Here is a 57,319-nt window from a genome sequence, read left to right as displayed (position 1 = left end):
CCACGGCCGGCGGGTGTAGGCGCTGGAGGTATACAGGCCGAGGAAGCGCTCCTCGCGCACCGGCTTGCCGTCCTTGTCGAAGGTCAGCACGCCGATGTAGTCCATGTAGCCCGGGCGATGCACGGTGGAGCGTGCGTTGGTCTTGGTCAGGATCAGCGCATCAACCGAACCGGACTGCGGCATGTAGTGCGCTGCCAGCGACGTCAGCAGGCGCGGCTTGCCCACTTCCTTGCCCCGCAGCAGGCCCAGGCCGGTGTCCTTCACCGCACGCAGCACTTCCTTGCCGCCTTCCTTCGCCACTTCGTATTCACGGTAGCCGAGGAAAGTGAAGTGATTGTCCGACGCCCAACGCAGGAACTCCTGAGCTTCCACGCGGCCCGCTTCGTCGACCGGCATCGTGCGGTTGACCAGGTCGTTGGCGACACCAGTCATCTTGTCGCGCATCTTCGACCAATCCGCGACGATGGCGCGGACGTCTTCCAGCACCTCATCGACCAGCGTCTTGATTGCTGCCATCGACTCCGGCGCCTGGCGATCGATCTCCAGGCACATCATCGACTCGGGTACGCCCTCACCCACCGTGGAGACCTTGCCGGCCTTGTCGCGGGTCAGCTTGACCACCGGATGGCCCAGCACATGCACGCCAATGCCGTGCTCGGCCAGCGCCATCGTCACCGAATCCACCAGGAACGGCATGTCGTCGTTGGAAATCTGCAGCGCGGTGTGCGGCGACTCCCAGCCCTGCTCCTTGCAGGTGGGGTTGAACAGGCGCACCAGCGCGGTGCCCGGCTTGCGCGTGCGCGCGAAGTCCAGGAAATCCATGGCCAGCGCGGCCCAGCCGTCGGCATCGTGCTGCGGCAGTTCATCCGCGCTCATGCGACGGTAGAAGGCATTCACGAAGGCCTCGGCTTCCGCATGGCGTGCCTTGGGCACGCGCTTGCGGACCGCAGCCAGGATCGGTTCAAGGGAGACGGCGTCGGTTTCGGCCACAGCAGCGCGGGCTTTACCGCGGGGTTTGGCTGGAGCTTTGGCGGCAGTACTCATGGGTACGGTAGTTCCAATGCAGTGAGGCCCACGCTTTCGCGCAGGCCAGTCGGGGAAAGTCAGCGGGGAACAACACCGTGGCACGCCTCGTCCGACCCTTTGGAGAGGTCGACAGAGACGCCGCGACGGGCGATCGGTTTATCGCGGCGATCGCCACCGCGATGCACATGGCAGGCGGTGGCGGGCGCGGCTTTGCCTTGCAGGCGTTTCATGGGAGATCAGCGCAGGCCGGTCTCGTTGCGGGCGATGACCAGGCGCTGGATCTCGCTGGTACCCTCATAGATCTCGGTGATCTTGGCGTCGCGGAAGTAACGCTCCAACGGCATTTCCTTCGAGTAGCCCATGCCGCCGTGGATCTGCACGGCCTGGTGGGCGATCCACATCGCCGCCTCGGACGCGGTCAGCTTGGCGATCGCCGCCTCGTTGCTGAAGCGGGCGCCGCCCTTCTCGAACTCGCCCTTCTGCCACGCCGCGCGCAGCGTCAGCAACGTGGCGGCATCGAGCTTGCACTTCATGTCGGCGATCTTGGCCTGGGTCATCTGGAAAGTGCCGATCGGCGCACCGAAGGCCTTGCGCTCCTTCACGTAGGCGAGGGTCGCCTCGTACGCGGCGCGTGCGATGCCCAACGCCTGCGAAGCAATGCCAATGCGGCCGGCATCCAGCACGCTCATCGCGATCCTGAAGCCCTCGCCCTCGGCACCCAGCACTTCGTGCGGCTGCACCACGTAGTCGGTGAACTCGATCTCGCAGGTGGCCGAAGCGCGGATGCCCAGCTTGGGCTCGGTCTTGCCGCGGTGGAAGCCTTCGCGATCGGTGTCGATCATGAATGCGGTGATGCCGCGCGCGCCCTTGTCCGGGTCGGTCATCGCGAACAGCACGATGTACTTGGCCACCGGGCCGGAAGTGATCCAGCTCTTCTTGCCGTTGACGACGTAGGTGCCATCAGCCTGCTTGGTGGCCTTGCAGCGCATGGCGGTGGCGTCGGAACCCGACTGCGGCTCGGTCAGCGCGAAGGCGCCGATTTCACGGCCTTCGGCGATCGCACGCACGTAGAGCTGCTTCTGCTCCTCGGTGCCGAACTTGAGGATGCCGTTGCAGAACAGTGAATTGTTGACCGAGACGATGGTCGAGTGCGCCGCGTCGGCGTGCGCGATTTCGATCATGGCCAGGACGTAGCTGATCGGGTCCATGCCGGCGCCGCCATACTCGGCCGGCACTTCGATGCCCATCAGGCCGTTTTCGCCCAGGGTGCGGATGTTGTCCAGCGGGAACTCGCCGGTCTTGTCGTGGTGCTCGGCACTCGGAGCAATTTTTTCCTGGGCGATACGGCGCGCCACGTCCTGGATCATCAACTGCTCTTCGGTAAAGCGGAAATCCACGAAAGCACCTCGACTGGCTGTTGGGCGGCGTGCGCCCGCGATTGGTTACGTTTGCAATTGTAGCCGTCCCTGTTGCCGAACCCCAATGATCAAGGTCACGCGGCTTGACCCTCGCCACCGCACCGGCCACAATTATCGCTATATCGCGATAGATTGATTAAAGGTGCTCAATGGATCTGGAAGGCTGGTCGTCCCGACTCAAGGTATTCGCCGACGCCACCCGCGTGCGACTGCTGGCCCTGCTGGAACGCGAGGAACTGACCGTGGCGGAGCTTTCCGCCATCACCCGCCTGGCCCAGCCGCGGGTGTCCACCCACCTGGCCAAGCTGAAGGAAGCCGGGCTGGTGCGCGATCGCCGCGCGGGCGTATCGGCCTACTACCGGTTCGACGACACCGCCCTGGACACGGCGCAGCGCGCATTGTGGCAAACCCTGCGCGAGGGTAGCGACGATCCGCTGCTGCGCCAGGACGCCGACCGCGTCACCGAGGTGCTGGCCAGTCGCGCCGCCGACCAGAACTGGGCCGACTCGGTGGCCGGCGACATGGAGCGCCATTACTCGCCCGGGCGTACGTGGGAAGCCATGGCGCGCTCGGCGCTGCCGCTGCTGGAGCCCGGGGACGTGCTGGACATTGCTTCCGGCGATGGCGTGCTGGCCGAACTGCTGGCCCCGCATTCGCGCCGTTACGTGTGCCTGGATTCCAGCACGAAGGTAGTGCTGGCCGCCTCCGAGCGCCTGCGCAAGCTGAAGAACGTGGAGGTCCGCGAGGGCGATATGCACGCCCTGCCCTTCGCTGACGAACAGTTCGACCTCGTCGTGCTGATGCACGCGTTGACCTACGCCGAGCACCCGGCACAAGCAGTGCTGGAAGCCTCGCGCGTGCTGCGTCCCGGCGGCCGATTGCTGCTGACCAGCCTGGCCAAACATGAGCATCGCACCGCGGTCGAAGGCTTTGGCCACGTCAACCTGGGCTTCAGCGAGAAGGAGCTGAGCCGTTTTGCAAGCCGCGCCGGTTTCGACATCGTCTCCTGCGAGACCGTCACCCGCGAGCGCCGTCCGCCCCATTTCGAAGTCATCGCGCTCATTGCGCGCAAGCCGCTGGTTGCAAGGTAGGCAGTCCCGCATGAACACCCTCCCCTGGCTCAACCCCGCCCGTGCCGAAGCCCTGCAGCAGCAGTTGCGCGAACGCATCCTGATCATCGACGGGGCGATGGGCACCATGATCCAGCGGCACCAGCTGGAGGAAGGCGACTATCGCGGCGAACGCTTCGCCGAGGGCTATGACCGCCTGTGGTCGCCAACGAGCGGCCACGCCCACGGCGAAGGTTGCGGCTGCGGCCACGACCAGCGCGGCAACAACGACCTGCTCAGCCTGACCCGTCCGGACATCATCACCGGCATCCACCGCCAGTATCTCGATGCGGGCGCGGACCTGATCGAAACCAACACGTTCAATTCGACCACCATTTCGCTGGCGGACTACGGCCTGCAGCACCTGGCGCGCGAGTTGAACGTCGAAGGCGCGCGCCTCGCCCGCGCGGCCTGTGACGAAGCTGAAATCCACGACCCATCCCATCCGCGCTTCGTGATCGGCGTGCTGGGGCCGACCAGCCGCACCGCCTCTCTCAGCCCGGACGTCAATCGCCCGGGTTTCCGCGCCATCAGCTTCGACGAGCTGCGCGTGGCCTACCGTGAGGCCGCCGACGGGCTGATCGACGGTGGTGCCGACATCCTGATGGTGGAGACCGTGTTCGACACGCTCAACGCCAAGGCCGCGCTGTTCGCCATCGAGGAGGCTTTCGAGGCCCGTGACGCCCGCCTGCCAGTGATGATCTCCGGCACCATCACCGATGCCTCCGGCCGCACCCTATCGGGGCAGACGGCCGAGGCATTCTGGTACTCGCTGCGCCATGCGCAACCCTTGGCCATTGGCCTGAACTGCGCGCTGGGCGCCAAGGACCTGCGCGTGCATGTCGACGTGCTGGCCCAGGTGGCCGATGCCTACGTCAGTTGCCATCCCAACGCAGGCCTGCCCAATGCGTTTGGCGGCTACGACGAGACGCCGGAAGACATGGCGGCCGTGCTTCGCAGCTTTGCCGAGGCGGGCCTGCTGAACCTGGTGGGCGGCTGTTGCGGCACCACGCCAGAGCACATTGCCGCCATCGCCGAGGCGGTGGCCAACGCGCCTCCGCGTGTGCGCCCTGACCTGGAGAACGCCGCGTGACTGGCTGCAATCGTACGTTGTCCGTGAACCGCTCCAGCTGGGCCGTACCGGCCAACCGCACGTCCCCCTCTGTTCGTGATCTCCGGCCGTCCACGGCCGCAGGCAACTGAATCCCATGCAATCCCTCCCCCGCCAAACCCGCCTCAGCGGCCTCGAGCCGCTGCAGATCACCCCTCAGAGCAACTTCGTCAACGTTGGCGAGCGCACCAACGTCACCGGCTCGGCGCAGTTCAAGAAGCTGATCCTCGAAGGTCGCTTTGACGAGGCCGTGGTCGTTGCCCGCCAGCAGGTGGAGAACGGCGCGCAGGTCATCGACGTCAACATGGACGAGGGCCTGCTCGATTCCGAACAGGCAATGGTCACCTACCTCAACCTGATCGCCGCCGAGCCCGACATTGCGCGGGTGCCGGTCATGGTCGACAGCTCCAAGTGGAGCGTGATCGAGGCCGGGCTGAAGTGCCTGCAGGGCAAGGGCATCGTCAACTCCATCTCGATGAAGGAGGGCGAAACCGAATTCCTGCGCCAGGCACGGCTGGTGCGCCGTTATGGCGCGGCGGTGGTGGTCATGGCCTTCGACGAGACCGGCCAGGCCGACACCGTCGAACGCAAGGTCGAGATCTGCTCGCGCGCCTACAAACTGCTGACCGAGGAGATCGGCTTCCCGCCGGAAGACATCATCTTCGACCCCAACGTGTTCGCGGTCGCCACCGGCATCGAGGAGCACAACGACTATGCGGTGGCCTTCATCGAGGCCTGCCGCGAGCTGAAGCGGCGACATCCCTTCAGCCACATCTCCGGTGGCGTCTCCAACGTCTCATTCTCGTTCCGCGGCAACGAGCCGGTGCGCCAAGCCATCCATGTCGTGTTCCTGTACCACGCCATCAAGGCGGGCATGGACATGGGCATCGTCAACGCCGGCGCGCTGCCGCTGTATGACGACCTCGATCCGCTGCTACGCGAGCGCGTCGAAGACGTGGTGTTCAACCGCCGAGCCGATGCCACCGAGCGGCTGCTCGAGATCGCCGACCGCTACAAGGGCAAGAAGGGCGAGAAGAAGGTCGAGGACCTGGCCTGGCGCGACAAGCCGGTACGCGAGCGCCTGAGCCATGCGCTGGTACACGGCATCGACCAGTACATCGAGGGCGACACCGAGGAGGCACGAGCGCTTTCGACCCGTCCGCTCGACGTGATCGAAGGCCCGTTGATGGACGGCATGAACGTGGTCGGCGACCTGTTTGGCGCCGGCAAGATGTTCCTGCCGCAGGTGGTGAAGTCCGCGCGCGTGATGAAAAAGGCGGTGGCCTACCTGCTGCCTTACATCGAGGCCGAGAAGCTGCGTACCGGCGACGCTGGCAAGTCCAACGGCAAGATCGTGATGGCCACGGTCAAGGGCGACGTGCACGACATCGGCAAGAACATCGTCGGCGTGGTGCTGGCCTGCAACAACTTCGAGGTCATCGACCTGGGGGTGATGGTGCCGGCGCAGACCATCCTGGATGCCGCCGTGCGCGAGAACGCCGACCTGGTCGGCCTGTCCGGGCTGATCACGCCCTCGCTGGAGGAGATGAGTCACGTTGCGCGCGAGATGCAGCGCCAAGGGCTGAGCATGCCGCTGATGATCGGCGGCGCCACCACGTCGCGCGCGCACACCGCACTCAAGATCGATCCGCATTACCAGGCGCCCACGGTGTGGGTGAAGGACGCCTCGCGTGCGGTGGGCGTGGCGCAGTCGCTGATCAGCGTGGACCTGCGCGATGCGTTCGTCGCCGCCAATGCCTCCGATTACGCGGAGATCCGTGAGCGTCACCGCAACCGCGGCGACGGCAAGCGGCTGGTATCGCTGGAGAAGGCGCGCGCACAGCGCTTCGACGGCGATTGGGCTGACTACGCCCCGCCCGCGCCCAACCAGCCCGGCCTGCATGTGTTCGACGACTGGCCGCTGGACGACCTGGTCGAGCTGATCGACTGGACTCCTTTCTTCCAGGCATGGGAGCTGGCCGGCCGTTTTCCGGCCATCCTTGATGACGAGATCGTGGGCACGCAGGCACGCGAGTTGTACCGCGACGCCCGTACCATGCTCGACCGCATCGTCAAGGAGAAGTGGCTGACCGCCAAGGCGGTATTTGCGTTGTGGCCCGCGCACGCGGTGGGCGACGACGTAGTGCTTGATGTGGAAGGCCACGCGGAGGCCCTGCACTTCCTGCGCCAACAGGCCGACAAGCCAGTCGAGCGTCCCGACTTCTGTCTCGCCGACTTCGTCGCGCCGCTCGACAGCGGACGCCAGGACTGGATCGGCGGTTTCGCGGTGACCGCCGGCATCGGTATCGAGGAACATGTCGCCCGCTTCGAAGCCGACCACGACGACTACAACGCCATCCTGCTCAAGGCCTTGGCCGACCGCCTCGCCGAAACGCTGGCCGAACGCCTGCATCAACGCGTGCGCACCGAATTCTGGGGCTACGCGCCCGACGAGTCGCTCGACAGCGAGGCGTTGATCGACGAGCAGTACCGTGGCATCCGCCCCGCCCCCGGCTACCCGGCCTGCCCCGAGCACAGCGAGAAGGCCACGCTGTTCCGCCTGCTCGATGCCGAGCAGCGCATCGGCTTGCGCCTGACCGAAAGTTTCGCGATGTATCCGGCAGCGGCGGTATCCGGCTACTACTTCAGCCACCCCGGCAGCCAGTACTTCGTGGTTGGCCGCGTGTCGAAAGAGCAGGCGGAGGACTACGCGCGGCGCAAGGGCGTCACCCTCGCACAGGCAGAGCGTTGGCTGGCGTCCAACCTGGATTACGACCCGGAGTAAACGTTGCCTAGTCCGCCGCGGCCGCGGCCTCGCGGCCCTGCTGGCGGATCAGCGCTTCCTCGCGGGCGTCGTTGATCGCGTGCCGCACGCTGTCGACGTCGGCCACCGTGGTGTCGTGCTCGAACTCGCCGGTGAGCTCGCTATTCGGATGCAGCTCGCCAGCCTCGAACAACGCCCACATCTCTTCCGCGTACCAGGTGTCCAACAGATCGGGCGCCCAACGGCCCAGACTGGCGGTGATGTTGTTGACGTCGCGCAACAGCATCGTGCGCGCGGCATTGTTGCCCGCGGCGCTCACCACCTGCGGGAAGTCGATGATGACCGGGCCATCAGGTGCGACCAACACGTTGTACTCCGACAGGTCGCCGTGGATCAGCCCGACGCACAGCATCTTCACGATGTGGCGGACCAGGAACCGGTGGAAGCCGCGCGCCTGGTCCGGCGCAAGCTCCACCTCGCCCAGCCGGGGCGCGGAATGGCCGTCGGCGTCGGTCACTAGTTCCATCACAAGCACGCCGTGGTAGTAGCCAAAGGGCTCGGGAACGCGTACGCCCGCATCGCGCAACTGGTACAGCGCGTCTACCTCGGTATTCTTCCAGGCGGTCTCCTGCTGCTTGCGCCCATACTTGCTGGCCTTGCCGATGGCACGGGCCTCGCGGCTGCCGCGCACCTTGCGGCCCTCCTGGTACTGGACCCGCTGCTGGAAGCTGCGCTGGGCCATGTCCTTGTAGACCTTGGCGCAACGGACGTCATCGCCTGAGCGCACCACGTACACCGCCGCCTCCTTGCCGCTCTTGAGGGGACGCATCACTTCGTCGATCACGCCGTCGTCGATCAATGGCTGCAAGCCGGGGGGAGTCTTCATGGGTTCCTGAACATGGAGCGGCGGCGACAACCCATTTCCAGATCATCGGGCCGCATATCATTACACTTGCAGCCCGTCGCCACGAATCCGGTCATGTCCGAACCTACCCGCCTCGACAAACGCATCGCCGAGTTGCTTGGTTGTTCCCGTGCGGACGCCCAGCAGTACATCGAAGGCGGCTGGGTGCTGGTCGATGGCCAGGTCGTGGAGGAACCGCAGGCCATGGTGGCTGCGCAGAAGTTGGAGCTCGCACCCGGTGCCCGCCTGGAGCCCATCGAGCCGGCCACGATGCTGCTGCACAAGCCCGCTGGCGTGGATATCCAGGACGCGGCGGCCTTGGTGACGCCCGCGACACGCGCCGAGGGCGATATGTCGGAAGTGCGCATGCTCAAGCGCCATTTCCACCGGCTGGCGCCACTGATGCCGCTGGACGCTGAAGCCAGTGGCCTGCTGGTGCTCACCCAGGACGGCCGGGTCCGCCGCCGGTTGACCGAAGAATACGCGCTCATCGAGCAGGAGTTCGTGGTCGAGGTGGCTGGCAGCATCGCGCCCTACGGCATGAGCAGGCTCGCCAATGGCCTTCACTACCGTGGCAGCGCACTGCCACCGTGCAAGGTCAGCTGGCAGAACGAGACCCGGCTGCGTTTTGCCATCAAGGCCGTGCAGCCCGGGCAGTTGCGCCACATGTGCCGCGAGGTCGGGCTCGATGTGGTCTCCATCCGGCGTTTGCGCATCGGCCGGATCTCGCTGAACAAGATGCCGGTGGGAGAATGGCGTTATCTGCCGGTCGGCGAAAAGTTCTGACTGTGCGATGTCTGCCGGTGGCGATCGCCACCCGACTGACCTGCATGGGGCGCGCATCACCGCGCCCCATGCCCCTCACCAGACCAGGTCGTCCGGCACCTGGAACGCCGGGTCGCTGTACGGGTCTTCTTCGGCGGGCGCATTCGGATCCACCTTGAGCGCCACTGCCTGCGCGAAAATCGCCTCGGCCTGCGCAAGCACCTCGGCGGTCACCAGCAGGTAGCGCCCCTCCAGTTGCACCACGCCCAACTCGCCGGCGTTGAGCGCCTTCAGCTGTTCGGCGGTCACGTAGATGCGCTTGATCTTGCCGCCGTAGGGAAAATGGCGTGCGATCTCGGCATCGGCCACGTTCAGGCCCTTGTCCTTGATGAACTCGGCCAGCTTGGCGCGGGCCTCGCGCTTGATCCGCGCTTCTTCCTGCTTCGCCTTTTCCGCGGCGATGCGTTCGTCCTTCTCGCGTTGGGCGCGGATGGCGTAAGCCTTGGCAAGGTCAATGTCTTCGCGGCTCGCGGGTTTGCCGGACTTCTGCCCCTGGGGTCGCCCACCGCCGGGGTGGCCGGGTCGCCCCTGTTCCCCCTTTCCACCACCACCGCGCGGGTGCGGGTGACCACCCGGACGCCCCTTTCCGCTGTCGCGGGCCGGACCCGACTTGCCCGTGCCAGGCCTGCCCGCACCGGGCTTGCCAGCACTGGGCTTGTCGGAACGCTCGGGTTTGGCCGGTGCGGTGAATCCGAGGCCGAGCAGCTGGTCGCGAAGGCTGTTGCTCATGGTGTCTCTCTTGCGTGATGCATCCGCGCCGCACGTAAGCACCGCAGCGGCCAACGGACAGGTATCAATAGTGCGGCGGAGGCGGTTCGCTGGCGGGATCGCCGGTCAGCGGCGCATTCGACATCGCCAGGCGAAGCTGCTTCAGCTCTTCCAGCACGCGGTGCAGCAACAGCGCGTTGCGCGTCTCGTCATTGCGAGCCGCGGCCAGGGCGTCACTCAGTTCAGTCAATGAGTGCTCCTGGAACGCGAGCCGTGTTTCCAGGTCCACCAGCCGCTGTTCAAGCTCGCCGCTCATGCGCTCGCCTGGATCGATCGGCCACGACCGATGCCGTAATACGCCAGACCCAGCGCTTCCAGCTCGTCCGGGTGGTACAGGTTGCGACCATCGAACACCACCTTGTCGCGCAGCGCATCGCGCACGCGGGCGAAGTCCGGACTGCGGAATTGCTTCCATTCGGTCACCACCACCAGCGCGTCCACGTCCACCAGCGCCTGGTAGGCCGAATCGCACAGCAGCAGGTCATCACGCTCGCCGAAGATACGCTGCGCCTCGTGGTGCGCCTCCGGGTCGTACGCGCGCACCTTGGCGCCCGCCCCCCACAACTTCGCCAGCAGCGTGCGGCTGGACGCTTCGCGCATGTCGTCGGTGTTGGGCTTGAACGCCAGGCCCCACACGGCCACGGTCTTGCCACGCAGCGCCTCGACGCCGCCGTAATGGCGCGCCATCAACTCGAACAGGTGGCCCTTCTGCCGGTCGTTGACCGACTCCACCGAATTCAGCAACTCGGCGTTGTAACCGTACTGCTGCGCCGTCTTGGCCAGCGCCTGCACGTCCTTGGGGAAGCAGGAACCGCCATAGCCGGCGCCGGGATAGATGAAGTGCCAGCCAATGCGCGGGTCCGAGCCAATACCCTGCCGCACCATCTCGATGTCCGCGCCGACGCGCTCGGCGATGTTGGCGATCTCGTTCATGAAGCTGATCTTGGTCGCCAGCATCGCGTTGGCGGCGTACTTGGTCAGCTCGGCCGAGCGCACGTCCATCACCACGATGCGCTCGTGGTTGCGGTTGAACGGCGCGTACAGGCGCTTGAGCTTCTCCACCGCGCCGGCATCGTCGGCACCGATCACGATGCGATCCGGGCGCATGCAGTCGTTGACCGCATCGCCCTCCTTCAGGAATTCGGGGTTGGACACCACGTGGAATGCGATGTCCTGGCCACGCGTGGCCAACTCGGCGGCAATCGCCGCGCGCACCTTGTCCGCGGTGCCCACCGGCACGGTGGACTTGTCCACCACCACCGCGGGTTTGCCCAGGTGCTGGCCAATGGTGCGGGCCACGGCCAGCACGTACTTCAGGTCCGCGCTGCCGTCCTCGTCCGGCGGAGTGCCCACCGCGATGAACACCACGTCGCCATGGGTGATGGCCGCTGCAGCATCGGTGGTGAAACGCAGGCGCCCCGCGGCATGGTTGGCCTTCACCATCGGCTCCAGCCCCGGCTCGAAGATCGGGATGATGCCGTTGTTCAGGCCCTCGACCTTGGCCGCGTCGATGTCGACGCAGACCACGTCGTGGCCGACATCGGCCAGACAGGTACCGGTGACCAGGCCCACATAGCCGGTGCCGAAAATGGTGACGCGCATTCCTTGGAATCCTTCAGTGCGATGACGCAACAAACTGCCCGACGCAGGGCGACCGCTGCATCACAGCGATCGCCCGCGCGGCTTACTTCTTGCTCGGCTGCACCACGTCCTGCAGCTCGACCTCGAACACCAGCGTCTCGTTCGGACCGATCGGGCCGCCCGGGGTGCCGGCTTCGCCATAGCCCAGCTTGGCCGGGATCCAGAACTTGTACTTGCTGCCCACGGTCATCAGTTGCAGGCCTTCCTGCCAGCCCGGGACCACACCCTGCAACGGGAACACCACCGGCTCGCCCCGATCGTAGGAGCTGTCGAAGGTCTTGCCGTCCAGCAGGGTGCCCTTGTAATGCACCTTCACCACGTCGGTCGCCTTCGGCTTGGCGCCGGTGCCCTCGGTGATGACCTGGTACTGCAAGCCGGAGGCCGTGGTCTTCACGCCTTCCTTCTTGCCGTTCTCGGCCAGGAACTTGGTGCCGTCCTCGGCGTTCTTCTTGGCCTTGGCCATCATCTCGGCGATGCGCTTGGCCTGGATCTTCTGGCCGAAGGCCTCGCGGATGGCCTGCGCCTGCTTGTCGTCGACCAGCGCCTTTTCACCGGCCACGCCGGCCTTCAGGCCCTTGATCATGGCGTCGAGGTCGTACTCGCCCTTGGCGGGCTCCAGCGACTTGGCAATGTCCAGGCCGATCACGTAGCCGGACTGAGCCTTCTCACCCTCCAGGCCCGGAATCTTGGTCGCCGTGGAGGCTGAGGTCTCGGCGTCAGCGGCGGTGGTGCCCTCGGCCTTCTCGGCGGGCTTGTTGCAGGCGGCCAACGCCAGGGTGGCGGCGGCCAGTACGGCGATATGACGCACGGATTGCTTCATGGAACAGGACTCCATCGTGATGCGACGACCGCCGCGCCGACGGGGGCCGGTGCGGCGGAGGGGGCACGGAAACGTGCCGTCGGAATGTGTCGGGAGTGGACTGAACGTACCGTTACGGCACGATCGCCATCAGCTCAACGTCGAACTGCAGCGTGGCGTTCGGACCGATCGGGCCGCCCGGGGTTCCGCGCGCGCCGTAGGCCAGCTCACCCGGGATCCAGAAGCGGAACTTGCTGCCCACCGGCATCATCGCCACGCCTTCGGTCCAGCCGGCGATGACCTGGTTCAGCGGGAACTCCGCCTCCTGGCCGCGATCGTACGAGCTGTCGAACACGGTGCCGTCCAGCAGGGTGCCGTGGTAGTTCACACGCACCTTGTCGGTGGCCTGCGGGCGCGGACCCGAACCCTGGCGCAGCACCATGTACTGCAGGCCCGACGGCGTGGTGAACACGCCCTTGACCGACTTGTTCTTGGCCAGGAAGGCGTCACCCTCGGCCTTGTTCTTCTGCGCCTGCTCGCCAGCACGCGCCTGCGCCTTGGCCTGCATGCGCTGGGAGAAGGCCTCGCGGATGGCATTGGCCTCGGCTTCCGGCAGCAGCGACGGCTGCTTGGCCAGCGCGGTGCGCACCGACTGCATCAGCACCGGCAACTCGATTTCTTCCTTGATGCCGGCCAGCGAACGGCCAACGTCGGCGCCCACGAGATAGCCGACCTTGTCCTTGGCAACCTCGGGGGCCTGGGTGCCCGGAGGCGCCTTGCCCATGCGCACGCCAATGCGTTGCATCAGCGCGCTGCCCACGGCCTGCGCATCCTTGTCCTCCAGCAGCGGCTTGCCACCGTCAAAGGCGTTCTTGACCGCACGCTCGAAGGCAGCGACGTCGAGGTCCGGGCCCACCGGCGCGATCGAGGTCGCGACGTCCTGGCCGATCATGTAGCTGACCTTTTCGCGGTCGTTGGTAAGCACGGTCTTTCCCTGGGCAATGGCAGCGGCGCCGGTCAGCGTTGCTGCGGTGGTGATCAACACGGCCAGGCCGCGCGCGAAAGCATTCATTCCGAGACTGCTCCTGTCGGATACGCCGCTGGCGCGGCGCGAAGTTCCCATTGTCGCGACCTGCGACCCGTACGGCAATCGGCCTCAGCGCTGGGCGGGCCGGGGCGCCTTCAGTGCCTGCTCGATGGCGGCCACGATGACTTTGTCATCCGGCTTGGTGCGGCTGCCCCAACTGGCGACCAGGCGCCCGTCGCGGTCGATGAGGTACTTGTGGAAGTTCCACTTCGGCACTTCGCCCGAGGCCTGCGCCAGCGCCTTGTAGAACGGAGTGGCCTGCTCGCCCACGACGTGCACCTTCTCGAACATGGGGAACTTCACCCCATAGGTGAGCGTGCAGAACTCCTGGATCTGCTTCTCGTCGGTGAATTCCTGTTCGCGGAAATCGCCCGAGGGGAAGCCGAGCACGGCAAAGCCCTTGCTCTTGTACTTGGCGTGAAGCGCTTCCAGTGCTTCGAATTGCGGTGTGAAGCCGCACTTGCTGGCGGTATTGACCACAAGCAGCACCTGTCCGCCGTAAGTCTTTTCCAGATTGACCGGGGTTTTGCCCGCAAGGGGGCGGTAGCTGTGGGCCAGCAGGCCGGAGGCGGCAAGCGCCGCGCCCGCGACTACCAGGGAGACAGCTGCCACGGCTGCCAGAACGGTATTTCGGGTCATGTGAAGGACCTGGACCGGGGTTGGGCCCCAAGTATGACTTCAGTTGGGTTGGCGGTGCTTGACGGGGCGTGTTTTGGTGTTATAGTTGCATACAACACCGGTTTACTAACGAGCAGGACGTTCACATGAACAACGCGCTCCGCCACACCGCCCTGACCCTCGCCGCCGCCAGCGCCCTGCTGGTGCTGGTCGCCCTGCCTTCGGACCCCAGCCCGGCCCAGCCCGCCTCCGGCCTGCCGAATCCGCTCGCGACCGTCCCCGGCGCCATCCCCTCCACGGCCGCCCTCGGCCTGTCCAGCACGGACGGCGTCGCGGAGGCCCCCAAACGCGTGATCAGGAAGAGTGCGCGCCACCGCCGGCAGACGTTGGTCATGCCCTTTTTCTCATTCGCACAGCGGGGTTGACCATGACCGCAATTCAATGGAGCGATGGCGCTCCCATCTATCGCCAGCTGAAGGAACGCGTCATCGCCATGATGCTCGATGGCGTCCTCAAGCCCGGCGACGCCCTGCCCTCCGTCCGGCAGGTCGCCGCCGAGTACCAGCTGAATCCAATCACCGTCTCGCGCGCCTATCAGGAACTGGCGGACGAGGCTCTCGTAGAAAAGCGCAGGGGACTGGGCATGTACGTTACAGAAGAGGCTGCAAGGAAGTTGCTCGTCAATGAACGTGAACGCTTCCTTCGCGAGGAATGGCCGCTGGTGCTGGAGCGTATCCAGCGCCTGGGGCTGTCCATGGAAGAGCTGATGGGGCCGAAGGCCATCGGAGGCACGGCATGAACACCATGGCCAATGTCGCCACCGGCTCGGTGGTCACCGCCCGCAACCTGCGCAAGGCCTACAAGAACAAGGTGGCGCTGGACAACACCTCGTTCTCCATCCCCACCGGGCGCATCATCGGGCTGATCGGGCCCAACGGCGCGGGCAAGACCACCGCGCTGAAGGCCGTGCTCGGGCTGATCCCGTTCGAAGGCGAGCTGAGCGTGCTGGGCCGTGACCCGCGCACCCAGCGCGACGACCTGATGCGTGACGTGTGCTTCATCGCCGACGTGGCGGTGCTGCCGCGCTGGATCCGGGTCAAGGAAGCCATCGAGTTCGTGGCCGGCGTGCACCCACGCTTCGACCGGGCCAAGTGCGAGCGTTTCCTCGAGCACACCCAGCTCAAGCCCAACCTGCGCGTTCGCGAGATGTCCAAGGGCATGATCGTGCAGCTGCACCTGGCGCTGGTGATGGCCATCGACGCCAAGCTGCTGGTGCTGGACGAGCCGACGCTGGGCCTGGACATCCTCTACCGCAAGCAGTTCTACCAGCGCCTGCTGGAGGACTACTTCGACGAGGAAAAGACCATCATCGTCACCACCCACCAGGTCGAGGAGATCGAGCACATCCTCACCGACGTGATGTTCATCCGCGACGGCAAGGTGGTGCTGGACAACGACATGGAGTCGTTGGGCGACCGCTTCATCGAGGTGCTGGTGGATACCGCGCACCTGGAGTCCGCCCGCGCCCTCAAGCCGATCGACGAGCGCTCGCTGCCGTTCGGCAAGACCGTGATGCTGTTCGACGGCGTGCCCGTTGCCCAGCTGGAACCGCTCGGTGAAACCCGCACGCCGGGCCTGGCCGACCTGTTCGTCGCCACCATGAAGGGGACCTACGCATGAATGCCGTCGTCGAAACCCATGTGCGTGCCCCCGTGGCCGCACCGCATCCCACCCACAAGCTGAAACTGCTGCTCAAGCGCGAGTTCTGGGAGCACAAGGGTGGTTTCCTCTGGGCCCCTCTTGTGGCCGGCGGCATCTTCCTGCTGCTGAGCATGATGGGCGCCGGTGTCGGCGAAGCCTTCCTGCGCAAGGCACCCGACCACGCCACCGTCAACGTCGAAGGCAGTAGCTTCCGCATCAACGGACTCGACCTGTCGCAGCTGACCGAAAAGCTGGGGCCGGAGGAACTGCGCGAGTTCGGCGGCGTGATCGACGCCAGCCTGTACATGGCAGCCAGCTGGCCGCTGATCGTGCTGACCTTCGTCGTGTTCTTCTACTGCCTGAGCTGCCTCTACGACGACCGCAAGGACCGCAGCGTGCTGTTCTGGAAATCCCTGCCGGTCTCCGATCGCGACACCGTGCTGTCCAAAGTGGCCAGCGCCGTGGTGGTGGCACCAGCCCTCGCGATAGCGGCAGGCATCGCGACCATGTTCGGTTCGCTGGTGCTGTACAGCGGCCTGGTGCTGCTGCACGGGGGCAACCCGCTGACGCTGCTGTGGGGCCCAGCCAGCCCGCTGACCGTGGCCGGCAACATGATCGCCTCGTTGCCGGTGTACGCCCTGTGGGCCATGCCGACCGTGGGCTGGCTGATGCTCTGCTCGGCCTGGGCGCGCAGCAAGGCGTTCCTGTGGGCGGTGATGATCCCGGTGTTCGCGGGCATCTTCGTCACCTGGTTCGACATGATGCAGCTGTTCAACCTCGAGGCGACCTGGTTCTGGAAGAACGTCGTGGCCCGTGTGTTGTTCAGCGTCGCGCCGGGCACCTGGTTCGATGCGGCGCGCATTGGCCACGTGGACGCCGAGGGCCCGCAGGCGGTGCATGCACTGGTCAACCTGCAGACCACCTACTCCACCCTGGCCTCGCCCTCGCTGTGGATTGGCGTGGTGGCCGGTGCGGCAATGATCCTGGGCGCGATCCGCCTGCGCCGGTGGCGTGACGAGGGCTGATGCCCTCGTCGCTCCCCCACTCCTTCACTCAAGGCCCCACGTCATGAAGCACGTACGCATCGCGACCCTCACCCTGCTGGCCTGCGTTCCCCTGCTGGGCGCATGCCGCCAGCAGTCCGCTCCGGCACCGGCAGAACCCGCCGACGCCCCTGCCACTGCGCTGGGCAAGGTGGTGGATGAAGCCACCCAGAAGGCCCGCGCCAAGCTCGCCAACGAGCCCATCACGCTGTCGAGCGACAACGGCAACCTGCCCAAGGCGGAGATCTCCCCGAAGGGCGACCTGCTGATCGATGGCAAGGCGGTCACGGTCGACGACCAGCAACGCGCCCTGCTGCTGGAGCACCGCGCCAACATCGTGGCCATCGCCGAAGCTGGCATGGTGATTGGCGTACGCGGGGCGGAACTGGGCATGAAGGCGGCAGGTGAAGCGCTCAAGGGCGTCTTCAGCGGCAACACCGACGAAATCGAGAAGCGCATCGAAGCCGAAGCGGAGAAGATCAAGGCCGACGCGGAGGTGCTCTGCAACCGGTTGCCCGCCGTGCTGGACTCACAGGAGAAGCTGGCCGCCGCACTTCCCGAGTTCAAGCCGTATGCCACGATGACCACGAAGGACATCGACGACTGCCACGACGAAACCGCCGCCAAGTCGGACGCGCCGCCTGCGCCACCCGCCCCCCCGGAGCCACCAGCCCCACCCGAGGGCTGAGCAAACCGGCAGCCCCACCGGGCTCCGGAACGGCCGAACGGCGTCGTCAGCACAGACGACGCCGTTTTCGTTCAACCGCCCGAAACTCCTTCGCGGATTCCGCCCTTGGTCAACGCCACCGGATCCAGCAGGCCTCGCAATTCCGCTTCCGACAGGCCCGACATTTCGACCGCGACGGCCAGCACCGGCCGCCCCTCCTTGTAGGCCTGTTTGGCGATGGCCGCGGCCTTCTCATAACCGATGATCGGGTTGAGCGCGGTGACCAGGATCGGATTGCGGTCCAATGCCTCACGCACGCGGTCCTCGCGCACGCGCAGGCCTGCAATGCTGCGATCGGCCAGCAGCCGCATCCCGTTGGCCAACAGGTGTATGCCATCAAGCAGGTCGGCGCCGATCAGCGGCAGCATCACGTTCAACTGGAAGTTGCCGCTCTGGCCCGCCACGGTGATCGCCGTGTGATAGCCCATCACCTGGGCGCACACCATCGCCAGCGCCTCGGGCACCACCGGGTTGACCTTGCCGGGCATGATCGAACTGCCCGGTTGCAGTGCGGGCAGTTCGAGCTCACCCAGCCCGGCCAGCGGCCCGGAATTCATCCAGCGCAGGTCGTTGGCGATCTTCATCAAGGCCACGGCCAATGCATTGAGCTGGCCGGACAGCTCCACCAGGTCGTCCTGGGCGGCAATGCCCTCGAAGCGGTTGGCAGGGGACTCGAAGCGGGTGTCGGTAAGTGCACTCAGCGCCTTCGCCATGGCGTTGCCGAACCGCGGATCGGCATTGATGCCCGTGCCAATGGCGGTGCCGCCAATGGGCAGGCGCCGCACCCGCTTGAGTGTGTCCTCCAACCTGGCCTGCGCGGACTCCAGTTGCGCCGCCCATGTGCCGAACTCCTGGCCGAAAGTCAGCGGCATGGCATCCATGAGGTGCGTGCGCCCGGTCTTGGTGACCCTGCCCAGCGTCCTGGCACGCGTGGCAATCGTCCGCCGCAGGTGCTTGAGTGCTGGCAACAACGCCTCCGCCGCCGCCAGCCGCGCGGACACGCGAATCGCCGTCGGTACCACGTCGTTGGAGCTCTGTCCCAGGTTCACGTGGTCGTTGGGGTGCACGGCCCCCTTGCCCATGCGCGAGGCCAGCGTGGCGATGACCTCGTTGGCGTTCATGTTGCTGGACGTGCCCGAGCCGGTCTGGAACACGTCCACCGGGAACTGCGCGTCATGCTCACCGGCAGCGACTTCCAGCGCGGCCTTGCGGATGGCCGTCGCCATGCCCTTGCGCAACAGTCCGAGCCCGCCGTTCACGTCGGCCGCAGCCGCCTTGACCAGCCCCAGCGCCCGAATGAAGTCGCGCGGCATCGGCCGGCCCGAGATGGGGAAGTTGTCCACCGCGCGCTGGGTCTGCGCGCCCCACAGTGCCTCTTCGGGGACCCGCAACTGCCCCATGCTGTCGTGCTCGATGCGGAATTTCGCCTGCTTGGCCATGGCCGCGCTCCCGGTCCACGTTCGGATGGACCGAGCATAACGCCGCGCCGGCAGGGGATCGTTGCACGCCCGAAACGTCCCCCGCCCCGGCACCCCGGCCCCTGCGCTCCAGCGCTCCCGGAAACGCCCTACCGCCGGGACCTGTAGAATTACGGCCCCGCTTCGCCAACCCCGCGCCCATGACCGCCGCCAACGTCGTCGAAACCCAGTTGCTCGCCCTGTCCCCGCTCGATGGCCGTTACGCCGGCAAGGTCGACGCACTGCGCCCCATCTTCTCCGAATACGGCCTGATCCAGGCCCGCGTGAAGGTTGAGGTGGAGTGGCTGCTGGCGCTGGCCAACGAGCCGGGCATCGTCGAGCTCACTCCGTTCTCACCGGCCGCCGTGGCGCGCCTGCGCGCATTGGCCGACGAGCTCTCCGTGCGCGACGCCGCCCGCGTCAAGGAGATCGAGCGCACCACCAACCACGACGTCAAGGCCGTGGAATACCTGATCAAGGAAAAGCTCAAGGACGACGCCGAGCTGGCCCCGGCGCTGGAGTTCGTGCACTTCGCCTGCACCTCCGAGGACATCAACAACCTCAGCTATTCGCTGATGCTCAACACCGCGCGCGAGCAGGTGATGCTGCCGGCGCTGGACGGCGTGATCGCCAAGCTGCGCACCATGGCACATGAGTACGCGGGGCTGCCGATGCTGTCGCGCACCCACGGCCAGACCGCCTCGCCGACCACCGTCGGCAAGGAGCTCGCCAATGTCGTCGCCCGCCTGCAGCGCCAGCGCGACGTGCTGGCCGCCCTGCCGATGCCCGGCAAGATCAACGGCGCGGTGGGCAACTACAACGCGCACTCGGTCTCGTACCCGGAAGTGGACTGGGCGAAGTTCTCCCAGGCCTTCGTCACCTCGCTGGGCCTGACCTGGCAGCCGTACACCACCCAGATCGAGCCGCATGACGGCATCGCCGAACTGTGCGACGCGCAGAAGCGCATCGACACCATCCTGCTCGACCTGTGCCGCGACATGTGGGGCTACATCTCGCTGGGCTACTTCAAGCAGGCCGTGAAGGCCGGCGAAGTGGGCAGCTCAGCCATGCCGCACAAGGTCAACCCGATCGACTTCGAGAACGCGGAAGGCAACTTCGGCATCGCCAACGCGCTGCTGGAGCATTTCGCCGCCAAGCTGCCGATCAGCCGCTGGCAGCGTGACCTGACCGACTCCACCGTGTTGCGCGCGCTGGGCACCGCGTTCGGCCATGCCGTGATCGGCTTTGAAGCGCTGGGTCGTGGCTTGGGCAAGGTGTCGGCCAACCCGGAGCGCCTGGCCGCCGATCTCGATGCGTCGTGGGAAGTGCTGGCCGAGGCCGTGCAGACCGTGATGCGCCGCCATGGCTTGCCGCAGCCCTACGAGCAACTGAAGGCGCTCACCCGCGGCCACGGCATCGACAAGCAGTCCATGCGCGAGTTCATCGCTGGCCTGGACCTGCCGGCGGAGGCCAAGCAGCGCCTGCTCGACATGACGCCCGGCAGCTACATCGGCATCGCCCAGCGGTTGGCCAAGGACATCTGACGCAGGACACCGGCGCAACCGGATCGCGGCGGATCACCCCGATGGGGTGCCGCCGCATTGGGTATCACCAGCGATCTGGGCTGGCATGGCCCCGGACCGGTACAACATCTCCCGGCCAGACGCCGGGACCCGCCTCCAAACGTGTCAGGCCGCCTTGGCCGGCACCAGCCCTTCCGCCTGCAGCGCCGCCTGCACCGCAGGCCGCGACCGGACCCGCGCCTGGAACGCATCCAGCGCCTGGAAATCGGAAAGGTCCAGGCTGACGTAGCCGGCCCATTGGGTGACGGTGAACAGGTAGGCGTCGGCGACGCTGAAGTCTTCGCCAAGCAGGAAGGGCTGATCAGCGAGAACCTGATCCAGCAGCGAGTACCGCTTGACCAGGTACGCCTTGCGCTCCTCGCGGACCTCCTCCGACGTGGCCGGATTGAACAGCGGCGTATAAGACTTGTGCAGCTCGCTGCTGACGTAGCTCAGCGCTTCATGCAACCGCGAGCGCGCCAGGGTGCCGTGGGCGGGAGCCAGACCGGCATCGGGCTTGCTGTCTGCCAGGTATTGCAGGATCGCAGCGCCTTCGGTCAGCACTTCCCCGTCGACCAACTCCAGCGCAGGCACGTAGCCCTTGGGATTGATCGCCAGGAAGTCACGGTCTGCCTCCGTGCGCTTGGTGCGGGTGTCGACCTTTTCCAGCGCGATCTCGATGCCGGCTTCGCGGGCGACGATGTGCGATGCCAGCGAGCAGGCACCGGGGGCGTAGTAGAGCTTCATGCGTTCACTTCCTCGGGTTGTGGGTGGGGGTGCAGCTCTGCGAGCAGCGACCGCATCAGTTCGGTCGCGGTGCGATGGCGAAGGTCGGGCGCGATCTGGCCGCTCCACAGCGACACCAGATCGGTACGACCGGCCGCGATGGCGGCCGGACGCAACTTCGAAACAAACCAGCTGGTGATGGGAAACGGGGGCAACTCCGTGCTGCGCGTGGCCAATTCGTCCGTCCAGCGGTTGCGAAGGCCTCGGGCGAGACGGCCGGTGAATGCACGGGTCAAAGTGGTGTGTTCGGACCGTTCACTAAACAGCAACTGCCGATGCGCGTCCGTTGTGCCGGACTCTTCGCAGGCCAGGAATGCCGTACCGACCTGCACCGCCTGGGCACCCAGGGCGAACGCTGCGCGAACACCGCGGGCATCGGCAATACCGCCTGCCGCGACTACCGGCACGCCCACCCGGCGGCTGACCAGTTGAACCAGCGGGAGCGTGCCCATCAGCGAGGCTTCCGCGCTCGCCAGGAATGAGGGCCGATGCCCGCCGGCTTCGGCACCAGTGGCCACCATCAGGTCGACGCCTGCGGCCTCCAGCGCCTGTGCCTCGGCAATCGATGTCGCCGCGCCCAGGGTCACGATGCCCAGCCGTCGGCACTCGGCCAGTACGGCCGCAGACGGGATGCCGAACACGAAGCTGAAAACCGGCGGCCGGGCCTCCAGCAAGGCCTCAACCTGTTCGTCAAAATCCGGGTGGCCGCGCGTCATCCGCTCGGGCCGAGGCACCCCCAATTCGCGGAAGTAGGGCTCGAAGAGGCGCCACCCACGGTCGAATGACACCTCGTCGAGGTCCAGACCACCCTGATCGTGGTCCGACACCCACAGGTTCACCGCGAAAGGGGCCGCCGTCAGCCCGCGCAACTCGTCCACCAAACCACCAATGTCGCTGGCGGGCAGCATGTGGGCGCCAAACGATCCCAGGCCTCCCAGGTTGGACACGGTGGATGCCAGTCGCGTGGTGGAGAGGCCGCCACCGAAGGGCCCCTGGATGATCGGGTACCGGATGCCAAGGCGGCGCACCGCCTCGGTCCTGCTGCCTTGCTCCATGCCGCAGTCCTCATGTCGGGAGGCGGTATCGTATACACACTTGGTATCTATTGGATACCTGATAACTGGTGATAACCATGCGATTGTGGTTACCATTCCGTAACCCGTTTTCAGTCGCCGCCCATGGGCCTGCCGCTCCGTAAGAACAAGGTGGAAACGCCACCTCCCACCTGCCCGCTCACCGAGTGCATGGCCATGCTGCGCGGTGCGTGGGCGCCCAACGTGCTGTGGTACCTCAGCGCGGGTTCGCGGCGGTTCGGCGAGCTACGCCACGACATCCCACGCATCTCGGCGCGCGTGCTGACAGCACGGTTGCGCGAGCTGGAAGCCAAGGGCCTGGTGACCCGCAACGTGGTGGCCAGCTCGCCACCTTCCGTCGAATATGCGTTGACCGACCTCGGCCACGAGTTGATCCCCGCGATCAAGGCCATCGTCCACGTGGGCATGCGGCTCAAGAGCCAAGGCACGAGCAAACGGAAGGCCGCCACCCCGTAGAATGGCGTGCTCCACGATCAAGGCATGCCCCCATGAAGCGTCCCCGGAAGTCGTCCGCGCAGCCCGCGACACAGGTCCTGCCTTTCGAGATCGATGCGGGTGGCAATGGCCCGCTGGGCATGACGCCTGAAGTGTTCCTGCGGGACTACTGGCAGAAGCATCCCCTGCTGGTCCGCAACGCCTTCCCGGACTTCGTTTCCCCCATCCAGCCCGAAGACCTCGCGGGCGTGGCCTGCGAGGAAATGGCCCTCTCGCGCATCGTCATGCACGATCGCGCGCATGACCGCTGGAGCGTCCGCACCGGACCGTTCGACGAGGCGATGTTCCCCGACATGCCGCACCAGGACTGGACCCTGCTGGTGCAGGACATGGACAAGTGGGACGTCGACATCCGCGAACTGCTGGAAGACTTCCGCTTCCTGCCGCGCTGGCGCATCGACGACATCATGGTGTCGTTCGCCGCGCCAGGGGGCTCGGTGGGCGCACACGTCGACCAGTACGACGTGTTCCTGCTGCAGGCGCATGGCCACCGCCGCTGGCAGATCGACGCCTCGGTGGCGATGGGCCGCCCGGCGCCTTCGCTGGCCTTCCGCCCGGACGTGGAGCTGAAGCTGCTGCAGTCCTTCCACGCCACCCACGACTGGGTGCTGGGTCCCGGCGACATGCTGTACCTGCCGCCCAACGTGCCCCACAACGGCGTGGCCGAGGACGCCTGCCTGACGTTCTCGGTGGGCATGCGCGCGCCCGCAGCCGCCGAGTTGCTCGGCGACTTCGTCGACACCCTCGCCGCCGAGGCGGACGAATCGCTGCGCTACCACGACCCCGACCTGAAACCGGCCAAGGATCCGTATGAGATCGATACGGACGCGATGTCGCGTGCAGTCGAGGCCCTCAACATGCTGCGCATGAACGACCCGGAGCGGCTGGGCGACTGGTTCGGCCGCTTCATGACCATCTACCGCGCCGCGGGCGAAGTCATGTCGAATGGCGAGGATCGCTCGCGCATCGAGATCGAGTGGGACCTGCAGCAGGGCGCGTCGCTCGTGCGCCACCCGTGGACACGAGTCGCCTGGCGCAAGGCCGCGCGCGGCGCCACGCTCTTCGTCAGCGGCCAGGACCACGCCCTGCCGCTTGCCGACGCCCGGCTGCTGGCCAACAACGCCACCGTCGACGGGCATGATTACGAGGCACTGTCCGAAACCGGCCGCGAATTGCTGATTTCGCTGCTGGCGGCGGGCCACTACCAGCTGTACCTCGCCGAAGATGAGGACTGACATGCCCCCCGCCCAATTCCACGTCGAGCCCATCCCCTATGACACCGGACTGGCCGAACTGCGCGCGGTGCGCGAGCCGGTCTTCGTCGCGGAACAAGGCGTGCCGCTGGAGCTCGAATGGGACGAGTTGGATCCGGACTGCCATCACGTCATCGCCCGCGACGCCGACGGCCACCCCGTCGGCACTGGCCGATTGACACCCGAGCATCGCATCGGCCGCATGGCGGTCCTGCCCGACTGGCGCGGCAAGGGGGTCGGCGACGCCCTGCTGCGCGCGCTGCTCGACGAAGCCCGCAAGCTCGGCTGGCGCGAAGTGACCCTGCATGCGCAGGTCACCGCGATCAACTTCTATGCGCGCCACGGCTTCCTGCCCTACGGCGCGCGCTATGACGAAGCCGGCATCGAACACCAGTCCATGCGCCTGCTGCTGGACCACGCCAATGCCGTGGAGACCCGCGACCAGGCGCTGGCTGCCTTGATCGGCGTGGTTACGGGCACCCGCCGGCAACTGGACATCTACAGCCGCGACCTGGACCCCGGCCTGCTCGATCACCCGGACCTGATCACGGCGCTCAGGCAACTGGCCACCCGCCGTGGCGAAATCCGCATCCTGGTGCAGGACCCGACGACGCCCCAGCGCGCGCACTCGGCCCTGCTGTCCCTGGCCCAGCGCCTGCCCAGCGCCTTCCAGTTCCGCGCGGTGGAGGAGCCGGGCGACCAGGCCTACGCCCCCGCCTACGCCGCCAGTGACGCCGGCGGCTGGTACTTCCGCACCCTGGGTCACCGGTTCGACGGCGAAACCCGACTCGACGACCGAGCCCGCGCCCGCCAGTTGCAGGCCACCTTCGACCCCGTATGGGAGCGTGCACGGCCGTGCAGCGAGTTCCGGGCGCTAGGCATTTGAATGGTTTGACTTAAGTGTTAACCGCGTAGCCCGTTCCAGTGGCTATAATTCCGGGTCTTGATTACCTGAATAGCGCCCGCGCCCGCGCTGGCCTCCCCGCCTCCCCCTGAAGAGATTCGCGATCACCATCGTGGACAGCCTCCTGAAGCAGTTCTCCCAGTCGTCCCAGCTCGGCGCGAACGCCGCCTTCATTGAAGACCTGTACGAGCAGTACCTGGTCGACCCCGACAGCGTCGGGGCCAAGTGGAAAACCTATTTCGACGGTTTCAAGGGCCGTGAGGCGGGCGACGTGCCCCACTCGGCCGCGATCGAAAGCATCGTGGACGCGGGCAAGCGCGCCGCCAAGGGCCAGGTCACGGTCGCCGCTGGCGCCGGTGACGAGCGCGAACGCCAGGTCGGCCGCCTGATCACCGCCTATCGCTCGCGCGGCCACCTGGGTGCCAACATCGACCCGCTGGGCCTGATGCAGAAGCCGGAAGCGCCGGACCTGGGACTGGCCTTCCACCGCCTGTCCGAGAGCGACCTCAAGGCCGAATTCAGCACCGGCGGTGTGGGCGGCAACGACCGCATGAAGCTGGGCGACCTGCTCGCCCTGCTCAAGGCCACGTACACCGGCCCGATCGGCGCCGAGTTCATGCACATCACCGACGCCGAACAGCGTCGCTGGATCTACGAGCGCCTGGAGAAGGCCGGCGGCAAGTACGGCCGCACCGCCGACGACAAGAAGCGCATCCTCGAGCGCCTCACCGCTGCCGATGGCCTGGAGCGTTACCTCGGCACCAAGTACGTCGGCCAGAAGCGCTTCTCGCTGGAAGGCGGCGACGCACTCGTGCCGCTGATGGACACCACCATCCGCCGCGCCGGCCAGAACGGCGCCAAGGACGTGGTCATCGGCATGGCCCACCGCGGTCGCCTCAACCTGCTGGTCAACACGCTCGGCAAGCCGCCGCGCCACCTGTTCGACGAGTTCGAAGGCAAGTTCGAGCACGTGCACAGCGACCTCGCCCACCAGGGCGACGTGAAGTACCACATGGGCTTCAGCGCCGACGTTGCCACCCCGGGTGGCCCGGTGCATCTGGCGCTGGCGTTCAACCCGTCGCACCTGGAGATCGTCGACCCGGTGGTCGTCGGTTCGGTGCGCTCGCGCCAGACCCGCCGCGGCGACAAGGGCCGCGAGCAGGTGATCCCCGTGCTGATCCACGGTGACGCCGCGTTCGCCGGCCAAGGCGTGGTGATGGAGCTGTTCCAGATGTCGCAGGCCCGCGGCTTCGCGGTCGGCGGCACGCTGCACATCGTCATCAACAACCAGGTCGGCTTCACCACCAGCGCCGTGCAGGACGCCCGCTCCACGCTGTACTGCACCGACGTGGCCAAGATGGTCGGCGCCCCGGTGCTGCACGTGAACGGCGACGATCCGGAAGCCGTGGTGTTCTGCGCCGAGATGGCGCTGGACTTCCGCAACCGTTTCGGAAAGGACGTGGTCATCGACCTGGTGTGCTACCGCCGCCACGGCCACAACGAGGCCGACGAGCCGGCAGCCACCCAGCCGGTGATGTACCAGGTCATCCGCAAGCACAAGACCCCGCGCGAACTGTACGCCGCCAGGCTGGTCGAGGAAGGCACGCTGACCGCCGACGCCGCGCAGGCGCTGGTCGACGGCTACCGCCAGAAGCTGGACGATGGCGTGGTCACCACCGAGGTGGTGGAAGTCACCCCGGACGAGTTCACCATCGACTGGTCGAAGTACCTGACCGGCAAGCTGTCCGATCCGGTGGACACCACCTTCGACAGCAAGAAGCTGGTTGCGCTGGCCAACGAGATCAACGCCGTCCCGGACAGCGTCAAGCTGCACCCGCGCGTGGCCAAGATCTACGAGGACCGCCGCAAGATGACGGCCGGCGAGCTGCCGGGCGACTGGGGCTTCGCCGAGAACCTGGCCTACGCCACCCTGCTGGACGAAGGCTACAAGCTGCGACTGGTCGGCCAGGACTGCGGCCGTGGCACGTTCTTCCATCGCCACGCCATCCAGCACGAGCAGACCAGCGATGAGTACATCCTGCCGCTGCGCCGCCTGGTCAAGAACCCGGTGGACGTCACCATCATCGACTCGCTGCTGAGCGAGGAAGCGGTGATGGCGTTCGAGTACGGCTACTCCACCGCCGATCCGATGACCCTGGACATCTGGGAAGCGCAGTTCGGCGACTTCGCCAACGGCGCGCAGGTGGTCGTCGACCAGTTCCTGTCGTCGGGCGAGGCCAAGTGGGGTCGCCTGAGCGGCCTGGCGCTGTTCCTGCCGCACGGCTATGAAGGCCAGGGCCCGGAGCACAGCTCCGCACGCTTGGAGCGCTACCTGCAGTTGTGCGCGCTCAACAACATGATCGTGTGCACGCCGACCACCCCGGCGCAGGCGTACCACATGATCCGCCGCCAGATGCGCATGACCACCCGCAAGCCGCTGGTGGTGATGACGCCGAAGTCGCTGCTGCGCCACAAGCTGGCCGTGTCCTCGCTGGACGATCTGGCCAAGGGCGAGTTCCAGCACCTGATCCCCGACGCCAACGCCAACCCGAAGAAGGTGAAGCGCGTGGTGGTCTGCGGTGGCAAGGTCTACTACGACCTGCTGGAAGAGCAGCAGAAGCAGGGCCTGGACAACGTGGCACTGCTCCGCGTGGAGCAACTGTACCCATTCCCGCGCAAGCAGCTGGCTGCCGAGCTCAAGCGCTTCTCCGCCGCCACCGACGTGGTCTGGTGCCAGGAAGAGCCGCAGAACCAGGGCGCGTGGTACCAGATCCGCCACCACCTCAACGCCTGCCTGGCGCCGAAGCAGTCGCTGCACTACGCCGGCCGTGCCCGTTCGCCGTCGCCGGCGGCCGGTCACTTCGCGGACCACGTGCGCGAGCAGACCCAGCTGATCAACGACGCGCTGGTCAACTCGCTGCACGGCGAAGCCGGCGACGAATAATCGTCTACGAATCCACCCTTTTCACTTTTTAGCAAGCCAGGATGCCCGCCCCATGAGCACCGAGATCAAAGTTCCGGTCCTGCCCGAGTCCGTCTCCGACGCCACCATCGCCACGTGGCACAAGAAGGTGGGCGATGCCGTCAAGCGTGACGAGAACATCGTCGACCTCGAGACCGACAAGGTCGTGCTGGAAGTGCCGTCACCGGTCGACGGCGTGATCAAGGAGATCAAGTTCGAAGAAGGCGCCACCGTGCTCAGCCAGCAGCTGATCGCGATCGTCGAGGAAGGCGCCGCTGCCGCCGCCGCTCCGGCTGCCCAGCCGGCCGCCGGCGCGCAGGAAGTGCAGCCCAAGGCCGAAGCCGCCAAGGCCGCCGCCGCGGCGCCGGCATCCACCACCCCGGCACCGGTCGCCTCCGGCGCCACCCTGCCCCCGGGCGCCCGTTTCGAAGCCATCACCAGCGGCGTCGATGCCTCGCAGGTGCCGGGCACCGGCCGTCGCGGCATGGTCACCAAGGAAGACATCGTCAACTACGCCAAGTCCGGCGGCGTCGGCTCGGCCGGCGGTGCGCGTCCGGAAGAGCGCGTGCCGATGACCCGCATGCGCGCCCGCATCGCCGAGCGCCTGATGCAGTCCAAGGAATCCATCGCCATGCTGACCTCGTTCAACGAGGTCAACCTGGGCAAGGTCATGGCCATGCGCAAGGAGCTGGGCGAAGCGTTCGAGAAGGCCAACGGCGTCAAGCTGGGCTTCATGAGCTTCTTCGCCAAGGCCGCCGCCAACGCGCTGCAGAAGTACCCGGTCATCAACGCCTCGGTCGACGGCAACGACATCGTGTACCACGGCTACGCCGACATCTCGATCGCCGTGTCCACCGACAAGGGCCTGGTCACCCCGGTGCTGCGCAACGTCGAGCGCATGGGCTTCGCCGACGTCGAGAAGCAGATCGGCGAGTACGCCAAGAAGGCGCGTGACGGCAAGATCGGCCTGGAAGACCTCCAGGGCGGTACCTTCACCATCACCAACGGTGGCACCTTCGGGTCGCTGATGTCGACGCCGATCGTCAACCCGCCGCAGTCGGCCATCCTGGGCATGCACGCCATCAAGGAACGCGCCATCGTCGAGAATGGCCAGGTCATCGCCGCGCCGATGATGTATATCGCGTTGTCCTACGACCACCGCATCATCGACGGCAAGGACGCGGTCCTCTTCCTGGTCGACATCAAGAACCAGCTCGAGAACCCGCATCGCATGCTGCTGGGCATGTAATCGCACTGGGACGGGAACCGGCGACGGTTCCCGTCCGCGTTACCGGACACAGGGCCCCGCCCTGCCCCGCCAACAGCTTCAAGGACGCGCCACGGCGCGCACGGCTGAACACCAGAGATCCCCATGAGCGAACAACAGAACTTCGACGTCGTCGTCATCGGCGGCGGTCCCGCCGGTTACCACGCTGCCATCCGCGCCGCCCAGCTGGGCCTGAAAACCGCGTGCATCGACGCCGCGCTCGGCAAGGACGGCAAGCCCGCCCTTGGCGGCACCTGCCTGCGCGTGGGCTGCATCCCGTCGAAGGCTCTGCTCGACAGCTCGCGCCAGTTCTGGAACATGGGCCATATCTTCGACCAGCACGGCATCAGCTTCGAGAAGCCCGCGATCGACGTGAAGAAGATGGTCGCCCGCAAGGACGGCATCGTGAAGCAGTTCACCGGCGGCATCGCGTCGCTGTTCAAGGCCAACAAGGTCGCCGCCTTCTACGGCTTCGGCCAGCTGCAGCCGGGCAACGTGGTCAAGGTCACCCAGCATGACGGCAGCGTCGTCGAGCTCAAGGGCACCAACGTCATCATCGCCGCGGGTTCGGACTCCATCGAGCTGCCGTTCGCCAAGTTCGACGGCGAGTGCATCGTCGACAACGTGGGCGGTCTGGACTTCGAAGCCGTGCCGGAGCGCCTGGGCGTGATCGGCGCCGGCGTGATCGGCCTGGAGCTGGGCAGCGTGTGGAACCGCCTGGGCGCCAAGGTCACCATCCTGGAGGCGCTGCCGGGCTTCCTGTCCGCCGCGGACGCCGAGGTTGGCAAGGTGTCGGCCCGCGAGTTCAAGAAGCAGGGCCTCGACATCAAGCTCGGCGCCAAGGTTTCCAAGGCCGAAGTGAAGGGCAAGGGCAAGAAGAAGGAAGTCGAGCTGACCTACACCGATGCGGCGGGCGAGCAGACCCTTGTGGTCGACAAGCTGCTGGTCGCCGTCGGCCGCCGCGCTGCAACCAAGGGCCTGCTGGCCGAAGGCACCGGCGTGCGCGTGAACGAGCGCGGCCAGATCGAAGTGGATGAGCACTGCCACACCGGCGTCGATGGCGTCTGGGCGGTGGGCGACTGCGTGCGCGGTCCGATGCTGGCGCACAAGGGCTTCGAAGAAGGCATTGCCGTGGCCGAGTTGATCGCCGGCCTGCCGGGCCACGTCAACTTCGACACCATCCCGTGGGTCATCTACACCGAGCCGGAAATCGCCTGGGTGGGCAAGACCGAAGAGCAGCTCAAGGCCGAAGGCGTGCCGTACAAGGCCGGCAGCTTCCCGTTCGCCGCCGTGGGTCGCGCCGTGGCGATGGCCGAGCCGGCCGGCTTCGTGAAGGTCATCGCGCACGCCGAGACCGACCGCGTACTGGGCATGCACCTGGTGGGCGCCAATGTCTCCGAACTGGTGCACGAAGGTGTGCTGACCATGGAGTTCAGCGGTTCGGCCGACGACCTGGCCCGCATCTGCCACGCGCACCCGTCGCTGTCGGAAGCCGTGCATGACGCGGCGATGGCCGTGCACAAGCGCGCCATCCACAAGGCGAACTGAGGCTTGGCTTGAGCCAGTCAGGCTGGAGCTGAATGCCGTGTCACGGACGGCGCACCCAACGGTGCGCCGTTCTGCGTTGGAGAGGAGGTAACACACAATGAAGTCCATTGCGGTGTATTGCGGTTCCAATGCTGGCGCCCGACCGATCTACACCGAGCGTGCGATCGCGCTGGGCCAGCAGTTGGCCCGCGATGGACTGACGCTGGTCTATGGCGGCGGCAACGTGGGATTGATGGGTATCGTCGCCGATGCCGCACTCGAGGCCGGGGGCGAAGTCATCGGCGTCATCCCCGAGCAGCTGATGGGCTGGGAAGTCGCGCACAAGGGCCTGACCCGCCTTGAGGTCGTGGCCAACATGCACGAACGCAAGATGCGCATGTTCGACCTGTCCGACGGCTTCATTGCCCTGCCCGGTGGCTTCGGCACCCTGGACGAGATGTTCGAGATGCTGACCTGGCGCCAACTGGGCATCGGCGACAAGCCTTGCGCCTTCCTCGACGTGGATGGGTTCTACACGTCGATCATCGCGATGATGGACCGCATGGTCGAGGAGCGATTCCTGCATCCCGACCAGCGCCGCGACCTGTGGCACGGCGATGGGATCAGCGCGATGCTGGATTGGATGCGCGGCTACCAGCCTGCGCAGGCCAGCAAGTGGATGGACGAGAAGCGTCGCAAGGCCCTGCGCTGACCCCACTGGCGACCACGGTCGCCGCCTTCCAGTCTTCACCTTGCTCGCCACACGGCGCCCGCCCCGCCCTCGCCGATGAAGCCCACACCTTCGTCGGATGCGGGACTTGGCCTGCGCGGTCACAATACGGATCCGCCCCGCACCACTCACGGACGCACGCATGACCATCCCCCACGCCTTCGACGCCTTCCGCATCCACAATGACGACGCCGGCTATCGCAGCGGCATCGAACGGATCGCGCTCGATGACCTGGCGCCGGGCGAAGTGGTCATCAAGACGGCGCATTCGTCCATCAACTTCAAGGATGCACTGGCAGGCACGGGCCAGGGCAAGATCCTGCGCCGGTTCCCGCTGGTGGGCGGCATCGACGTGGCAGGCCACGTGGTGGCGTCCACCGACCCCGCATTCAAGGAAGGCGATGCGGTGCTCACCACCGGCTGCGGCCTCAGCGAAACGCGCGACGGTGGCTACAGCGAATACGCCCGCCTGGAGTCGCGCTGGGTCATCCGCCTGCCGCAGGGCTTGAGCCTGCGCGAGAGCATGATCCTTGGCACTGCGGGCTTCACCGCCGCGCTGGCCCTGCTGCGCATGGTGGAGAACCGCCAGACGCCGGATCTCGGCCCGCTGGCTGTCACCGGCGCCACTGGCGGCGTCGGGTCGCTGGCCGTGGACATCTTCAGCCAGGCCGGCTTCGAGGTCCATGCCATCAGTGGCAAACCCGAGCATGCCGACTATCTCAAGGCCATCGGGGCCAGCGAGGTGTTGGGGCGCGACGCCCTGGCCACCACCCGCCCGCTGGAGTCGGCGCGTTTTGGCGGCGGCCTCGACAACGTCGGCGGCACGATGCTCGCCAGCCTGCTGGCCCAGACCACGCCCTATGGCAACGTCGCCAGCGCCGGTTTGGCCGCCACCGCCGACCTGCCCACCACGGTGATGCCCTTCATCATCCGCGGCGTGTCATTGCTGGGCGTGGCGTCCGCAGGGACCGCCCGCGACATCCGCGACGCGGTCTGGCAGCATCTGGCATCGGACTGGAAGCCGCGCCATCTGGAGCGCATCTGCACGCGTGAGGTCGCGTTGGCCGACCTGCCGGGGGTCTTCCCGACGATGCTGGCCGGTGGTTCCTTCGGCCGTACGTTGGTCACGTTCTGAGTGGTGCCCGTTCAGCAACGCTTGCGGTGTCTTCGCGCACCGCTACAATCGGCGGTAACAAGGGGGAGTTGATGGCGCGTATCCTGGTCGTGGACGATTCACCGGTGCAGCTGATGGGAATCCGTCGCATCGTGGAAAAACTGGGGCATGAGGCGCTCACGGCCGAAGACGGCGCGGCGGGCGTGGAGGCCGCCAAGCGCGAGCTGCCCGATCTCATCCTGATGGACGTCGTGATGCCGAACCTCAACGGGTTCCAGGCCACCCGCTCGATCTGCCGCGACGAGACCACCAAGCACATCCCGGTCGTCCTAGTGACCACCAAGGACCAGGACACCGACCGCGTGTGGGGCATGCGTCAAGGCGCGAAGGCGTACATCACCAAGCCCTTCAGCGAGGACGATCTGTCTTCGGTCATCGCCGAGCTGCTGCCGCGATAAGCCGGCGGGGGCATTACCCCCCTGCCACCATGCGTGGCCTCAGGCCCGCCGCCAGTCATCCCCGAACGCGTCGCGCAGGTTGGCGTAGGCCGCCTGCTGCGCATCCGTGTGCGCCTTCGGTGCCAGCACTTCCAATTCCACGATCTGGTCGCCGGTCGGATGCCGACCGCTCGCATCACCTGGCAAGCCGCGGCCGCGCAGGCGCAACTTGCGCCCCGCCTCGGACCCGACGGGAATCTTCAATTCCACGCGGCCACCCAACGTCGGAACGCTCAACGTGGCGCCCAGCGCGGCCTCCCATGGCGCGATCGGCAGGATGTAGATGACGTTGCGGCCGTCCACCTCGAACTGGGGGTGGGCGGCATACTCGATCTCCAGCAGCAGGTCGCCGTGCGCGCCCTGTCCACCCAGCCGGATCACCTGACCCGGCCGAACGCCCTTTGGCACGCGCACGTCCAGGGTCTTGCCGTTTACCGAAATGCGGACGCTGCTGCCTTCGTGAACGGCCTCCAGCGACACGGCCAGCTTGGCCCGGGTATCTCCGCGGGGCGCCGGACCACGGCCCGCCCCCGGACCTTGGCTGAAGCCCCCCCCACGTCCACGCCCGAACAGGCTCTCGAAGAAGTCGCTGAAGCCTCCTCCTGCACCGCCTCCGGCGAAGATTTCCTCGAAGTCGACGCCGCCAGGGGCGCCACCAAAGCCGCCCGGGGGGGGCTGGATGTCGTCGCCGGGGCGGTAGCCGCGCGCGCGCAGCTGGTCATAGGCCTGCCGCTTCTGCGGGTCGCGTAGCGCCTCGTAGGCTTCGTTGACGGCCTTGAACTTCTCCTCGGCGTCGGGCTCCTTGCTCACGTCAGGGTGGTACTTCCGCGCCAACCGACGATAAGCAGTCTTGATCTCGCCTTCGCCGGCCGAGGGTTCCACGCCCAACGTCTGGTAGTAGTCCTTGAACTGCATTCAGCGCTCCCACTTGTCCGCCGCCAGCTGCCCGCCGAGTGCGTCAATCTTAAGTGATCGACCTCATGCCGTGGGCAGAGGATACTGTGCAGATCGAAGCCCTCACCCACAGGAGCACCCCATGACCATCCAGGTCGGCGACCATTTGCCCGAGATCCCGCTGCAGCGCATCCGCGAGGGCGTCGAGATCGTCGATACCGCTTCGCTTTTCAATGGCCGTCGGGCGGTGTTGTTCGCGGTACCGGGCGCATTCACGCCCACCTGCTCGGAACGCCACCTGCCGGGCTTCGTCGAGAATTTCGAAGCGTTCCGCAGTCGTGGCATCGACGTCTACTGCATGGCGGTCAACGACGCCTTCGTGATGCAGGCGTGGGGCAATAGCCAGAACGTACCCGAAGGCCTGACCCTGCTGGCGGACGGCAACGGCGAGTTCACCCGCGCACTCGGCCTGGAGCTGGATGCCACCGGCTACGGCATGGGCATCCGCTCCAAGCGTTTCGCCCTGTACGCCGACCATGGCGTCGTGCGCCAGTTGCACGTCGAAGCCCCGGGCGAGTTCCGCGTTTCGTCCGCCGAGTACGTACTGGAACACCTGCCGGCCTGACTGCACGCACTGCTGCACAACCAGACGCAGACCGCATGAAAAAAAGCCCCGGCATTGGCCGGGGCTTTTTCATTTCAGACAGGACGGCCGGGGACGTCAAGCTTCCACGGTGCCCTCGCCGCCCACAGCGGCATCGCCACTGCTGATGGCACCGTTCTCACCCTCAACGCCCTCGTCGTCATCCAGCGAAGCATCCAGGCGCTCGATGGCCTGCAGCGTCTCGCCAGCGGCCAGGCGCATCAGGGTCACGCCCTGCGTGTTGCGGCCCACCTGCGAGATCTCGGCCGCACGGGTGCGCACCAGGGTGCCGCCGTCGGAGATCAGCAGCACGTCGTGGTGGTCGCTCAACTGGATGGCGCCCACTAGCGCGCCGTTGCGCTCGGTGGTCTTGAGCGCAATCACGCCCTGGATGCCACGGCCCTTGCGCGGGTACTCGTCCAGCGACGTGCGCTTGCCGTAACCGTGCTCGGAGGCGGTGAGGATGTCGCCCTCGCCATCGACCACGATCAGGCTGACGACACGGGCGCCGGCGGTGGCGTCGTCGCCCTCGCCTTCGCCCTCGGCCAAGCGCATGCCGCGCACGCCGGTGGCGGTACGGCCCATGGCACGCACCTCGTCCTCGTTGAAGCGCACGGCCTTGCCGTTGCTGGCGAACAGCATGACGTCGCGGTTGCCGTCGGTCAGCTCGGCATTGACCAGCGCATCGCCCTCGTCGAGGTTGATGGCGATCTTGCCTCGGGCCAGCTTGAACGCGAACTCGGTCAGCGGGGTCTTCTTGACCGTGCCATTGCGGGTAGCGAAGAAGACGTACTTGCCTTCCTCATACTCGCGCACCGGTACCACGGCCTGCACCTTCTCGCCGGCTTCCAGCGCGATCCAGTTGATGATCGGGCGGCCACGGGCGTTCGGCCCCGCGTCCGGCAACTGGTGCACCGGCAGCCAGAACACGCGCCCGGCGCTGGTGAAGGTCAGCAACGTGTCGTGCGTGTTCACCAGCCACAGCTGGTCGATGAAGTCCTCGTCCTTGGTCGACGCCGCGTTGCGCCCCTTGCCGCCGCGCTTCTGCGCACGGTAGGTGGTGACCGGCTGACGCTTTGCGTAACCGGCGTGCGATAGGGTCACGACCACGTCTTCCGGCGCGATCAGGTCCAGGATGTCGAGGTCTTCCTCGCTCTGGCGGATCTCGCTGCGGCGCGCATCGCCAAACTCTTCCTTGACGTTGCGCAGCTCCGTGCGGATCACCTCCAGCAGCACGTTCGGATCCTCGAGGATCTCGATCAGGCCGCGGATGGTTTCCAGCAACTGCTTGTATTCCTCGGTGAGCTTGTCCTGCTCCAGGCCGGTCAGGCGGTGCAGGCGCATTTCCAGGATCTGCTGCGCCTGGGTTTCGGTGAGCTGGTAACGACCATCGATCAGGCCAACGCCCTGCGGCAGGTCCTCCGGGCGCGAGGCGTCGGCACCGGTGGCCGCCAACAGCGCGCCGACCAGTCCCGGCTCCCAGGTACGCGCCAACATGCGCTCGCGCGCCTCATTGGGGTTGGCCGAGGTCTTGATCAGCTCGATCATCTCGTCGATGTTGGCGAGCGCGACGGTCAGGCCTTCCAAGATGTGCGCGCGCTGGCGTGCCTTGCGCAGCTCGAAGATGGTGCGGCGGGTTACCACCTCGCGGCGGTGGCGCACGAAGATCTCCAGCAGCTCCTTCAGGTTCAGCAGCTTCGGGCGGCCGTCAACAATGGCGACCATGTTGATGCCGAACACCGACTCCATCTGCGTCTGCTGGTAGAGGTTGTTGAGCACAACCTCGGCCGACTCGCCGCGCTTGATCTCGATGTAGATGCGCATGCCGTCCTTGTCGGACTCATCGCGCAGCTCGCTGATGCCTTCGAGCTTCTTTTCCTTGACCAGCTCGGCGATCTTCTCGATCAGGCGCGCCTTGTTGACCTGGTACGGGATCTCGGTGACGGCAATGGCCTCGCGGCCGTTGTCATTGACCTCGATCTCGGCACGGGCGCGCATGCGCACGCGGCCACGGCCGGTGCGGTAGCCGGCGATGATGCCGGCGGTACCGTTGATGATGCCCGCGGTCGGGAAATCGGGGCCCGGGATGTATTCCATCAGCCCGTCGACGTCGATCAGCGGGTTGTCGATCAGCGCGATCGTCGCGTCGATCACTTCCGAGAGGTTGTGCGGCGGAATGTTGGTCGCCATGCCCACCGCGATGCCGGCCGAACCGTTGACCAGCAGGTTCGGGATCCGGGTCGGCATGACCGTCGGCTCCAGTTCCTTCTCGTCGTAGTTGGGCTGGAAGTCGACGGTTTCCTTGTCGATGTCGGCCATCAGCTCGTGGCTGAGGCGCGACATGCGCGCTTCGGTGTAACGCATGGCCGCGGCGGAGTCGCCGTCGATGGAGCCGAAGTTACCCTGGCCGTCCACCAGCATGTAGCGCAGCGAGAACGGCTGCGCCATGCGCACCAGCGTGTCGTAGACCGCGGTGTCGCCGTGTGGGTGGTACTTACCGATGACGTCACCGACGATACGCGCCGACTTGTAGTACGGCTTGTTGCTGTGCGCGCCGAGTTCGTTCATCGCGTACAGGACGCGGCGGTGCACTGGCTTGAGACCGTCCCGGGCATCGGGGAGTGCGCGGCCCACGATCACGCTCATGGCGTAATCGAGGTAGCTCCTGCGCATCTCGTCTTCGAGGTTGACCGGGATGATTTCCTTGGCGAGTTCGGCCATCAGGTTTCCGTGTTCTGCGGTGATCGGCGCCATTGGCGACGTCGGCATGCGCGCGCACCCGGCGGGCCGGGACACGTCGCTTCGACGGCCGCTTCAGGGCGTGCGAAAAGGACATTCAATCCTATCACATCCCACGCCCTGTTTGACGCCGGTTTCCACGCAGAAACAGGCACTTACGCGGCATTCGGCGGGAATTTTCCGCGCCTGCCGGCCTGAGTGTCGACGGGGCTCAACCGGCTGCGACGCTCGCGCCAACGCGGGGGCACGGCGGCGCGCACCCACATTGCAGGGTCAGGCCATTTTCACCCGCCCGAAACTGAACCCTCAGGCGCTGAACGCGGCCTGCATCTTCGCCTGGTCGGGCCGCTCGATCACGCCCTTCTCGGTCACGATCGCATCGATCAGCTCGGCAGGCGTGACATCGAACACCGGGTTCCACGCCGCTATATCCGGCGCCGCGGTACGCACGCCGCCAATGGCGAACATCTCGCCCGGATCGCGCTCCTCGATGTGGATCGCATCGCCCGACGGCGTGGCCATGTCGACGGTGGACGAGGGGGCCACCACCATGAACTTCACCCCATGGTGCCGGGCCGCGATGGCCAGCGAGTAGGTGCCGATCTTGTTGGCGGTGTCGCCGTTCGCGCAGATGCGGTCGGCACCGACGATGACCCAATCCACCGCGCCGGTCTTCATCAGGTGCGCGGCGGCGGCATCCGCGACCAGGGTCGGGGCGATGCCATCCTGTTGCAGTTCCCACGCGGTCAGGCGCGCGCCCTGCAACCACGGGCGGGTCTCGCCGGCATATACCTTGGCGATGCGGCCCTGGGCCACGCCCGCGCGGATGACGCCCAAGGCCGTGCCGAACCCCGCGGTGGCGAGGGAGCCGGTGTTGCAGTGGGTCATGACGTCGCTGCCCGGGGCGATCAGCGCCGCGCCGAGCTCACCCATGCGACGGTTTGCGGCGAGGTCCTCGTCGGCAATGGACTGCGCTTCGCGCGTCAGCACGTCGCGCCAATCCGGTCCGGCGCCGCCCAGCACATTGCGCATGCGCGCCAGCGCCCAGGCCAGATTGACGGCGGTGGGCCGCGCGGCGTTGAGCTGCTGCATTGCGGGCTCGAGCTTGAGCGCCGCCTCGGCGCCGCTGTCGGCCTGGACATCGCGGGCTGCCAGCACCACGCCCCACGCGGCGGCGATGCCGATCGCAGGCGCACCGCGCACGGTCAGCGCGTGGATGGCCTCGGCGACGGCGGCACTGCCGGTGCATGCCACGTACTCGACCACGAACGGCAACTTGCGCTGGTCCAGCAGCTCTAGGCTGTCACCGGTCCAGCGGATGGGGCGGATGCGGTCGTAACGGTCGAAATCGAGGCGGGCGTCATTCATCCGCCAATTCTAGCGCGGCGCCCGTTGCGCAGCGCCGTTTGCGTCACTCGTTTCGGCCCAGGCCCCAACCCGGGTCGTGACGGTAACCCACTTCAAAATCGGCCCGGCAGCCTTCCTTCACCCAGATGCCGTTGCGATCGAATCGCCAGTTGTGGCCTTCGATGCAGGTCGTGCGCGAGATCTGCCGTGCCACGCGAACGCCGCCGCGGGTATTGACGGGACAGTGCTCCTGCCGGCCATCGTTGGATTCGCAGCGCACGACCTGGGCGGAACCGTGTTCATTACGCCCTTCGAAAGTCGTGATGCGGAATTCGGCACGGCATCCACCGCTTACCCAGACGCCGCGCGGATCAACGCCCCAGGTCTGGTTGCGCAAGCAGTTGCTGCGCGAGAGCTGGCGTACGAACTCGACGCGGCCTTCGGCGTCGGTTGCGCAGTGTTTCCAGCGGCCATCGTTGGACTCGCAACGCAAGGTGCGGTCAAGACTGCCCACGGGCCGGTCGTCGCCATCATCCGCACCATAACCGTAGGCGAAATCCGCGCGGCAACCATCGGAGACCCACACGCCATCGCGGCTCACCCCCCAGGTGCGGCCTCGCACGCATTCAGTCCGCGACAGTTGCTTTGCCACGCGAACGCCGCCGCGATGGCTGATGGGGCATTCGCGCAGCCGGCCATCACGCGATTCGCAGCGGACGGTGCCAGCACCCGGGGCATTGCCGTACTGGGCCAACGCCGTGGGCGCCGCGGCGATTGCGACGAGCCCGAACAGAACACCGGTCAGGTTGCTGCAGTGCATCAGCCAATCCCCTGTGATCGCCGTCATTACAGGTCAACTCTACCGCGACTGCGTGAACGCAAGCATGCGACTTCTTCTTTTCGGGACGGCCATCAGCCCTCGTTCACATAGCTGGCTGCATTCAGGCGCGAAAGAAGTCGAAAGCAAGCACGTCGGCTATGCGTGGGGTCCGCAGCAGCGACATCATCAGCCGGTCCACGCCCAGCGCGACACCCGCGCAATCCGGGAGTGCCTGGAGTGAGTCCAGCAGGCGTTCATCGCGCGGAGGCACGGCATCGCCCCGCGAATGTCGCACTGCAGCATCACGCTCGAAACGTGCACCCTGCTCCGCCGGGTCCGCCAGTTCGTGATAGCCATTGGCAAGCTCCAACGACCCGAGGTACAGCTCGAAGCGTTCGGCCACCGGATAGGTGTCGGTGGCGGCGTCGCCCGGCCGTATGCGGGCCAGAGCGCATTGCGTGGCGGGATAATCCACCACCGCCAGCATCGTGTCCGGGGCGAAGTCCGGCTGCAGCCGGTGGGTCATGAGCAGGTCGAGCCAGTCGTCGCGGGTCAAGCCCGCCGGATCGATGGCCACGGCGCCCATGGCCGCCTGCAACTCCTCCGTCGTCGCGGTCATCGGGTCCACACCCAGCCGCTCGCGGTAGAGGTCGCGGTAGGTCGTGCGCACCAGTCCAGCGCGGCGCCCGACCAGCGCCAACGCGGCATTGACCAGATCGGCCACCTCATCGACCAACCGATGGTGGTCCCATCCCACGCGGTACCACTCCAGCATGGTGAACTCGGGGTTGTGGCGGCCGCCCGCTTCGCCGTCGCGGAAGACGCGGCCGAGTTCGTAACAGTCACCAAAGCCGGCCGCGAGCAGGCGCTTGAGCGGATATTCCGGAGACGTGCGCAGCCAACGCGTGCGTGGACCGCCGTCGGTGCGGCCGGTGAACGCCAGCGAGAAGGAAGCGATATTGGGCTCGGTATTGCCGGCGACCGACATCACCGGCGTTTCCACTTCCACCACGCCACGCTGGTCAAGGTAGGCGCGCAAGGTCGCGTTGACCGCCGCGCGAAGCCGCAGGGCCTCGAAACTGGCGGACGGTCGCCAGTCGCTCATGGGGCCACGCCGTGCTCGGCGAGGAATTGCAGCAGGCGCGCTTCGTCCCAGATCTCCACGCCGAGCTCCTGCGCCTTGTCCAGTTTGGAACCGGCCGCTTCGCCAGCCACTACGAACGAGGTCTTCTTCGACACACTGCCCGCGACCTTCGCACCCAGCGTCTCCAGCCGCGCCTTGGCCTCGTCGCGCGTGAGCGCCGTGAGGGTTCCGGTCAGTACCGCGGTCTGTCCATCCAGAACCCCCGCCCCGCCGGTAACGGCAGCCGGGGTGATGGCGCTCAGCGCCTGCCGCGCGGCATCGGCCGTCGACAGCAATTGCGCATGTCGATCGTCGGCCAGCCAATCGGCCAGGGCCTTGGCAGTTTCGGCTGGAAGTCCCGCGCTCACGAAGTGGTGCTGTGGCGCGTCAAGCAGCGCGGTGGCGGTGCTGAAGGCAGCCGCCAACTGTTCGGCACGAACCTTTGTGATCTTCGGGATCTCCAGGTCGACCAGCAGCGTGGCAAATCCGAGCGCGCCATGCAGTTTGGGCGACGGTGCATGCTGGTCGCGCAGCACTACCCCACCCGCAAGCAATTCGTCGATGACGCGCTGGTTGCCGGGCTGGTCGAGGAAATGGCCGATGGCGCGCGCCACTTCGCCGCCGACGTCGGGCACGCGCTTGAACAGCGGCCACGGCAGGCGACGGATCAGCGACAGGTCGCCGAACCAGTGTGCCAGCGCCTTCGCGGTGCTCTCGCCAACGTGTTCGATGCCCAAGGCAAAAAGGAATCGCTCCAGCGTGGTGTCGCGGCTGCGGTCGATGGCGGCGATGAGGTTCTCGGCCCACTTGCTGGCCACTTTCCCCGCCTTGGCGGTCTCGGGCGTGGTGCCATCACGCTCGTCTGCGCGGCGCTTCATCTCCAGCAGGTCATCGAGCGTCAGCCGGTAGAGGTCGGCCACCGACGTGACGTAACCCAGAGCGCCGAGGTCCTCGATGAAGCGCTCGCCGAGGCCCTCGATGTCCATTGCGCGGCGGGAGGCGAAGTGGCGGATGGCTTCGTTTCGCTGCGCCGCGCACGACAGTTCGCCGGAGCAGCGCCAAACCGCCTCGCCTTCCTCGCGCACGATCTCCGAGCCGCACACGGGACACTGCGTGGGCATCTGCCAGACGGCTGCATCGGCGGCACGACCTTCGGGCACGACGCGCACGATTTCAGGAATCACATCGCCGGCGCGTCGCACGATCACGGTGTCGCCCAGGCGCACGTCCAGGCGCGCGATCTGGTCGGCGTTGTGCAGCGTCGCGTTGGTTACCACCACGCCCGCAACCTGCACGGGCTCCAGCCGCGCCACGGGCGTCGCCGCACCGGTGCGACCGATCTGGATGTCGATACCCACCAGCCTGGTCTGTTGTTCCTGGGCCGGGAACTTGTGCGCGATGGCCCAGCGGGGTGCACGCGACACGAAGCCCATCTCGCGCTGGCCCTCGTAGTCGTCCAGCTTGTAGACCACGCCGTCGATGTCGAATGGCAGGCGGTCACGCTTGTCGCCCATGGCGCGGTAGTAGCCCAACAGGCCTTCGGCACCGGCCACGACGTTGCTTTCGGCGCTGACCGGGAACCCCCACTGTTTCAGCAAGGCCAAGGTCTGCGAATGCGTGGATGGCAGCTCGATGCCCTCCACCACGCCGACGCCGTAGGCATAGAACGCCAAGGGCCGCTGCGCGGTGATGCGTGGGTCCAGTTGGCGCAGCGAACCTGCGGCACCGTTGCGCGGGTTGGCCAGCACCTTGCCACCGTCCTTGAGCGCGCGCTCGTTGTAGCCGCGGAAGGCCTCGAGCGGCATGTACACTTCGCCGCGCACTTCCAGCTCGTCGGGCCAGTCCCCGCCGCGCAGATGCAAGGGAATCGCCTTTACCGTGCGCAGGTTTGCCGTGACGTCCTCGCCGGTAGCACCGTCGCCACGCGTGGCGCCTTGCACGAAACGACCCTGTTCGTAGCGCAGGCTGATCGCCAGTCCATCCAGTTTGGGCTCCACGGAGAACCGTGGTTCGCGGCGATCCAGGCGTTCCTCGATGCGACCGACGAAGTCCCGCACTTCCTGGTCGCTGAACGCGTTGCCCAATGACAGCATCGGGATGGCGTGGCGGACCTCGGCGAACGTGCCCGAGGGCGCGGTGCCCACGCGCTGCGTTGGCGAGTCCGGCGACCGCAGGTCTGGATGCGCCGCTTCAAGCGACTCCAGCTCGCGCAGCAGGCGGTCGTACTCGGCGTCCGCAATGGACGGATCGTCGAGCACGTAGTAGCGGTAATTGGCATCCTCGAGCCGCTTGCGAAGCTCGGCAATGCGGGCGGCGTTGTCACTCATCGGCGTGGGGCCGTCGGTTTACCAGCGACCGGGCTTGGTCAACGGCGGAGCTTCGCGCTGCCGGTCATAGGCGCGCAGTTCGTCGCGGATGTGCGCGATCCGCTGGCGCCCCAGGGCGTTGCGCTGGTCGTCCAGCACTACGCCGTCGAGCAGTTCGGCCATCCGCTGCACGGTCGGCAGCATGGTGTCCCAGGCCTCCAGCGCTGGCACGGGCGCCGGCAGCGTCAGGAAAAAGGCCACCGCCGGCGTCTCCAGCGACTGGATCGCGCTCATGTCAAAGCTGCCGGGCGTCTTGATGTTGGCCATGCTGAAAACGGGCCCCTGCTCCGGGCGGCGCTCCACCAACCGGTGGAATACGCCCAGGTAGCCGTACACCAGCCCGGCCTTCTCGGCGGCGACCACGATGTCGGAACCGTTGAGGACATTCCCGGCGCGTGCCGCGAGGTAGACGGTCACGATCTTGTCGAAATCCTCGCTGGATCGCTTGCCCAACTCGGTAGTCGGCACGCCTGTGCTGCCTTCCAGCGTGCGCTCGAACAGATCGAGCTCCGCCTGCGTGGTGGCCTCGCCACCGCGGGTCCCGCCATCGGCCAGGGCTGCCTCAATCTGCTCGCCGAGCGTCGGCTCCAGCCGTCCACTGTCCGCGTCCTTCGGCGCGGCGTTGCGGGGAAGGCGCTTGCCCTGCCCCGGCTTCCGCGGCCGACCGAACCAGAAGATGGCGGCGATCAGGATCAGTCCCGCGACCAGGATGCCTACCCGCAGCAGGGTCATGTCCGACATCAGCAACTCCGTTTTCCGTCAGGCAGGAATCTTACGGCAATGGCGGGAAATCAGGCCACGCCGGCCAGTCGCGTGGCTTCGGCCAGGTCGACCGATACCAGGCGGCTCACGCCAGGTTCGCGCATGGTCACGCCGGAGAGCTGGTGTGCGGCCTCCATCGTCGCCTTGTTGTGGGTGACGAAGAGGAACTGCACCTGCTCGCTCATTTCGCTGACCATCTGCGCGAGGCGGCCGACGTTGGCCTCGTCCAGAGGTGCGTCCACCTCGTCCAGCAGGCAGAACGGCGCCGGGTTGAGCCGGAAGATGGCGAACACCAGTGCCACCGCGGTCATGGCCTTCTCGCCACCCGAGAGCAGCGAGATGTTGGACACGCGCTTGCCGGGCGGTCGCGCCATGATCGCCACGCCGGTGTCGAGCAGGTCCTCGCCGGTGAGTTCCAGGTAGGCATGGCCGCCGCCGAACAGGCGCGGGTACAGTTCCTGCACGCCGCTGTTGACGCGGTCGAAGGTGTCCTTGAAACGGCCACGGGTCTCGCGGTCGATCTTGCGGATCGCCTCTTCCAGGGTCTCCAGCGCCGTGGTCAGGTCGGTGTGCTGCGAATCAAGGTATTCCTTGCGCTGCGCGGCTTCGGCGTGCTCCTGGATGGCGGCCAGGTTGACCGGCTCCAGGCGCCGCAGTTTGGCGTCCAGCTCGCTGACGGTCCGGCCCCAGGTCTCGGCGTCCATGTCGTCGGTCAAGGTGTTGACCAGGTCGTCGAGCACGAAGCCGGCTTCGGTGATGGCGGCGACCAGGGTCTCCGCCTTCAGGATCAATGCCTGCTGGTCGAGGCGGCGCTGGCCGATGGCCTCGCGCTGCTGCAGGGCCTGCTCATCGCGCTGCTGGCGGGTCTGCTCGAAGCGGCGCAGGTCGTGGTCAATGCCATCAAGGGTGGTGCGGGCCTGCGTCAGCTCCTGCTCGGCGGAGACGCGGCGTTCCAATGCGACCTGGCGTTGCTCTTCCAGCTCCAGCACCGGCGAGTCACCGTCGGACAGTTGGGTCACCAGCTCCTCAAGTCGGCTGTCAAGCTGGCCTCGCTGGCCGCCCATGCGGTCCAGCGCCTGGGCAAGCCCCACGATCTGGGCGCGCTGGGATTCCAGCGTCAGCGCCAGTGCGTGGGCAGTGTCGCGGGATTCACGGGCCATCGCACGGGCTTGGTCGCGGGCTTCGCTGAGGTTGCGGCGTTCGGCCTCCAGCGTCTGGCGGGCATCTTCCAGCTCGCCCATGCGCATGACCGCCTCTTCCTGGCGGGTGCGGGCCTCGCGGGCCTGCTCCCGCGCCGTCTCGAGCGTTTCGGCCAGCTGAGCCAGCTCCGCCTCGATCTTCTCGATGCGGTTGCGCGCGGTGTCGAGGCGGCCCTGCTGGCTCTGCAACTGGCCGGCCAGCTCGGACACGCTGCGGTGCGCCATGTACAACGTCCGCTGCGCGTCCTCGCGCTGCTGCTCACTGGCCAGCAGGCGGTCGCGCAACTGGGTCAGGGTGGCTTCCAGCGTGCGCTCGCGCTCCTGCAGGGTATCGATCTCGGCGCGCAAAGACTGGATCTCGCGCTCGCGAAGCAGGGCGCCCTGCTTGGCCGCACCAGAACGCAGCACGCGGACCCAGCCGGCACCGAGGCGCTCGCCGTTGCGGGTGATGACCGACTCGCCGTCGCCCAAGCCCGGCAGCAGCGCGCGTGCCGACTGCAGGTCTTCCGCGGCATGCAGCTTGGAAAGGATGCGGCGGATGGCGATCGGCCCCTGCACCTTCGACGCCAGCGAAGTCGGGGCGAATGCCACGGCGTCGTTGTGCGGGTCGACCAGCGCGAGGCGGCCATCGCCCAACTCGCCGATGGCGTCGACCAGCGTCTCAGGCGACTCCACCAGCACGCCTTCGATCAACTGGCCGAGGGCGCTTTCGACGGCGTTTTCCCAACCCGGCTCGACTACCAGCTTCTCGCCGACGCGCGAAGCGGAATCAAGTCCGCGCGCCTTCAACCACGCCAGCGCCGCGCCCTGTTCCTGGCCCAGCGCGGCGTGCTGCAGCGTTTCCAGCGATGACAGGCGGCCACGTGCGGCCTGCGCGCTCTTGCGCACCTCGGCCAGCTCGGATTGCGTGCCGCGTTGCTGCTCCTGCATCTCGGAGACGGTGCGCTTGCGCGTTTCCAGCTCGTCGGTGAGGTTGTCCAACGAGGCTTTCTTGAGCTCATGCTCCTCGCTCAACGCCTCGAAGGCTTCCGTCAGCGCCGTGACGTCCAGGCCCACCCGTTCGCTGCCCAGCGACTCACGACGGCGGTCGGCGTCCAGCACCTGGCGGTCCAGATGCTCGATGCGCGTGCGCTCCACGTCCGCGGCGCGTGCGGCCTCGGACTGGAAGCGGGTGTGCTCATCCCAGCGCTGTTGCCAATCGTGCAAGCGGGTCTCGGCCTCGCGCAGTGCATCCTGGCGGGCTTCATCTTCAGCCTGTAGTTGCTCGAGTCGAGGTTCGTCCTGCTCGATGGCCGCCCGCAACACGTCCAGCCGCGACTGGTCGCTGCCCATGTGCGCAGCGATCTCGGCCAATTGGCTCTGCGCTTCGTCGCGAGCGCGCAGCAGGCGCTGCGACAGCTCGCGCTGATGCTGGATCTGCTGCTCGATACGCGCCAGCGCACCGCTGACTTCATAGCTGCCGGCCTGCGCCCTGTTGAGCTGCTCCGCGGCCTCCTCGCGCTTGACCCGACCCTGCTCGATCTCGCGCTCGGCCTCGCGCTGCTCGGCGATCAGCTGCTGCAGGCGCGTTTCCTGCTGGCTGAGCTTCTCGCGGGCGGTCTGCAACTTCTGGTCCAGACCGCGGTGTTCCAGCGCCTTCCACTCCGCATCCTTGACCTTGCGCTCGGCCTGGATCGCCTGGTACTGCTCGGCCTGCCGCGCCTGGCGCTTGAGGTGCTCCAGTTGCTTGCCGACCTCTTCGCGCAGGTCGTTGAGGCGATCGAGGTTCTCGCGCGTATGGCGGATGCGGGTCTCGGTCTCCTTGCGCCGCTCCTTGTACTTGGAGATGCCGGCGGCCTCTTCGAGGTACACACGCAGGTCTTCCGGCCGCGCCTCGATGATCTGGCTGATCATGCCCTGCTCGATGATCGAGTAACTGCGCGGGCCCAGGCCGGTGCCGAGGAACAGGTCGGTGATGTCGCGGCGCCGGCACTTGGCGCCGTTGAGGTAATAGCTGCTCTGGCCGTCGCGGCTGACCATGCGCTTGACCGAGATCTCGTTGTAGGCCGCGTATTCGCCGGTGATGGTGTGGTCGGTGTTGTCGAAGATCAGCTCGACCATGGCCTGCGACACCGGTTTGCGCGCCGAGGAGCCCGCAAAGATCACGTCGGTCAACGAGTCGCCGCGCAGGCGGCTGGCCGAGCTTTCGCCCATCACCCAGCGCACGGCGTCGATGATGTTGGACTTGCCGCAGCCGTTGGGGCCGACCACGCCGGTCATGTTGGTGGGCAGGTGCAGCGTCGTGGGATCGACGAAGGACTTGAAACCGGAGAGCTTGATGGTGGACAGACGCATGCGTCGAGGAGGCCCCTGGCGCAGCGCAGGGGCGCTGCCATTGATGTCAAAACGAGATGAGGTTCGCGCCACAAGCCATTGATTTGCCTGAATCCGCCTGAGCGGACCGCGCTTGACCACAGGTGAGTATAGCCGTCGCGTACCGACCTGCACCAAGCACGCTGGATGTTCCACGGCCCCTGTCAGCCAATGCTATGCTCCCGCCCGTACTGCGGCGGACTGGTCCGCGGTCATGCACCACCAAACGGACTTGGGTTGACATCGCCATGGATTGGATCGACGCGGCGCAGGACGCTGCTGCCATTGCCTTGGGCAAACTGCTTTCGCAGGACGCCCGCCTCATCGAACTTGACTGCGCCTTGCCCGACGTCTTCGTGCCAGAGCGGTTCGAAGGCCGCGAAGCCGTATGCGAGGGGTTCCGTTTCGAGATCGACTGCCTGTCGCCTACCGCTTTTGCCCCGCTCGCCGGGGTGTTGGGGCAACCGGCCACGCTGCGCCTGCGCCGGGCCGATGGATCCCTGCGGGCATGGAACGGACTCATCACGCACACCTCGGCCCTGGGCAGCGACGGAGGGCTCGCGCGCTACCGGCTGACGCTGGAGCCTTGGACCGCCCTGCTGCGGCTGCGCACCAACGCCCTGATATTCCAGGACCTGGACGTGTTGGGCGTGGTCACGCGGGTGTTTGCCGATTACCCACAGGCCAGCTGGCGCGCGGACGTCACGCAGACGATGCCACGGCGGTCCATCACGACCCAGTACCGCGAAAGCGATTGGGATTTCGTTACCCGGCTGTTGGCCGAACGAGGGCTGGCCTGGCGCATCGACCACGCCGGCGAGAGCCACACGCTGGTCATCCACGATGCGGAGGCCAGCGCGCCACGCGCCCAGCCCGCCAACGTGCGTTACCACCGCATCGACGCAACCGAATCGATGGATGCCATCGGCCGTTTTGCCGAAACACACGGTCTGGCACCGGATGCGGTCGCCGTGGCCAGTTGGGACGCCTCCGCTGTCGAAGCGACCTCCGCGACCACGGAGGCGCCGGACCCGGCTGGCGCCGTTGCGAGTCGCGAGGTCTTCCACGCTGGCCACGCTGGACGTTTCGCCAATCGAGGCGAAGCTGACCAGGCCGGTCGCCTGTTGCTGGATGCCCTGCGCCTGCCACGTACTCTGCAAGCCGGAAGCGGCAGCGAGCGCGGCATGGCCCCGGGGCATGCCTTCACCCTGTTGCAGCACCCGGAGCTGTCGGGACAGTCGTTCGTCCCGCTGGTGGTGGAGCACGCCGCCAGCAACAACCTTGGCAGCGGCATCGCGGCGTTGCTCGATGCGCCCGACATGGAACGCGGCAGCTACCGCAACCGGCTCCTGACCGTCACCGAAGGCGTGCCGATCGTACCGACGCCGTGCCAGAAGCCCCTGGCGCCCGGTGCCCAGACCGCCATGGTCGTGGGCCTGCCAGACGCTGCGATCACTTCGAGCCGTGACCACCAGGTCCGCATCCAGTTCGCGTGGCAGCGCGGCGCCACACCGAACCGAGGCGGGCTGACCGAGGCCGCTTCCGGCGCCTTCCCCGAGGGCCACGCCCCCGGTGACCACACCAGCGGCACCTGGGTGCGCGTGGCCGAATGGCTGGCAGGCCCCAATTGGGGCAGCCACACCCTGCCCCGCGTGGGCAGCGAAGTGCTGGTGGAATTCCTTCACGCGGACATCGACCAGCCGATAGTGACCGGTCAGCTCTACAACGGCGACGTCGCCCCACCGTTCGCTGCCGGGCACGACGCGACGGCCAACCACATTGGCACCTTGAGCGGCCTGCACAGCCAGTCGCTGGACGGCGGCGGCACGCAGCAGTGGGTGATGGACGACGCACCGGGCCAGTTGCGCCAGCGCCTGCATTCCACGCTGGCCGATGCCCGGCTGGAACTGGGCTACCTGGTCGAACATGGCAACGAGCAGCGCGGTGGTTTGCGCGGGCAAGGCTTCGACCTGGCAACGCTGGGCTGGGGCAACCTGCGGGCTGGGCAAGGGGTGTTGTTGTCCACCACCCTGCGCAGCAACGCCGCCTCCACGCAGATGGACGACGCCGAGGCCATCAGCCAGCTGCTCGGTGCCGAACAGACGGCGCAGGCGCTGGATGAGGCGCTGGGACACCATGATGTACCCGGATTGAAGGCCAACGACCCACTGCGCGCCTTCACCAAGACGGTGGAATCAACCGCAGATGAGTCGACGCCTGACAATGGCAGCGCGGGCGCCGCGCCCAAGCCCTTTGGCGCCGCAGCAATACTTGCCGAAGGCCCGGACCGCATCGCAATTGCCACGCCGAAGAGCGCACTGGCGTATGCCGGCGGTCACCTGCATCTGACCTCACAGGACGATGCGCACCTCGCCGCGGGTCAGACGCTGGCCGGCGTCAGCGGTGGACATGTTGCGTTCTTTGCCCAGCAGGGCCCGTTGCGGGCAATCGCAGCCAATGGACAAGTCAGCTTGCAGGCGCATACCGGGACGTTGGAACTGTTGGCAGATCAATCCGTCACGATCACCGCGACCGACGAGCGGGTCGAGGTGTTGGCGAAGGAGAAAATCGTACTGCAAGCGGGGCAAAGCGCGATCACGCTGAGGGGTACCGACATCACGTTTACGTGTCCGGGAAACTTCACGGTCAAGGCAACTGAGAATCCGTTCCTTGGAGCGGCAAGTGGCGCAGCATCGATCACATCGCTGCCCAATGCGACAGAAAAACTTGACCACTGGATAGAGATTGATCACCGCGACGTGGATAACGATGCATTCGCGGGCATGGCCTACAAAATCTTCTTCGAAGGCGGCCAGACGGTTTCCGGAACACTCGATGACGACGGTCACGCCCGCCACGATGGCGTCCCCACGAAGGCGACGAAAGTCGAGTACGAGTTGCCCGAGCCGAAGGACGACGCCCCTTGGGAACCGATCAGAGCACTGACGCGGGCTGCACATTCGAAGTTTGGTTAAGGACAACCTCATGGAATGGGACGAACTGGAAAACGCACTGGCGTGGGTCACCCCAGCCCCTGGCGACTGGGTCGAAAGTGGAGGAAAGAAGCTTTCGGCCGCCGCGGAATGGATCTGGGAAGTCATCCAAGGCGATTTCGCCGAGGACCAGAGCACCGCGCAGGTAATCACTGGCACGGTCATATCGATGATCCCATTCGTGGATCAGATCTGCGACGTGCGCGACGTTGTTGCCAACTGCCGAAAGATTGATCAAGACACATCGAACAAGTGGGCTTGGATCGGGCTCATCCTTACCTTGATTGGCCTCTTCCCGGTTCTGGGCTCGCTGGCCAAGGGCGGTTGCAAGATCCTGTTCGCCTACGGGCGAAAGTCCGTGCACCGGGCCGGCAGGGCAGCGCTGGATGCCGACTTCTGGAACGCCAGTCGGCCCTTCGTCGAAGCAGGCATCGGCAAGCTCAACCAATACCTGCAAACGCCTGCGGTGAAGGCTGCCCTACGGGCCAACCGCATCCTCAGCCCTTACAAGTGGCTGGCAGGCAAGGTCCGCGAAGTGGCCAGCCAACTCTCGGTTGGCGAGCTTGGGCGCGCCTTCGACAAGGTCCTCGACGCATTGCGCTACTTCGTCGACCTGATCCGGCGGTGGGGTACGACGGCGATGGCGACGCGCGCTGGCCGACTCCTCGAGACCGTCGTATCGATCCGGCGACAGTTGAACAACCGGATTGGCATGCTCCTCGCACCAGTGACCCACTGGCTCAACAAGCTGGCGCGCCGCCTGGACATCGAGGCGGACGTGCTTTACCGAGCCAACGTTGACGCGGTCAATCCGCACAAGTACGTGCGTCCTACTCTGGCGCAGGACCGCGTCGAGTTCGACTTGAACAGGCCAGCCTGGGTGGACAAGACAAGGAGGCTCGCTTACGCCCCGCTAGACGATTCGCCACGTAGAATTTCTTGGCCAGACATCAGCGATACCTCCGCAAACAAGGCCACCAGAAGCGCGTATAGCTCCTTCCACGACGCCCGTCCTGTAGTCATTCCACCGGGCGAAAGACTCTACCGGGTGGTGGATCCCAGCTCAGCCGACAACAGCATCTGCTGGATGCGTGAATCGGAGTTTCGAAAGCTGAAGAACCGCGATGACTGGCGCCGCTACTTCGCCGTATGGCGACACTGGAATCGCAACGGCGAGTACGTCACCTACACCGTGCCGCCCGGCGAGGGACTGCGCGTTTGGGAAGGCGCCGCGGCGACCCAGTCAATGAAGGGGACCGATTACGTACTGGAAGGCGGCGGCAGCCAGATCGTGCTTGATCCTGGGCAAGTGCTGCCCGAGTACATTGGCAAGCGCCAGCCGACGGGCTGGGGCTATACCGACTTCGTGGGCGAGAGCGACCAGTTCCTAGGGCTGCCAAAGCTGACCAACAACATCGACAAGCGCAACGCGCCGATCAAGCAAGAGATGTGACACGCCATGCCAACGCCCCTTATCCCTCAAGAAATATTCCTCCTTGAGCGCTATAGCTCTTTGGAGTACTACGGCCTGGCGCGCGACGCATGGGAAGACGTGGTCAAGTATGTCGCGGATTACCTCGCCCGCTTCATGAATGACCTTCCGCTCGATTACCGAAGCCGACCGCTTCCAGAACAACCTGACATCGTGTGGGGCGAACGCGTGCTGCCGAACTTTCAAGATACGTTGGCCTATTTGTACGACGGCTACATAAAGCGATCGCACAGCGACTGGAGCTGTTATCAAGGTTTCCAGGGCGGAATCAATGGCGACATCCGTGGCCAACGCGAATTCTCCGATGCGTGGTTCGACGAAGTAGAGCCTGGCGCTAGCGATAAGTACTCCGAATTGCTGTATAGGGCGGGCAGATATGCAGACCCAATCTGGCGCACTGCCGGTGCGTATTGGCTTTCCGGCACACTGAGCTCCCGCTACGACCCGGATTCACGCGGCCCTCTTCCCGTAGTCGGCGCTTGGCCCAAGTACCGATTGAACCCAGAGGTCACCGTCATGAGCGGCGAGCGGGTGCCCCGCACCGGCATTTACCTGCCCGAGATCGACGACAGTTGCGCCCAGTTCCTGATTGCAGGCGAGCCTGCGGACGAGGCCAACGTAGGGTACGACCCTGTCCGTATGCAGAACGTGGGGCAAGCGCCAACACATTGGGTGCTCGTCGAACGCGTAACGGGAGAGACTGTCCCGCTGGAGGCAGGGCTCGGCCCCATCAACATAATGCCCACGCGCGTTCCGGCCGGAAAGCTTGCGCCGCGATCCGGCTACTGGCTTACCCCCGCCAAGCCAAGTAGCCGCAGTCACTTCAAGCAGGGCGATGTGTTCCCGGAGGTCGCGGACAGCAGCTACGGCGCGACCTTTTGGCAGTGGTCGCCTGACCAGTCAGATCCCAAGCTTTGACAAACGCGTCTTGCCATGCAGCAGTATTGAGCTGCGAGTGGGGTTCCGCGCCACCCAAAGCCCGTTAAGGGCCTACCCACCCTCTCCGGGCACCTTGGCCACAATCGCCAACGCATGAATATCAGTGACCATCAAGTCACCGACTGCCGCATACACCGCCCGATGCCGCGCAATCGAGCCCATGCCTTCAAACGCCGCACTGACCACCTCCACCCGGAAGTGCCCTCGCCCATCCCGCGCGCCGGCATGACCGGCATGCAGGTGGCTCTCATCCTCCACGACCAATGACACGGGCTGCAGGGCCGCCTCGATGGCCGCACGGATCGCCGCCACCTTCGCCTCACGGGGCAGCGGCCCGGCGGTCACGGCAGCACCTTGCGAAACGGCCGCACGTCCACTCGCGTGTACACCCCCGCAGCGACGTACGGGTCGGCGTCCGCCCACTCGCGGGCGGCTTCCAGCGACTCAAACTCGGCCACGATCAAGCTGCCGGTGAACCCCGCCGGGCCCGGGTCCTCGGCGTCGATGGTGGGACAGGGGCCGGCCAGCAACAGGCGGCCGGTGTCGCGCAAGGCCGTCAGCCGCGCCACGTGATCGGGCCTGGCCGCCAGGCGGCGCGCCAGCACGTCTTCGCCATCATATCCTTCGATTACGTACCACATGCGGCCTGGCTCCTCGTTCGTAAGTTGCCCGCCGCGTGCGGGCCCAGGCTGAATTGTAGTCAGCCACACGCCAACCGCCCGACTGGACAGCGCCACCCCCAACACCGTACCCTTGGTCGCAATCGCCTGAGGCCGTCAGGCGGCGATGCTCGCGGTTCCGGCGCCAGCCCCCCGCGAAACCCGTGCCCCACCACGGTTCGCCCCGTTCCCGGCCCATGCCCAACGCCTTCCTGACTGTTGCCCGCCTTGCTGATGGCGCGCGAGCCGGACCCGTCGGGCCCTTGGCAAAGACGTTCTGCTGTCCGTAGCACCTTCCCAGGTGGCCGATCCGGTCGCCACTCCGATGCATTGGCAGTGCCGCAGGCCCGAGGGGGCCCGCTCTTGATGACCAACGAAAACGCGCCAGATGCGACCGACGCCCCCGGGCAGGACGCTGAGACGCCCCCAGCGGTAGCCGCCCCGGCGGCCCAGACCAGCGCCCCCCAGCAGCAGGAAATGCCGCTGGCGGTGGTGCATGGCCAACCCGTGCTGCAGATCCCGCAGGATCTGTACATCCCGCCGGACGCGCTGGAGGTCATCCTGGAGGCCTTCGAGGGCCCGCTGGACCTGCTGCTGTACCTGATCCGCCGGCAGAACCTGGACATCCTCGACATCCCGGTGGCGGACATCACCCGCCAGTACGTCGACTACATCCAGGCCATGCACGAGATGCGCTTCGAGCTGGCCGCCGACTACCTGGTCATGGCCGCCATGCTGGCCGAGATCAAGTCGCGGATGCTGCTGCCACGTGCGGCCACCGAGGAAGGCGAGGAGGACGATCCGCGCGCCGAGCTGGTCCGTCGCCTGCAGGAGTACGAGCGTTTCAAGAAGGCCGCCGAGGACATCGACGCCCTGCCCCGCCAGGATCGCGATACCACGCCGGCGCAGGCCTTCGTGCCGGACCGTGCAGCGGTGAAGCTGCCGCCGCCGGTGGACCTGAAGGAGATGCTGCTGGCCCTGCACGACGTGCTCAAGCGCGCCGAGTTGTTCACCCAACACGCGATCAAGCGCGATGCGCTCAGCGTCCGCCAGCGCATGGCCGAGCTGCTGGAGCGGTTGGGCGATGGCGCTTTCCATCGTTTCGAGTCGCTGTTCACCGCCGAGGAAGGCAAGCTCGGGGTGGTGGTGACCTTCCTCGGCATGCTGACGCTGGCCAAGGAACAGATGGTGGAGATCGTGCAGGAAGCACCGCTGCAACCGATCTACGTGAAGTCGCTGGTGATCGGCCAGGACGCGCCGGATGCGCTGGAACTGTCCAGCGAGTTCGACGACGAGCCGGCCGCCAACGATCCGGACAACTGAGTCGGGCACCCGCCCACCTCGCCCCATAGCAAACGAGCGAATGGACCAACACCTCATCACCCGCATCGTGGAAGCAGCCCTGCTGGCCGCCAACCAGCCGCTGCCGCTGGCGCAGTTGCAGACGCTGTTCCCCGAGGACCAGCCGCCGCCGAGCGGCAGCATCGCGCAGGCGATCCAGACCCTGCAGGAAGGCTGCGCCGAGCGCGGCGTGGAGCTGGTCGAGCTGGCTTCCGGCTTCCGCTACCAGGTCAAGGCCGACGTGCACCCGTGGGTGGCGCGGATGTGGACCGAGCGCAAGACCAAGTACACCCGCGCGACGCTGGAAACCTTGGCCCTGATCGCCTACCGGCAGCCGATCACCCGCGGCGAGATCGAGCAGATCCGCGGCGTGGCGGTCAGCAGCAACATCATCCAGGCGTTGGAAGAACGGGAGTGGATCCGCGTGGTGGGCCACCGCGACGTACCGGGAAAGCCGGCGTTGTTCGGCACCACCAGGACCTTCCTCGATTACTTTGGCCTGAAGCGGCTGGACGAGCTGCCGCCGCTGTCGGAAATCAAGGATATCGGCGAGCTGGAGCCGCAGCTGGCATTGGGTGACGCACCGCTACCCACGGCCGCCATCGGCAAGGGCGACAACGAGGGCGATGACACGGCGCCCGTCGAGAACCAGGAAGGCGCGCAGGACGACATCGACGCAACCGACGCCATTAATTCCACTGCTGCCGACTTGGAGGATGCCGACGGAGGCCTCGACCAGGACGCCAGCGACAGCAACACCCCGCAAGACACCGCCCCCATGGGCACCCCCGAAGCCGCGCCGGGCGAGCGCGCGGCGGACGAGAACGATCACGAGCAAGACAACGCCGTCGCGACGACGACCGTTCCCGAAGTACAGGCCGCCTCTGACGAGGACGAGCCGGAGCAAATGAAAAATGACTGAAGAGAAGAGCCGCAAGCTCACGCTCAAGCGCGGCACCGAAGCCTCGGCTGAGACCGCCGCCCCCAAGCTCGAAGAACGCCTGCACAAGGTGCTGGCGCAGGCCGGCCTTGGCTCGCGCCGCGCACTGGAGCAACGCATCGCCGACGGCCTGATCAAGGTCAATGGCGAGACCGCGCAGGTGGGCCAGAGCATCACCAGCGGCGACAAGATCGAGATCGACGGACGTCAGTTCGTCGCCAGCGCGCTGACCGATCCGTCGCGCGTGCTGATGTACAACAAGCCCGAAGGCGAAGTGACCACGCGTGAAGACCCCGAGGGTCGCCCCACCGTGTTCGAGGCCCTGCCCGCGCTGAAGGGAGCGCGCTGGATCGCCATCGGCCGCCTCGACATCAACACCACCGGCCTGCTGCTGCTCACCACCGACGGCGAGCTGGCCAACGCGCTGATGCACCCGTCGTTCGAAGTCGAGCGCGAGTACGTCTGCCGCGTGCGCGCGCCGGAAGGCATGGAGAACGTGCCGGAAAACATCGTCGACCGCCTGCGTCGCGGCGTGGCCCTGGACGACGGCCCGGCCAAGTTCGACGAGATCGAGGCCATTGGTGGCACCGACTCGCACGACTGGTTCCGCGTGGTGGTGAAGGAAGGCCGCAACCGCGAAGTGCGCCGCCTGTGGGAGTCTCAGGGCTGCCAGGTGAGCCGCCTGAAGCGCATCCGCTACGGTGACGTGACCCTGCCGCAGCCGCTGCTGCGTGGCCAGTCGCAGGAGCTGCCGGCCGATCGCGTCGAAGCCCTGCGCACCAAGCTCGGCCTCGAAGATGGGACGCCTTCGGCCCTGACGCTGCAGCCGGTGATCGGCCAGCGCAAGGCGGCCAAGTCGACCATCCACTTCGGCGGCGAGCGCACCCACGGCTATGTGGGCGGCCACAACACCGCCGATGAGGGTCGTGAACTGCGCCGTTTCGACCACGTGCGCGACGACCGTCGCGGCGGTCGCGGTGGCAAGAAGCCCCACGGCGGCCTGACCGTCAGTGGCGAAATGGCGGCCAAGGCGTCGCACAAGCCGTTCAAGCAGCGCAAGGAAAAGGGTCCGAAGCTGCCCGAGGGCAGTCCCGCCGCGTTCCGTACGTGGTACGTGCCCGAGGGCGTGGATACCGGTCCTAGCGGCCACCGCAACCCCGAGCAGCGCGGCCCGGGCAAGCCGTGGGGCAACAAGCCTGGCAAGCCCGGCGGCGCGCGCAGCGGCCCCGGTGGACGCAGTGGCGCTGGCGGTCGCGGTGGTGCCGACGGCGGCTACGGTGGCGAGGGACAAGGCGGCTTCGGCGGCGAGCGTCGTGGCCCCGGTGGCGGCCAGTCGCAGGGCCGGCCGCAACGCGCCGCCAAGCCCTATGGCCATCCGGGTAATGCGCCGAGCTTCCCGTCGGACCACGCCAATCCGGGTGGCTTCAACCCGTACGGCGATCGCCCGCGCGGCAACCGTCCCGGCGGCAAGCCGGGGGGACATCCGGGCGGCAAGCCGGGCGGGCGCCCTGGTGGCAACCG

Annotated in this window: 49 protein-coding genes (1 of these 49 cut by a window edge); 26 read left to right on the top strand and 23 right to left on the bottom strand. The window is 66.6% G+C overall.

Annotated features, from left to right (window positions below):
* The 3 genes in view from N800_RS06495 to N800_RS06490 are tightly spaced (at most 59 nt apart) and all read right to left on the bottom strand, a layout consistent with a single transcriptional unit that may run on beyond the window.
* On the bottom strand, positions 1-1,044 hold the 5' portion of the coding sequence (locus N800_RS06495; RefSeq protein ID WP_052107979.1) for an NAD-glutamate dehydrogenase. The gene continues 3,939 nt to the left of window position 1, outside the view; the window shows 1,044 of its 4,983 coding nt (coding positions 1-1,044); its start codon is at positions 1,042-1,044; the stop codon falls past the left edge of the window.
* A gap of 59 nt (positions 1,045-1,103) precedes the next feature.
* On the bottom strand, positions 1,104-1,256 hold the full coding sequence (locus N800_RS15850) for a hypothetical protein (protein ID WP_156962894.1): 153 nt from the start codon (positions 1,254-1,256) through the stop codon (positions 1,104-1,106).
* 6 nt (positions 1,257-1,262) lie between these two features.
* Positions 1,263-2,465, bottom strand: a complete 1,203-nt coding sequence (locus N800_RS06490) for an acyl-CoA dehydrogenase family protein (RefSeq protein ID WP_332257271.1) — start codon at positions 2,463-2,465, stop codon at positions 1,263-1,265.
* A 128-nt stretch (positions 2,466-2,593) separates the two neighbouring features.
* On the opposite strand from N800_RS06490, the gene N800_RS06485 reads away from it, so the two are divergent.
* From N800_RS06485 to metH, 3 genes are all read left to right on the top strand, one after another.
* Positions 2,594-3,535: an ArsR/SmtB family transcription factor gene (locus N800_RS06485; protein WP_036136165.1), complete on the top strand. Its 942-nt coding sequence runs from the start codon at positions 2,594-2,596 to the stop codon at positions 3,533-3,535.
* 10 nt (positions 3,536-3,545) lie between these two features.
* A complete protein-coding gene (locus N800_RS06480) occupies positions 3,546-4,646 on the top strand; it encodes a homocysteine S-methyltransferase family protein (RefSeq protein ID WP_052107978.1) in 1,101 nt (366 codons plus the stop codon).
* A gap of 115 nt (positions 4,647-4,761) precedes the next feature.
* Positions 4,762-7,449, top strand: a complete 2,688-nt coding sequence (gene metH / locus N800_RS06475; protein WP_036136159.1) for a methionine synthase — start codon at positions 4,762-4,764, stop codon at positions 7,447-7,449.
* A 7-nt stretch (positions 7,450-7,456) separates the two neighbouring features.
* Here metH and N800_RS06470 read toward each other — a convergent pair whose 3' ends face one another.
* A complete protein-coding gene (locus N800_RS06470) occupies positions 7,457-8,314 on the bottom strand; it encodes a PA4780 family RIO1-like protein kinase (RefSeq protein WP_036136156.1) in 858 nt (285 codons plus the stop codon).
* A 93-nt stretch (positions 8,315-8,407) separates the two neighbouring features.
* Here N800_RS06470 and N800_RS06465 point away from each other — a divergent pair, with 93 nt between their 5' ends.
* A complete protein-coding gene (locus N800_RS06465) occupies positions 8,408-9,118 on the top strand; it encodes an rRNA pseudouridine synthase (protein WP_036136153.1) in 711 nt (236 codons plus the stop codon).
* A gap of 75 nt (positions 9,119-9,193) precedes the next feature.
* Here the strand turns inward: N800_RS06465 and N800_RS06460 are convergent, their stop codons facing one another.
* The 6 genes from N800_RS06460 to N800_RS06435 form a co-directional block, all read right to left on the bottom strand.
* Positions 9,194-9,886 (bottom strand): DUF2058 domain-containing protein, encoded by a 693-nt coding sequence (locus N800_RS06460; protein ID WP_036136150.1) that lies wholly within the window; start codon positions 9,884-9,886, stop codon positions 9,194-9,196.
* 64 nt (positions 9,887-9,950) lie between these two features.
* The gene (locus N800_RS06455; RefSeq protein ID WP_036136148.1) at positions 9,951-10,181 is read right to left on the bottom strand and encodes a SlyX family protein; all 231 of its coding nucleotides are present in this window, start codon (positions 10,179-10,181) and stop codon (positions 9,951-9,953) included.
* The gene (locus tag N800_RS06450; protein WP_036136146.1) at positions 10,178-11,527 is read right to left on the bottom strand and encodes a UDP-glucose dehydrogenase family protein; all 1,350 of its coding nucleotides are present in this window, start codon (positions 11,525-11,527) and stop codon (positions 10,178-10,180) included. Before N800_RS06450 ends, N800_RS06455 begins: the two co-directional genes overlap by 4 nt.
* A gap of 82 nt (positions 11,528-11,609) precedes the next feature.
* On the bottom strand, positions 11,610-12,386 hold the full coding sequence (gene bamJ / locus N800_RS06445) for a BamJ family beta-barrel-assembly machinery protein (protein WP_036136144.1): 777 nt from the start codon (positions 12,384-12,386) through the stop codon (positions 11,610-11,612).
* A 112-nt stretch (positions 12,387-12,498) separates the two neighbouring features.
* Positions 12,499-13,437, bottom strand: coding sequence for an FKBP-type peptidyl-prolyl cis-trans isomerase N-terminal domain-containing protein (locus N800_RS06440; RefSeq protein ID WP_036136142.1), 939 nt, complete (start codon positions 13,435-13,437; stop codon positions 12,499-12,501).
* A gap of 84 nt (positions 13,438-13,521) precedes the next feature.
* A complete protein-coding gene (locus N800_RS06435; protein ID WP_036136140.1) occupies positions 13,522-14,091 on the bottom strand; it encodes a glutathione peroxidase in 570 nt (189 codons plus the stop codon).
* 125 nt (positions 14,092-14,216) lie between these two features.
* Here N800_RS06435 and N800_RS06430 point away from each other — a divergent pair, with 125 nt between their 5' ends.
* From N800_RS06430 to N800_RS06410, 5 genes are read left to right on the top strand one after another with little or no spacing between them, the layout of a single operon-like run.
* Positions 14,217-14,495, top strand: a complete 279-nt coding sequence (locus N800_RS06430) for a hypothetical protein (RefSeq protein ID WP_036136137.1) — start codon at positions 14,217-14,219, stop codon at positions 14,493-14,495.
* A 2-nt stretch (positions 14,496-14,497) separates the two neighbouring features.
* A complete protein-coding gene (locus N800_RS06425) occupies positions 14,498-14,869 on the top strand; it encodes a GntR family transcriptional regulator (RefSeq protein WP_036136135.1) in 372 nt (123 codons plus the stop codon).
* Positions 14,870-14,874: 5 nt separating this feature from the next.
* Positions 14,875-15,750: an ABC transporter ATP-binding protein gene (locus N800_RS06420; protein ID WP_036136302.1), complete on the top strand. Its 876-nt coding sequence runs from the start codon at positions 14,875-14,877 to the stop codon at positions 15,748-15,750.
* The gene (locus N800_RS06415; RefSeq protein WP_036136133.1) at positions 15,747-16,796 is read left to right on the top strand and encodes a hypothetical protein; all 1,050 of its coding nucleotides are present in this window, start codon (positions 15,747-15,749) and stop codon (positions 16,794-16,796) included. Before N800_RS06420 ends, N800_RS06415 begins: the two co-directional genes overlap by 4 nt.
* A gap of 43 nt (positions 16,797-16,839) precedes the next feature.
* The gene (locus N800_RS06410) at positions 16,840-17,502 is read left to right on the top strand and encodes a YggN family protein (protein WP_232227554.1); all 663 of its coding nucleotides are present in this window, start codon (positions 16,840-16,842) and stop codon (positions 17,500-17,502) included.
* 71 nt (positions 17,503-17,573) lie between these two features.
* On the opposite strand, the gene N800_RS06405 is transcribed toward N800_RS06410, so the two are convergent.
* Entirely contained in the window at positions 17,574-18,980 is a 1,407-nt protein-coding gene (locus N800_RS06405) for a class II fumarate hydratase (RefSeq protein WP_036136130.1), read from the bottom strand.
* A 179-nt stretch (positions 18,981-19,159) separates the two neighbouring features.
* Here N800_RS06405 and purB point away from each other — a divergent pair, with 179 nt between their 5' ends.
* Positions 19,160-20,542, top strand: a complete 1,383-nt coding sequence (purB, locus tag N800_RS06400) for an adenylosuccinate lyase (protein ID WP_036136128.1) — start codon at positions 19,160-19,162, stop codon at positions 20,540-20,542.
* Positions 20,543-20,686: 144 nt separating this feature from the next.
* On the opposite strand, the gene gstA is transcribed toward purB, so the two are convergent.
* Positions 20,687-21,307: a glutathione transferase GstA gene (gstA, locus tag N800_RS06395; RefSeq protein WP_036136125.1), complete on the bottom strand. Its 621-nt coding sequence runs from the start codon at positions 21,305-21,307 to the stop codon at positions 20,687-20,689.
* Positions 21,304-22,401, bottom strand: a complete 1,098-nt coding sequence (locus tag N800_RS06390; protein ID WP_036136123.1) for an NAD(P)H-dependent flavin oxidoreductase — start codon at positions 22,399-22,401, stop codon at positions 21,304-21,306. Before N800_RS06390 ends, gstA begins: the two co-directional genes overlap by 4 nt.
* A gap of 123 nt (positions 22,402-22,524) precedes the next feature.
* Between N800_RS06390 and N800_RS06385 the strand changes: the two genes are divergently transcribed.
* From N800_RS06385 to N800_RS06345, 9 genes are all read left to right on the top strand, one after another.
* Positions 22,525-22,896 carry a winged helix-turn-helix transcriptional regulator gene (locus N800_RS06385; protein WP_036136121.1) on the top strand — a complete coding sequence of 124 codons (372 nt, stop codon included), beginning with the start codon at positions 22,525-22,527 and terminating at the stop codon, positions 22,894-22,896.
* Between the two features lie 32 nt (positions 22,897-22,928).
* Positions 22,929-24,170, top strand: a complete 1,242-nt coding sequence (locus N800_RS06380) for a ribosomal protein uL16 3-hydroxylase (RefSeq protein WP_052107977.1) — start codon at positions 22,929-22,931, stop codon at positions 24,168-24,170.
* Between the two features lies 1 nt (position 24,171).
* On the top strand, positions 24,172-25,074 hold the full coding sequence (locus N800_RS06375; RefSeq protein WP_036136119.1) for a GNAT family N-acetyltransferase: 903 nt from the start codon (positions 24,172-24,174) through the stop codon (positions 25,072-25,074).
* Between the two features lie 130 nt (positions 25,075-25,204).
* On the top strand, positions 25,205-28,036 hold the full coding sequence (locus N800_RS06370; protein ID WP_036136117.1) for a 2-oxoglutarate dehydrogenase E1 component: 2,832 nt from the start codon (positions 25,205-25,207) through the stop codon (positions 28,034-28,036).
* Positions 28,037-28,088: 52 nt separating this feature from the next.
* The gene (gene sucB, locus N800_RS06365) at positions 28,089-29,303 is read left to right on the top strand and encodes a dihydrolipoyllysine-residue succinyltransferase (RefSeq protein WP_036136114.1); all 1,215 of its coding nucleotides are present in this window, start codon (positions 28,089-28,091) and stop codon (positions 29,301-29,303) included.
* Positions 29,304-29,426: 123 nt separating this feature from the next.
* Positions 29,427-30,869 (top strand): dihydrolipoyl dehydrogenase, encoded by a 1,443-nt coding sequence (gene lpdA, locus N800_RS06360; RefSeq protein WP_036136112.1) that lies wholly within the window; start codon positions 29,427-29,429, stop codon positions 30,867-30,869.
* Positions 30,870-30,966: 97 nt separating this feature from the next.
* A complete protein-coding gene (locus N800_RS06355; RefSeq protein ID WP_036136109.1) occupies positions 30,967-31,560 on the top strand; it encodes an LOG family protein in 594 nt (197 codons plus the stop codon).
* Positions 31,561-31,720: 160 nt separating this feature from the next.
* Complete coding sequence (locus N800_RS06350) at positions 31,721-32,713, top strand: YhdH/YhfP family quinone oxidoreductase (RefSeq protein ID WP_036136107.1); 993 nt, start codon at positions 31,721-31,723, stop codon at positions 32,711-32,713.
* A gap of 71 nt (positions 32,714-32,784) precedes the next feature.
* Complete coding sequence (locus N800_RS06345) at positions 32,785-33,150, top strand: response regulator (protein ID WP_036136106.1); 366 nt, start codon at positions 32,785-32,787, stop codon at positions 33,148-33,150.
* A gap of 39 nt (positions 33,151-33,189) precedes the next feature.
* On the opposite strand, the gene N800_RS06340 is transcribed toward N800_RS06345, so the two are convergent.
* Complete coding sequence (locus N800_RS06340; RefSeq protein ID WP_036136104.1) at positions 33,190-34,104, bottom strand: DnaJ C-terminal domain-containing protein; 915 nt, start codon at positions 34,102-34,104, stop codon at positions 33,190-33,192.
* 121 nt (positions 34,105-34,225) lie between these two features.
* On the opposite strand from N800_RS06340, the gene N800_RS06335 reads away from it, so the two are divergent.
* The gene (locus N800_RS06335; protein WP_036136101.1) at positions 34,226-34,708 is read left to right on the top strand and encodes a peroxiredoxin; all 483 of its coding nucleotides are present in this window, start codon (positions 34,226-34,228) and stop codon (positions 34,706-34,708) included.
* Between the two features lie 96 nt (positions 34,709-34,804).
* On the opposite strand, the gene gyrA is transcribed toward N800_RS06335, so the two are convergent.
* The 7 genes from gyrA to smc all read right to left on the bottom strand — a co-directional run bounded on the left by gyrA (position 34,805) and on the right by smc (position 47,416).
* Complete coding sequence (gyrA, locus tag N800_RS06330) at positions 34,805-37,447, bottom strand: DNA gyrase subunit A (RefSeq protein ID WP_036136292.1); 2,643 nt, start codon at positions 37,445-37,447, stop codon at positions 34,805-34,807.
* 324 nt (positions 37,448-37,771) lie between these two features.
* Positions 37,772-38,833, bottom strand: a complete 1,062-nt coding sequence (gene mtnA, locus N800_RS06325; RefSeq protein WP_036136098.1) for an S-methyl-5-thioribose-1-phosphate isomerase — start codon at positions 38,831-38,833, stop codon at positions 37,772-37,774.
* Between the two features lie 43 nt (positions 38,834-38,876).
* Positions 38,877-39,632, bottom strand: coding sequence for a DUF3011 domain-containing protein (locus tag N800_RS06320; protein WP_198032484.1), 756 nt, complete (start codon positions 39,630-39,632; stop codon positions 38,877-38,879).
* Positions 39,633-39,753: 121 nt separating this feature from the next.
* Positions 39,754-40,737 carry an EF-P lysine aminoacylase EpmA gene (gene epmA, locus N800_RS06315; RefSeq protein WP_036136096.1) on the bottom strand — a complete coding sequence of 328 codons (984 nt, stop codon included), beginning with the start codon at positions 40,735-40,737 and terminating at the stop codon, positions 39,754-39,756.
* Positions 40,734-43,082, bottom strand: coding sequence for an NAD-dependent DNA ligase LigA (gene ligA / locus N800_RS06310; protein WP_036136093.1), 2,349 nt, complete (start codon positions 43,080-43,082; stop codon positions 40,734-40,736). Before ligA ends, epmA begins: the two co-directional genes overlap by 4 nt.
* A gap of 18 nt (positions 43,083-43,100) precedes the next feature.
* Positions 43,101-43,862 carry a cell division protein ZipA gene (gene zipA, locus N800_RS06305; RefSeq protein ID WP_036136091.1) on the bottom strand — a complete coding sequence of 254 codons (762 nt, stop codon included), beginning with the start codon at positions 43,860-43,862 and terminating at the stop codon, positions 43,101-43,103.
* 50 nt (positions 43,863-43,912) lie between these two features.
* Positions 43,913-47,416 carry a chromosome segregation protein SMC gene (smc, locus tag N800_RS06300; RefSeq protein ID WP_036136088.1) on the bottom strand — a complete coding sequence of 1,168 codons (3,504 nt, stop codon included), beginning with the start codon at positions 47,414-47,416 and terminating at the stop codon, positions 43,913-43,915.
* Positions 47,417-47,682: 266 nt separating this feature from the next.
* Between smc and N800_RS06295 the strand changes: the two genes are divergently transcribed.
* From N800_RS06295 to N800_RS06285, 3 genes are read left to right on the top strand one after another with little or no spacing between them, the layout of a single operon-like run.
* Entirely contained in the window at positions 47,683-50,409 is a 2,727-nt protein-coding gene (locus tag N800_RS06295; protein WP_084087288.1) for a type VI secretion system Vgr family protein, read from the top strand.
* Positions 50,410-50,419: 10 nt separating this feature from the next.
* Positions 50,420-51,880, top strand: coding sequence for a hypothetical protein (locus N800_RS06290; protein ID WP_036136085.1), 1,461 nt, complete (start codon positions 50,420-50,422; stop codon positions 51,878-51,880).
* A gap of 6 nt (positions 51,881-51,886) precedes the next feature.
* Positions 51,887-52,837: a hypothetical protein gene (locus tag N800_RS06285; RefSeq protein WP_036136083.1), complete on the top strand. Its 951-nt coding sequence runs from the start codon at positions 51,887-51,889 to the stop codon at positions 52,835-52,837.
* Between the two features lie 72 nt (positions 52,838-52,909).
* On the opposite strand, the gene N800_RS06280 is transcribed toward N800_RS06285, so the two are convergent.
* Together N800_RS06280 and N800_RS06275 are read right to left on the bottom strand one after the other, a co-directional pair.
* A complete protein-coding gene (locus N800_RS06280; RefSeq protein ID WP_232227553.1) occupies positions 52,910-53,203 on the bottom strand; it encodes a BolA family protein in 294 nt (97 codons plus the stop codon).
* The gene (locus N800_RS06275) at positions 53,200-53,499 is read right to left on the bottom strand and encodes a YciI family protein (protein WP_036136080.1); all 300 of its coding nucleotides are present in this window, start codon (positions 53,497-53,499) and stop codon (positions 53,200-53,202) included. Before N800_RS06275 ends, N800_RS06280 begins: the two co-directional genes overlap by 4 nt.
* Positions 53,500-53,883: 384 nt before the next feature.
* Between N800_RS06275 and N800_RS06270 the strand changes: the two genes are divergently transcribed.
* The 3 genes from N800_RS06270 to N800_RS06260 all read left to right on the top strand — a co-directional run.
* A complete protein-coding gene (locus N800_RS06270) occupies positions 53,884-54,840 on the top strand; it encodes a segregation and condensation protein A (protein WP_036136078.1) in 957 nt (318 codons plus the stop codon).
* Between the two features lie 40 nt (positions 54,841-54,880).
* Positions 54,881-55,780 carry an SMC-Scp complex subunit ScpB gene (gene scpB / locus N800_RS06265; RefSeq protein WP_036136075.1) on the top strand — a complete coding sequence of 300 codons (900 nt, stop codon included), beginning with the start codon at positions 54,881-54,883 and terminating at the stop codon, positions 55,778-55,780.
* Positions 55,773-57,319, top strand: a 1,547-nt coding sequence (locus N800_RS06260) for a pseudouridine synthase (protein WP_036136074.1), incomplete at its 3' end; no start/stop codon positions are given. The genes scpB and N800_RS06260, both read left to right, overlap by 8 nt.

The sequence above is a fragment of the Lysobacter daejeonensis GH1-9 genome (assembly GCF_000768355.1).
Taxonomy (GTDB): Bacteria; Pseudomonadota; Gammaproteobacteria; order Xanthomonadales; family Xanthomonadaceae; genus Aerolutibacter; species Aerolutibacter daejeonensis.
The sequence above is the reverse complement of the archived record's forward strand: the minus strand, read 5'-3'. Positions and strand labels throughout refer to the sequence as shown.

What these genes read in the sequence shown, in the direction of transcription:
- purB (WP_036136128.1), top strand. Translation starts at nt 19,160, where the DNA reads ATGACCGCCGCCAACGTCGTCGAAACCCAGTTGCTCGCCCTGTCCCCG.
- N800_RS06285 (WP_036136083.1), top strand. Translation starts at nt 51,887, where the DNA reads ATGCCAACGCCCCTTATCCCTCAAGAAATATTCCTCCTTGAGCGCTAT.
- N800_RS06425 (WP_036136135.1), top strand. Translation starts at nt 14,498, where the DNA reads ATGACCGCAATTCAATGGAGCGATGGCGCTCCCATCTATCGCCAGCTG.
- N800_RS06460 (WP_036136150.1), bottom strand. Translation starts at nt 9,886, where the DNA reads ATGAGCAACAGCCTTCGCGACCAGCTGCTCGGCCTCGGATTCACCGCA.
- metH (WP_036136159.1), top strand. Translation starts at nt 4,762, where the DNA reads ATGCAATCCCTCCCCCGCCAAACCCGCCTCAGCGGCCTCGAGCCGCTG.
- scpB (WP_036136075.1), top strand. Translation starts at nt 54,881, where the DNA reads ATGGACCAACACCTCATCACCCGCATCGTGGAAGCAGCCCTGCTGGCC.
- gyrA (WP_036136292.1), bottom strand. Translation starts at nt 37,447, where the DNA reads ATGGCCGAACTCGCCAAGGAAATCATCCCGGTCAACCTCGAAGACGAG.
- N800_RS06440 (WP_036136142.1), bottom strand. Translation starts at nt 13,437, where the DNA reads ATGAATGCTTTCGCGCGCGGCCTGGCCGTGTTGATCACCACCGCAGCA.
- mtnA (WP_036136098.1), bottom strand. Translation starts at nt 38,833, where the DNA reads ATGAATGACGCCCGCCTCGATTTCGACCGTTACGACCGCATCCGCCCC.
- N800_RS06380 (WP_052107977.1), top strand. Translation starts at nt 22,929, where the DNA reads ATGAAGCGTCCCCGGAAGTCGTCCGCGCAGCCCGCGACACAGGTCCTG.
- N800_RS06430 (WP_036136137.1), top strand. Translation starts at nt 14,217, where the DNA reads ATGAACAACGCGCTCCGCCACACCGCCCTGACCCTCGCCGCCGCCAGC.
- N800_RS15850 (WP_156962894.1), bottom strand. Translation starts at nt 1,256, where the DNA reads ATGAAACGCCTGCAAGGCAAAGCCGCGCCCGCCACCGCCTGCCATGTG.
- N800_RS06435 (WP_036136140.1), bottom strand. Translation starts at nt 14,091, where the DNA reads ATGACCCGAAATACCGTTCTGGCAGCCGTGGCAGCTGTCTCCCTGGTA.
- N800_RS06465 (WP_036136153.1), top strand. Translation starts at nt 8,408, where the DNA reads ATGTCCGAACCTACCCGCCTCGACAAACGCATCGCCGAGTTGCTTGGT.
- bamJ (WP_036136144.1), bottom strand. Translation starts at nt 12,386, where the DNA reads ATGAAGCAATCCGTGCGTCATATCGCCGTACTGGCCGCCGCCACCCTG.
- N800_RS06415 (WP_036136133.1), top strand. Translation starts at nt 15,747, where the DNA reads ATGAATGCCGTCGTCGAAACCCATGTGCGTGCCCCCGTGGCCGCACCG.
- N800_RS06420 (WP_036136302.1), top strand. Translation starts at nt 14,875, where the DNA reads ATGGCCAATGTCGCCACCGGCTCGGTGGTCACCGCCCGCAACCTGCGC.
- N800_RS06405 (WP_036136130.1), bottom strand. Translation starts at nt 18,980, where the DNA reads ATGGCCAAGCAGGCGAAATTCCGCATCGAGCACGACAGCATGGGGCAG.
- N800_RS06350 (WP_036136107.1), top strand. Translation starts at nt 31,721, where the DNA reads ATGACCATCCCCCACGCCTTCGACGCCTTCCGCATCCACAATGACGAC.
- N800_RS06480 (WP_052107978.1), top strand. Translation starts at nt 3,546, where the DNA reads ATGAACACCCTCCCCTGGCTCAACCCCGCCCGTGCCGAAGCCCTGCAG.
- N800_RS06270 (WP_036136078.1), top strand. Translation starts at nt 53,884, where the DNA reads ATGACCAACGAAAACGCGCCAGATGCGACCGACGCCCCCGGGCAGGAC.
- N800_RS06470 (WP_036136156.1), bottom strand. Translation starts at nt 8,314, where the DNA reads ATGAAGACTCCCCCCGGCTTGCAGCCATTGATCGACGACGGCGTGATC.
- N800_RS06290 (WP_036136085.1), top strand. Translation starts at nt 50,420, where the DNA reads ATGGAATGGGACGAACTGGAAAACGCACTGGCGTGGGTCACCCCAGCC.
- N800_RS06275 (WP_036136080.1), bottom strand. Translation starts at nt 53,499, where the DNA reads ATGTGGTACGTAATCGAAGGATATGATGGCGAAGACGTGCTGGCGCGC.
- N800_RS06390 (WP_036136123.1), bottom strand. Translation starts at nt 22,401, where the DNA reads ATGGAGCAAGGCAGCAGGACCGAGGCGGTGCGCCGCCTTGGCATCCGG.
- N800_RS06295 (WP_084087288.1), top strand. Translation starts at nt 47,683, where the DNA reads ATGGATTGGATCGACGCGGCGCAGGACGCTGCTGCCATTGCCTTGGGC.
- lpdA (WP_036136112.1), top strand. Translation starts at nt 29,427, where the DNA reads ATGAGCGAACAACAGAACTTCGACGTCGTCGTCATCGGCGGCGGTCCC.
- N800_RS06450 (WP_036136146.1), bottom strand. Translation starts at nt 11,527, where the DNA reads ATGCGCGTCACCATTTTCGGCACCGGCTATGTGGGCCTGGTCACCGGT.
- N800_RS06375 (WP_036136119.1), top strand. Translation starts at nt 24,172, where the DNA reads ATGCCCCCCGCCCAATTCCACGTCGAGCCCATCCCCTATGACACCGGA.
- smc (WP_036136088.1), bottom strand. Translation starts at nt 47,416, where the DNA reads ATGCGTCTGTCCACCATCAAGCTCTCCGGTTTCAAGTCCTTCGTCGAT.
- N800_RS06410 (WP_232227554.1), top strand. Translation starts at nt 16,840, where the DNA reads ATGAAGCACGTACGCATCGCGACCCTCACCCTGCTGGCCTGCGTTCCC.
- N800_RS06485 (WP_036136165.1), top strand. Translation starts at nt 2,594, where the DNA reads ATGGATCTGGAAGGCTGGTCGTCCCGACTCAAGGTATTCGCCGACGCC.
- N800_RS06320 (WP_198032484.1), bottom strand. Translation starts at nt 39,632, where the DNA reads ATGCACTGCAGCAACCTGACCGGTGTTCTGTTCGGGCTCGTCGCAATC.
- sucB (WP_036136114.1), top strand. Translation starts at nt 28,089, where the DNA reads ATGAGCACCGAGATCAAAGTTCCGGTCCTGCCCGAGTCCGTCTCCGAC.
- N800_RS06355 (WP_036136109.1), top strand. Translation starts at nt 30,967, where the DNA reads ATGAAGTCCATTGCGGTGTATTGCGGTTCCAATGCTGGCGCCCGACCG.
- epmA (WP_036136096.1), bottom strand. Translation starts at nt 40,737, where the DNA reads ATGAGCGACTGGCGACCGTCCGCCAGTTTCGAGGCCCTGCGGCTTCGC.
- gstA (WP_036136125.1), bottom strand. Translation starts at nt 21,307, where the DNA reads ATGAAGCTCTACTACGCCCCCGGTGCCTGCTCGCTGGCATCGCACATC.
- zipA (WP_036136091.1), bottom strand. Translation starts at nt 43,862, where the DNA reads ATGTCGGACATGACCCTGCTGCGGGTAGGCATCCTGGTCGCGGGACTG.
- N800_RS06345 (WP_036136106.1), top strand. Translation starts at nt 32,785, where the DNA reads ATGGCGCGTATCCTGGTCGTGGACGATTCACCGGTGCAGCTGATGGGA.
- N800_RS06340 (WP_036136104.1), bottom strand. Translation starts at nt 34,104, where the DNA reads ATGCAGTTCAAGGACTACTACCAGACGTTGGGCGTGGAACCCTCGGCC.
- N800_RS06455 (WP_036136148.1), bottom strand. Translation starts at nt 10,181, where the DNA reads ATGAGCGGCGAGCTTGAACAGCGGCTGGTGGACCTGGAAACACGGCTC.
- N800_RS06335 (WP_036136101.1), top strand. Translation starts at nt 34,226, where the DNA reads ATGACCATCCAGGTCGGCGACCATTTGCCCGAGATCCCGCTGCAGCGC.
- ligA (WP_036136093.1), bottom strand. Translation starts at nt 43,082, where the DNA reads ATGAGTGACAACGCCGCCCGCATTGCCGAGCTTCGCAAGCGGCTCGAG.
- N800_RS06385 (WP_036136121.1), top strand. Translation starts at nt 22,525, where the DNA reads ATGGGCCTGCCGCTCCGTAAGAACAAGGTGGAAACGCCACCTCCCACC.